Source organism: Pseudomonas sp. X4 (genome assembly GCF_040784925.1).
GTDB classification, from domain to species: Bacteria; Pseudomonadota; Gammaproteobacteria; order Pseudomonadales; family Pseudomonadaceae; genus Aquipseudomonas; species Aquipseudomonas putida_Z.
Map to the genome: position 1 here is coordinate 2968973 of NZ_CP160798.1, position 54599 is coordinate 3023571.

Here is a 54599-nt window from a genome sequence, read left to right on the forward strand (position 1 = left end):
TTCATCGATGTACCGGGCCATGAGCGCTTTATCCACAACATGCTGGCCGGCGCCCACGGCATCGACCTGGTGCTGTTGGTGGTGGCGGCCGACGACGGGGTGATGCCACAAACCCGAGAGCACCTGGCGATCATCGAGCTGCTGGGCATCCCTCAGGCCCTGGTGGCGATCAGCAAATGTGACCGGGTAGAGCCGGCCCGCCTGGTCGAAGTGCAGGCACAGGTCAGCGAGCTTCTGGCGCCGGGCCCGTATGCTGGTGCACGGCAGTTTCCGTTGTCGAGTGTGACCGGCGAAGGTATCGATGCCCTGCGCCAAGCCTTGCTGGCCGCGCAACAGCGCGTGCGCCAGCGCAGCGTGCGTGGCGGTTTCCGTCTGGCCGTCGACCGCGCCTTCGCCGTTACCGGTGCGGGTGTGGTGGTCACGGGCACGGCGCTGGCTGGGCGGGTCAGTGCCGGCGACACCTTGTTGCTGGGCAAGGCCGGCAAACCGGTGCGGGTGCGTGGCCTGCATGCGCAGAACCAGGCCGCGCTGGTGGCCGAGGCGGGCCAGCGGGTGGCACTGAACATCGCTGCCGAACGGCTGGCGGTGGAGCAGGTGCGCCGGGGTGACTGGCTGGTGCCCGAGTGGCTGCATGCGCCCAGCGTGCGGGTGGATATCGAGCTGAACCTGTTGCCGGGCGAGACCCGTACCTTCGAACATTTCAGCGCTGTGCACGTGCACCTCGGCACCCAGGACGTAACCGCCCGGGTGGCCTTGCTCGAAGGTGAAACCCTGGCGGCGGGCCAGCGCATGTTCGCCCAGTTGCTGCTCAACGCGCCGCTGCAGGCGGTACACGGCGACCGTCTGGTGCTGCGCGACCAGCGTGCCCAGCGCACCCTGGGGGGCGGCAAGGTGCTCGACCCGTTCGCGCCAAGCCGTCAGCGTCGCAGCGATGAGCGCCTGCGCCAATTGCAGGTGCTGCGTGATGCCGAGGACCTGGAGCAGGCCTTGCCGGCACTGCTCGCCAGCGCACCAGGGGGTATCGACCCACAGCGTCTGGAGCGGCAGTTCAATCGCCTGCGCGAAACCTGGCAGTTGCCGGAAGACGTGCTGGTGGTGGCCACGCGGCAAGGCCAACTGCTGTTTGCCAGTGCCCGGTGGCAGGCGCTCAAGCGCCAGGTGCTGGAGCAGCTGGCGCGGTTCCATGAACAGGAGCCCGACCAGCTCGGCCCGGACCGCGACCGCCTGCGCCGCTTTGCTGCCTTGCCGCTGGAGCGGCCCGCTTTTGTCAGCCTGCTGGATGAGTTGCTCGAGGACGGCGCCATTGCCAGCAGCGGGCCTTGGTTGCATCTGCCCGATCACAAGGTGCAGCTGAGCGAAGCCGACAGTGCGTTATGGGCGAGTCTGCAACCGAAGTTGCTGGCGGGGCAATACGATCCGCCCTGGGTCAGGACGCTGGCGAGCGAGGAAAATTGTGCCGAAGCCGATGTGCGCCTGTTGCTGCGCAAGCTGGCCCGGTTGGGCATGGTGCACCAGGTGGTGCGTGACCTGTTCTACCCCGAGGCGACGCTACAGCGCATGGCAGAGCTGCTGCTGGGGCAGGCCAGTGAAACGCCGATAGTGCAGGTTGCCGCGTTTCGCGATATGTTGGGCATCGGTCGCAAGCGCAGTGTGCAGATTCTGGAGTACTTCGACCGCATCGGCCTGACCCGGAGGGTGGCCGATCAGCGTCACATTCGCGCCGACAGCGCCCTGGCCCAGCAGCAGGCCAGGCACTGAGTTCAAGGAAGGCAATCGCGCCCGGTGGCGCGGCCGGGCTTCAAACCCGGTTGGGGACGGCAGCCGTTCCCGGGCAGGTTCGACTCCCGCTGCCTTCCGCCATTTTCTTTTGCCTGTCAGGGCCCTATCGCCGGCAAGCCAGCTCCCACAGGTACTCCACAGGCCTCAGGCCTTGTGTTATCCCTGTGGGAGCTGGCTTGCCGGCGATAGGGCCAGACCAGGCAACACTCAGGCCCGTTCCCCACACAGATCCAGGGCAAACCACCGCTCTGCCGTGTCGACATCCAGCCCGGCCCCCAGCAACGCAACCATCTTGGCCAGCGCCGCCTCCCGGGTCATGCCCCCGCCACTGACCAGCCCGGCCCCGCGCAAGCGGTTACCCGCCGCATAGGTATCGAACACTACCGACCCCTCAGGGCACTGGCTGATAGCCGCCAGCATCACGCCCCGCTGGCGTGCCGCGCTCAGCACATCCAGCAACGCCTGGTCATCCGACGGCCCTGTGCCGCTGCCGTAGCACTCCAGCAGCAACCCCTGCACGCCGCTGCCCAGCAGTGCCTGCAAGTGCCCGGCCTGCAGGCCCGGGAACACCGGCACTACCGCCAGGTTGACCGGCTGGCGCGGGTGCTTGTAGCCAAGTTCGGCTGGGATCGCCGTGGCGCGCTCACCGTCACGATGACGCGGCAGCGCGGCAAAGGCATCGAACGCCTCGCTGCGCAGCTTCGACGCCCGGCAGCCATGCAGCAGCTGCCCATGGAAGTACAGCTGCACACCATCTTCCAGCCCCTGTTCGAACTGGCGCAGTGCGCCGCACAGGTTGTCCCAAGCGTCGCTGTCCGCGGTACCCGCCGGCAGCATCGAGCCGGTCAGCAGCACCGGCACCGGCAGGCCCAGCAGCAGGAACGACAATGCCGCGGCGCTGTAGGCCAGGCTGTCGGTGCCATGCAGCACCAGCACGCCATCATGGCCAGCCACCTCTACCGCTGCGACGATGGCATCGCGCATCGCCAGCCAGTTGTGCTGTTGCATGTTGGCGCTGTCGAGCAGCGGGTTCAGTTCCTGCAGGGTCCATTGCACCTGGGGCGCATCGGCCAACTGGGCGAAGTGTTCACGCATCCGCGCTTCGAAACCACCGGCCGGCGCCAGGCCTTCCGGTGTTTCGAGCATGCCGATGGTGCCACCGGTATAGAGAACGAGAAGATTCTTTACTGCACGCATGGAAAGCATCCGTAGCGATGAGCGGAGAAAGAAAAGCCGCCCGCGGACGGGGCGGCTGGGCAGGAGAGGATATCAGCGCTGCGTCTGAGCTTGGCCGACTGCTTTGTCAGTGGCTGTTTCCGCCTGCGGATTGGCAGGCCAGGCATTGCGGTCCAGGTCCAGGTCGGTGAACTTGGCCGAGTCGAACACTGGCTGGTCGACGCCCGCCTTGCGCTGGTCGTCGTAGTCGCGCATCACCCGCAGGCCGACCTTGAACAGCAGGGCCAGGGCCACCAGGTTGACGAAGGCCAGGCAGGTCATGGTGATGTCGGCGAAGGCGAACACGGTCGACAGGTCCTGCATCGAACCCCAGACCACCAGCGCCAGCACCAGGCCACGGAACACCATCAGTACCACGCGGTTGCGGCTGAGGAACTGCAGGCTGTTTTCGCCCAGGTAGTAGTTGTAGAGGATGCAGGTGAAGACGAACAGCGACAGCGCCACGCTGACAAACACGCGGCCCCAGTCACCGACCACGGCGGCCAACGAGTTCTGGGTCAGGACGATGCCGTCACCTTCGAAGCCCGGGGTGTAGAAGCCCGACAACAGGATCAGCAACGCGGTGCAGGTGCAGATCACGAAGGTGTCGAGGAACACGCTGAAGGCCTGGACAACGCCCTGGGCACCAGGGTGTTTCACGGCGGCCACGGCGGCGACGTTCGGCGCACTGCCCAGGCCCGCTTCGTTGGCGAACACACCACGCTTCACGCCCATGACGATGGCGCTGCCGAGCAGGCCGCCGAATGCCGGGTCGAGGCCGAAGGCGCTCTTGAAGATGGTTTCCAGCATGGCTGGCACGTGCTCGATCTGGGTACCGATCACGTACAGGGTCACGCCGATGTAGGCCAGGGTCTTGACCGGTACCAGCAGGTCGGACACCGCGGCGATGCGCTTGATGCCGCCGATGAAGGTGATGGCCAGCAGCACGGCGAGGACGATGCCGGTGTGCTTGGGGTCGAAGGCAAAGGCGTTCTGCAGCGAGTGGGTCACGGTGTACGACTGCAGGCCGATGAAGGCGAAGCCGTAGGTGACCAGCAGCAGGATCGAGAACACGATGGCCATGCTTTTCAGCTTGAGGCCGTGCTGGATGTAGTAGGCCGGGCCACCACGGTACAGGCCGTCGCCATCGGCGCGCTTGTAGACCTGGGCCAGGGTGCATTCGAAGAAGCTGCTGGACATGCCCACCAGTGCGGTGACCCACATCCAAAACACAGCGCCTGGTCCACCCAGGGTCACGGCAATGCCGACACCGGCGATGTTACCGGCGCCCACGCGGCCGGCCAGGCTCAGCATCAGGGCCTGGAAGGAGCTCAGCTGGCCTGCCTGGCCACGCAGCGATTCTTTGAACACACCGAACATGTGGCCAAAATGGCGGAACTGGACGAACCGGGAACGGATGGTGAAGTAGCTACCCAGTCCTACGATCAGCACAATGAGAAGTTTCCCCGAGAGGAAATCGTTGAGTACTTCGAGCATTGGAAAATGACCTCGATTCTTATTGTTCGTGTGGAAAGATCAGCGGACGGCAGGCGCACCGCTATTCGTGGGGCGCATGGTTGGCTATGACAAGAGCGGTTACAATTTCGCGGGTTGCTCTGATTTGGTGCAACTTGATGCTACAATTGCGCCATTCGCGTCACCTGAGTCCCGAGTCATGAGCGATCATTTCGCTACCAACCTCAAACTGGCCTGCAGCCACTACCGCTCTATCTCTGAAGTTTGCCGCCAGCTGTCGATCAATCGCGCGCAGTTCAACAAGTACCTGAGCGGGCAGAGCCGCCCGACGGCCTACAACCTCAAGCGCATCGGCGATTTCTTCGGGGTCGAAGATTACGAATTGCATTTGCCACCCGAGCAGTTCAGCCGCCTGATCGGTGCTCGCGTGTCGACCCCGGCCGAGCAGTCTGGCGACCCGATCAGTGATCTGTTCCGTCCGTTGCACGCCCATGCGGGGAACCTGTCGCGCTATTGCGGTTACTACCTGGAATATTCCAACTGCATGTCGGTTCCGGGCACGGTCCTGGTGTCGTTGGTTCACCTGTGGGAGGAGCGCGGGCAGTTCCTTTTCGAACGCCAGGAACGCCAGGAGCGTTCCAGCGCCACCAACCCCCATGCCGAGGTGCGTTGTCGCTATCTGGGAGCGGCGTTCCAGTTGCAGGACCGGATGTTCCTGGTCGATTACGAGTCGCTGACGTTCAACGAGATGAGCCAGACTATCCTCATCCCCAGTTTCAAAAGCCGCATTACCCGCCTCAACGGCCTGAAGGCCGGCGTATCCAGCGGAGACCGGCGCAACCCGGCCTGCACTCGGGTTGTGTGGGACTACCTGGGAGAGGAGATCAATCGCATAAATGTCTACCGGCAGGTAAAACTGTACCAGCCGGATGATCCCCGCATAGATGACGATGTGCGTGAGCGCCTCAGCGTGGGGCCGTTGCGTAACAGTCTGTTCGAAATCGAGTGATGCTTTTTTCAGAGAACAAGTTGATGTAACCACTCGCCAACAGGGTTGCCTGGGTCGAGCAGCAACTTGATTGCCATGATGCAGCAAACACAGACCAGCAATGGCTTGATCAGCCGTGGGCCAAAGTGCACTGCGCAGCGTGCGCCCAATTGAGCCCCCACAAAAGCCGCGAACGCCATTGCCAGCGCCAGTGGCCAGATGATCGCCCCGCTCAGTGAAAAGACGGACAATGCGCCCAGGTTACAGGCTGCGTTCAAAAGCTTGCTGGTGCACACGGCTTGTATCAAGTGCTGGCCCAGGAGGATCACGCAGGCCAGCATGAAGAACGAGCCGACGCCAGGGCCGAAGATACCGTCATAAAAGCCAATGATCGGTGCAACCGCCACGCAGAACAGGCTGGTCGATACCTTTGCCTTGCGCGCTTGTTCATTCGGCTTTGGGCTGAAGGCAAAGTAGGCGGCTATCAGAATCAGCAGTGGTGGGACGCACGCCTGCAGAACGCTTTTGGGCACGTAAGTTATCGACAAGGCACCCAACGCCCCTCCGATAAACGACATGACAGCCATTGGACTGCCTCGTCTCCAGTCGATCATGCCTTTGCGGGCAAAGGCGCACGTAGCCGAAACCGTAGCCGAAGCCGCCTGGAACTTGTTGGTGGCAATTGCCCCCAAGGGTTCGATACCGGCAATGAACAACACCGGGAGGGTGATCAGGCCACCACCACCGGCGATGGCGTCGAAAAAGCCGGCCATCAGCGCCACCAGTGCGAGTGTCAGAACAAGCGTTACGTCGAATTCGATCATTGGGTGTTTTCCTGTGATCAGCCACGCACGAGCAGTGGGTCTTCAGCGAGCACCAACGGTACTGCGAAGGGGGAGTATCCGAATTGACGGATGAGCAGCCGCCGGTTGTCCTGGACCATGTCGCGGCCGTGCAAGGCTCGGCTGTTGTTGATCAACAGTGCGCTGTCAGGCTGCAGGACAAACGCCAATGGTCGTGCGTTATCCAGTGCTTTCTGAAAGGCGTCGAAAGCGCGCGCCGCTGCGCTGCAGGCGCGTTCATTCAGGCTGAAGCGATAGCTGTTGTAACGAACAGAGAAACCACCATTGGGCTCGAATTGCAGCATTGAAACTGCTTTGCCTGCATTGCCCTGTCCGTGAGCGAAGCAGTCACTGCGGGTAAAGTCGAAGGACGTTGAAGTCAGCGCAAGTGCGTCCAGGCTACCCAGGCGTTCGATGATTTCCCGGAGCGGGAAGACATTCGTAGGTTCATTGGCGGGGTTCCAGCGCGCAGTCAGAATCAGTGCAGAGGGAGCAGGGGAGTTGGCATTGGTGGAAATTGTCGAGCAGTTGTAGGGCGCTTCAGTGTGCGGCCCCAAGCGCAAGCCCGCATGCGAGCTGGTTTCAACTTCCAGGCAGGGATCTTCGTCGAGCCGCGGGACGCGGCCACCGCCCTTGAAGTTGCCGACCAGGCGAACCTGTTTACCATCGTTGTCTATATCGAAGGCGAAACTGCGGTAGCGCACGAGCTCCAGCAGCAGTTGATTGCGGGAGGCAAGGTATTGGCAGCGAGGGTTTTGCGCCAGGGCGGAAATGTCGGGCAGGTACTCTGGTATTGGCTCGTTGGCACAAGGCATCTGCCTGTACATCAAGGCAGATAGCTGGCCTTCACTGAAGCGTTGTAACAGTGCACGCTGTTCCTCACTCAAGGCTTGCTCGAGTTGATCGGCGAATATACGAGCCTGAAGTGCTACTCCTTTGGTCTCCGGGCCACCCAAGTCGGCAATCGTCTGGCTTGCAAAGGTTATGGCCTTGCTTTGCTCCGGGCTGAAATCCAGATATGCAACTTCCGAACGAGGCATTGAACGTTCCCTGTACTTGTTTTTGTGAAGCTCCCCGGCTGGCAAGTGGGGGAGTCAACTATTCAATGCGGTTGTGCTGCGGCATGGAAGTCAGCTCGTTCCTGGTGTGTCGTAGGAGATTTCTGCCTGTGGTGTTACTGAACTGTGGAACTTTGAAATCACTACCGCCTGTGGCATCGAACGGGCCCGGTGTTGGACTTCCCGGGCAGGAAACCGCAAAATGGCCCCTTTCCTTTAATCAACCTCTCCGGATCTGCTGACTCTATGCGTATGCGCCTAATGCTGTTGGGTGGTGGCAATGCCCTCGGGCAAGCGCTGATTCGTCTTGGGGCCGAGGAGGACATCGCATTCCTGGCGCCGCGCCCGCCCGAGAACGGCTGGACGCCGGCCAGCCTCACCCAGCTGCTCGACGATCATCGTCCCGATGCCCTGGTCAACCTGGCCTATTACTTCGACTGGTTCCAGGCCGAGTCGGTCAGTGAGCAGCGCCTGGCCCAGCAGGAACGGGCTGTGGAGCGGTTGGCGGAACTGTGCCAGCACCACCAGATCACCCTGGTGCAGCCTTCCAGCTACCGCGTGTTCGATGGTTCGCGGGCCACGGCCTACAGCGAAAAGGACGAGCCGGTACCACTGGGCCTGCGTGGTCAGGCCCTGTGGCGCATCGAGCAGAGCGTGCGCGCGGCTTGCCCGCAGCACGTGCTGTTGCGCTTTGGTTGGCTGCTCGACGAAAGCATCGACGGGGCGCTGGGCCGCTTCCTGACCCGCGCCGAGCAACCACAGGAGCTGCTGCTGGCCGATGACCGGCGTGGCAACCCGACGCCGGTCGACGACGCCGCCCGGGTGATCCTGTCGGTGCTCAAGCAACTCGATTGCAGTGCGCCGCTGTGGGGCACCTACCATTACGCCGGCAACGAGGCGACCACGCCGCTGGCGCTGGGCCAGGCGATCCTTAGCGAAGCAGGCCAGTACCGCCAGCTGGCCGTGCAGGCACCGACGCCACAGGCCCATGCCGCACGGCCGGATGCCAGCGAAGAGCCGCAGCACGCGGTACTGGCCTGCAAGAAAATCCTTCATACCTTCGGCATCAAGCCGCGCGCCTGGCGCGCCGGCCTGCCGCCTCTACTGGACCGGTTCTACCGCCATGGCTGACGCCCCCATCCTGATCACCGGCGGTGCCGGCTTCATTGGCTCCCACCTGTGCGATGCGTTGTTGGACAAAGGCTACGCCGTACGCATTCTCGACGACTTTTCCACAGGCCAGCGGGGCAACCTGCAGGTCGGCCACCCACGCCTGGAACTGGTTGAAGGCGATGTTGCCGATGCCGGGCTGGTCACGCAGGTTGCGGCTGGCTGCAGTGCCGTGGTGCACCTGGCAGCGGTGGCCTCGGTGCAGGCCTCGGTCGAGGACCCGGTGCGGACCCACCAGAGCAATTTCATCGGCACCCTCAACGTGTGCGAAGCCATGCGCGTGCATGGGCTGCGCCGGGTGCTGTTCGCCTCCAGTGCGGCGGTGTATGGCAACAATGGTGAAGGCGAGTCGATTGCCGAAGACACCCCCAAGGCGCCGCTGACCCCGTATGCCGTGGACAAGCTGGCCAGTGAGCAGTACCTGGACTTCTACCGTCGCCAGCATGGCCTGGAGCCGGTGGTGTTCCGCTTCTTCAATATCTTCGGGCCGCGCCAGGACCCGTCCTCGCCGTACTCCGGGGTGATCAGCATCTTCTCCGAGCGCGCTGTGAAGGGTTTGCCGATTACGGTGTTCGGTGATGGCGAGCAGACCCGGGACTTCCTCTACGTGGGCGACCTGGTGCAGGTGATGGTGCAGGCGCTGGAGCAGCCGCAGGTCGAGGTGGGGGCGGTGAATATCGGCCTCAACCAGGCCACGTCGCTCAACCAGTTGCTGGCAGCGCTTGAAAAGGTGGTGGGTAGCTTGCCGGCGGTCAGCTATGTGGCGGCACGTTCAGGTGACATTCGCCATTCGCGGGCGGATAACCAGCGCTTGTTGGCGCGGTTCGAGTTTGCGCAGGCGACGCCGATGGTCGAGGGCTTGTCGCGGCTTCTGGGCAAGGGCTGAAATTCTTGGGGGCGCTTTGCGCCCCTATCGCCGGCAAGCCAGCTCCCACAAGAGCGAGTACGCGGTCCCTGTGGGAGCAACTGTCTTGTGCTGCCTGTACTGGCCCTATCGCTGGCAAGGCAGCTCCCCAAGTGATAGCCCATGGCTTGAGGTCAATGCGGTCGAGGTGGGAGCTGGCTTGCCGGCGATGGGCTGCGCAGCAGCCCCAGAATCACTCATGCCGCACCACTTTTCGCAGGCAATCCCCTGCCGCCAGCACCCGCCCGTCCCGTGCCCGCACCTGCAGTGTTTCCAGCGCCTGCCCCGTATCACCATCCACCAACTCTGAACGCACCTCGCCCACCTCGAACAGAAACCGCTCCCCCCACTGCCTCAAGCCAACCACCACCGGGAACACCGATCGCCCTTTCTCGGTCAGCACATATTCCTTGTAGGCACTGCCATCCGACGCCGGCTGCAGCGTCAGCAGCCCGCTCTCCACCAGCCACTTCAGCCGTGATGCGAGGATATTCTTCGCCAGCCCCAGGTTTTTCTGAAACTCACTGAAGCGCCGCAGACCATCGAAGGCGTCGCGCAGGATCATCAGCGCCCAACGGTCTCTCAGCACCTCCAGGGCCCGGGCGACGGGGCATTGCGCATTGTTTTCATCGAGCATGGACGGGGCCTTTCATGATCATCTGGTTGCAGATTAAAACCACATTTGCTAAATAGCCAGCATGTGGTTTCAATTCGAAACCAGATTGACGAGGCCAGCCCGATGAACCCTGCACTGACACGCTGGATAACCCTGCTGCTGGCCATCACCAGCGCCATGGCTGTGGCGACTGTGTATTTCGCCCAGCCTCTGCTCGAGTCGATGGCCGCTGACCTGGGCGTGGCGCAGCCGCAGATCGGTTGGGTAGTGGGCGCGACCCAGGCGGGCTATGCCCTGGGGTTGTTGTTGATCGTGCCGCTGGGTGACCTGATCGACCGCAAGCGCCTGTTGCTCGGGCAGTTGCTGTTCTCGGCCCTGGCGCTGGTTGGGGTAGGCATGGCACCCAACTGGGCGCTATTGCTGCTGGCCCTGGCCATCACCGGGCTGATGGCGGTCATGGTGCAGGTGATGGTGGCGCATGCAGCGAGCCTTGCCGCCCCCGGCCAGCAAGGGCAGGCCGTGGGCACCGTCACCAGCGGCATAGTGCTGGGCATTCTGCTGGCGCGGCTGGTCTCGGGCGGGCTTGCCGACCTGGCTGGCTGGCGCAGCGTGTACCTGATTGCCGCAGGGCTGTTGATGCTGCTGGCCCTGGTGCTGTGGCGCAGTCTGCCCGCGGGGCAATCGGTGTCGCTGCGGTCTGGCTACCGGGCGCTGATCGCTGCCCAGTTCAGGCTGTACCGGCACGACCGGCTGCTGCGTCAGCGCGGGCTGTTCGGCGTGTTGATCTTCGCTGCGTTCAGCGTGCTCTGGAGTGCCATGGTCATGCCTCTGAGTGCCGAGCCACTGGCGCTGAGCCATACCGAGGTCGGTCTGTTCGGCCTGGCGGGTGTTGCCGGCACATTGGCGGCAGCGCGCGCCGGTCGCCTGGCCGACCAGGGGCTGGGGGAGCGCACCACCGGTCTGGCGCTGGTTCTGCTGGTGCTGTCATGGCTGCCCACGGCCTTCGTCGGGCATTCACTGATGGTCTTCGGGTTGGGTGTGCTGATGCTGGACTTTGCCGTGCAGGCGGTGCATGTCACCAACCAGAGCCTGCTGCTGGCCGGGCGTGGCGCAATGGCCAGCCGGTTGATCGGCGCCTACATGTGCTGCTATTCGCTTGGCAGTGGAGTGGGGGCAGTGCTGGCGAGCTGGGTGTATGCCCATTGGGGTTGGGCAGCGGTGTGTTGGCTTGGGATGGGCATCAGCGCGGTGGCGCTGGGGTACTGGCTATGGCTGCAACGCGCGAGGGCGGCCGAAGCCGCCCTGCAGTGTTCAGGTCAGAACTTGTAGCCAAGGCCGACCATGTACACCCACGGGTCGACATCGACGTCGACCTTGGTCTTGCTGTAGCCCAGTGCGGACGGGCCATCGACGCTAGCCTTGGTGTCGATGTCGATGTACCAGACCGAGGCGTTGACCAGCAGGTTTTCGGTGAGCATGTAGTCCATGCCCAGCTGGCCGGCGAAGCCGACCGAGTCCTGCAGTTTCAGGTTGCTGAAGCCCTGCTGCTTGCGGCTGCCGCTGAGGTCTTCATCGAAGAACAGGGTGTAGTTGATGCCGACGCCGGCATACGGCTGGAACTTTGAAGTCGGTTCCATCGGGTAGTACTGCAGCGACAGGGTCGGTGGCAGCTGCTTGATGTCGGCCAGCTTGCCGTCCAGGCCACCGCCCAGGCCTTTGACCCCGACGGTGTGCTTGAACGGGGTGGCAGCCAGCAGCTCGAGGCCGACATGGTCGGTGAGCATGTAGGCGAAGGTCAGGCCCAGCTGGGTGTCGCTGTCCAAGGTCGCCTTGGTGCCCGATACCTTGCTGCCGTCGAATTTCAGGTCGCCGCTGCTTTCGTTGGGGGCAACGGTGATGGCACCGGCACGGACGATGACATCACCTGCCTGGTGGGCGTGGGCGACAGGGGCGGCAAGTGCCAGGGCCACGAGTGAGGCACCGAGCAAGGTCTTGTTCATGGAAGCTCCCAGAGGACGTGAGTAATCGAGTAGTCCAATGGTACGGATGCGTCTGAACGGAAAGTTTGACCCAGCTCAAAGAAGCGTCGTCACGAATTCGAAACAGTTCTCATCTCAGCTCATAAGCGTATATTTTCTCGGCTTCCATCTGGTAGCCGGCATCTGCCAGTTCGCTGCTGGAGGCTCTAACCTGCAGCTTTCCCTCGATCCAGTAGGGCTGGTAGAGGTCTTCTACGCGAACGCCCATTTCACTGAAGATGTGCACGATCTGGTTCGAGGGTGGTGGTGGCACGTGGATGCACGCGCCGTAGTAGGGGACCAGCAGGAATTCGGTGGTGCGGCCTTCTTCGCTCACCTCCAGCGGCACGATGTAGCCGGGCAGTTTGATCTGCTGGCCGTCGAGGCTTTTTACCACCGGGGCGTCGGGTGCCTGCTGGCGCGCCGGTGGGGCGGACTCGGCGGACAGGGCGTTGCTGAGCTGCGACATGTCGTGCAGCGGCGCGAGTTGGGGCGGGATGACCGGGGCGCCTTCGGGGATGAGGGCGGGCCAGTCAAGTTCGCGGGGTTCCGAGGCCCAGGTGGGCGATGCCAGTGAAAGCAGCATGACCAGGAGTAGTTGTACTGCCTGTACTGGCCTCTTCGCGGGTGAACCCGCTCCCACAGGTCCTGCACAGGCTTTGAAGCTTGTGGTGGACCTTGTGGGAGCGGGTTCACCCGCGAAGAAGGCAGTGAGGTATTGGATCATTGCACGCCCTCAGAGGTGAATGGACAAGCCATCGGCCAACGACTGCCGATAGGCCCGCCACGCCGGCACGCTGCCCATCAACAGCGCAGCTCCCAGGATGATAGCCAGCAACGTCCATTCATGAGCGCTCGGCATGGCCAGCGGCAAATACAAACCATAGTTGGCTTGCACATACCCCTGTGCCAGGGCGATTCCCGCATACAGCAAGCCAAGCCCGGCAGCGATCCCGACCGCCGCCAGCGACAGTGCCTCCAGCACCAGCAGCCCTGCGATATGCCACGGCCTGGCGCCAACCGAGCGCAATATCGCCATCTCCCTGCGGCGTTCGTTGAGGCTGGTGAGAATCGCCGTAAGCATGCCGATCAGGCCGGTCAGCACCACGAACAGCGACACCACGAACAACGCCTGCTCCGCGGTGCCCATCAGGCTCCACAGCTCCTGCAGGGCTACCCCGGGCAGGATCGCCAGCAACGGCTCGTTGCGGTATTCATTGATCTCCCGCTGCAGGCTGAATGTCGCGATCTTGCTGTTCAGGCCGAGCATGAACGCAGTGATGGCGGCAGGCTGCAGGTCCATGGTCCGTGCCTGCTCGGCGCTGATACGCCCGGCGCCACGGGCCGGCACACCGTTGTGCCAGTCGATGTGGATGGCTTCCATGCCGCCCAGGCTGATATGCAGCGTGCGGTCGACCGGCGTACCGGTGCGCTTGAGCACACCGACCACGGTGAATGGCTTGTCGTCGTGCTTGACCAGGCTGATCGCGGCGACACCATGTGCCAGCACCAGCTTGTCGCCCAGTTTGTAGTGCAATGCCTCGGCTACTTCGGCACCCAGCACCACCTCGAACGGATCATCGGCAAACGCGCGGCCCTGGCTCAATTCCAGGTGCTGGCGGCGGCCGTACTGGTAATGGCTGAAGTAGTCGCCGGTAGTGCCCATCACCCGATAACCGCGGTGCGAGTCGCCCAGCGAGATGGGAATGGCCCATTTCACCCGCGGGTCCTTGGCGTAGTGCTCATAGCTGTCCCAACGGATGTTGTTGGTGGCGTTGCCGATGCGGAACACCGAGTACAGCAGCAGGTTCACCGAGCCGGAGCGGGCGCCGACGATCAGGTCGGTACCGCTGATGGTGCTGGCGAAGCTGGCCCGGGCCTCGGTACGGACCCGTTCCACGGCCAGCAGCAGGCACACCGACAGGGCGATGGCGAAGGCGGTGAGGAATGCGGTGAAGCGGCGGTTGGCCAGGCTGGCCAGGGCAAGGCGGAGCAGGTACATCAGGCCTCCCGGGGCTTGGCGGCACGGTTGAGTTCGGCCAGCGACAGGTGGCGGTCGAACAGCGGCGCCAGGCTCTGGTCGTGGCTGACGAACAGCAGGCTGGCACCGGCGGCGCGGCATTCATCGAACAGCAGGCGGATGAACGCTTCACGGGTGTCGGCATCCAGCGCCGAGGTCGGTTCGTCGGCGATCACCAGTTCGGGTTGGCCGATCAGTGCGCGGGCGGCAGCGACCCGTTGCTGCTGGCCGATCGACAGGCTGTCGGCGCGGCGGGCGAGCAGGGCGGGGTCGTCCAGGCCCAGGTGGGCCAGCAAGGTGCTGGCTGCCTGGTCGACACTGCCATGGCGTTGCTCGGCGCGGGCCTTGCGGCTACGCGAGAAGCGGCAGGGCAGCTCGACGTTTTCGCGTACCGAGAGGAACGGCAGCAGGTTGAACTGCTGGAAGATATAACCGGTGTGGTCGACCCGGAAGCGGTCACGGGCGCCTTGGCCCAGGCGGCCGAGGTCCTGGCCGAGCAACTGGATGCGGCCCTGGCCCGGTACGTTCACCCCGCCCAGCAGGCCCAGCAATGTGGTCTTGCCACTGCCGCTGGGGCCCTTGAGAAACAGGGCCTCGCCAGCCTCCAGGCGGAATGCCGGAATATCCAGCAGCGCCGGCTGGCCGGGCCAGGCGAACACCAGGTCATGCAGTTCGATCAACGGCTGGCGCATTCAGAACGCGACCGCGGCCTTGGCCGGCGTGGTTTCCACGCCTTTCTGGCCATTGGGGCCGATCAGTTGAACGTTGATCTTCTGGGTGGCCGGGAAGGCCTTGAACAGCGGAGCGAGGTCCACCTCCGTCAGTTTGTCGGGGTTGGCGCAGGTCAGTTGGTAATGGGCGCCGATGTCGCTGTGCTGGTGGTCGTGCTCGTCCCCATCGTCGTCTGCTTTCGGGGCATCACCGAACAGCGGGCTTTCGAGTTCCTGCTGGTCTTCCTTGCAGCCTGCGGCAGCGGGCAGGCCGAACAGCTTCAGTGGCTGCTCCAGCTGCTGGCGCACCGCCGCGACCTTGGCCTTGTCGGCGTCGCTGTTGGCGGCGTGTTCGAAGCCGACCAGGTTCATTGCCGGGCTGTCCAGCTCCAGCTCCAGGGTGTTGCCATCGAGCACGGCGTTGAGCTTGGCCACGCCATGCTCGTGGGCGCCGAGGGTGCGGTGGGCGTGGTCGTGATCATGGTCATCATCGTGGGCTTGGGCCACGGCCAGGGGCAGCAGGGCGAAGGGCAGGGCGAGCAACAGGCGACGCATGGACGACTCCGGAGCGGGCGGGAAGATTGGGTTATGTTATAACAACTTTTCCGCATGCTGCCAGCCTGCGTGGCGCAGGTTTCATGTTGGGGTAGGATGGTGGCATTGACTTGGGTTCAGGGAATGCAGCATGAGAATTCGTGGACAGATTGGTGACTGGCCTGTGGATCTGATCATCGAGCTGGCGCCTGAAGAGTGGGCGCAACTGGGGCGGCAGATCGAATTGCCCGCGGTGGCGCAGAATGCAGCAACGGAAACCGTGGCGACAACACGTCAGGATGACGGGCAATGGACTGCGGCACGTGAGGTGTTGCGCCTGGCAGGGCAGATGAACGGGCCGGAATTGCTGGATCGGCTGGAAGGGCTGGCGGGGAGTACGGCGGCGGGTAAGCGGCTGCTGGTGCGCTTGCGGCATAGCAGTGAAGTCAAGGTGGAAAGTGGCGTGGACGCGCCGGTGTATCACTGGGTGGGATAAATCTGTATTGCCTGTGCTGGCCTCGTTCGTGGGCTTGCCCGCTCCCACAGGTATACCACCGGTATTGAATTCAGTGCGTACCCTGTGGGAGCGGGCGTGCCCGCGAACGAGGGCAAAGCCCTCGCAATAGGCCTCAGGTCAGAACATCGCCGCCGACAACTTGCGACGATACACGCCGACCAGCGGGTGATCACCGCCCAGCAGCTCGAACACCTGCAGCAACGCCTTCTGCGGCAGCCCGTTCTCATAGCCACGGTTACGCTGGAACAGCTTCAGCAACCCTTCCAGCGCCGCTTCATACTGCTGGCGCGCCAGCTGCTGGATGCTCAGCTGATAGGCCGCCTCGTCATCCTGCGGGTTCTGTGCCAGGCGGCTTTTCAGGTCGGCCACTTCCGGCAGGCTGGCAGCCTGGCGCAGGAAGGTCAGCTGGGCCTTGGCGCCGGCCAGCGCAGCCTTGTGCTCGTCGGTCTTGACCGCATCCAGCACCACCTGGGCTTCACCCAGCTCCCCGCGCTCGGCCAGGCAACGGGCATACAGGATCAGCGCCTCGGCATTGCTGTTGTCCTCACCCAGCAGTGCCTGCAACAGTGCTTCGGCCTCGGCAAAACGGCTTTCGGCAAACAGCCCCTTGGCCTGCTCCAGCGGCGATGCGCTGGGTGCGGCGGGCAGTTGCACGTGTGGCTCGAGCATGGCGCGGATCGCCGATTCTGGCTGTGCACCGGCAAAGCCGTCCACCGGCTGGCCGTCCTTGAACAGCACCACGGTCGGCAGGCTGCGGATGCCGAACTGGGCAACCACCTGTTGCTCCACGTCACAGTTGATCTTGGCCAGCAGCAGCTCGCCCTGGTAACCCTCGGCGATCTTCGCCAGCAGTGGCATCAGTGCCTTGCACGGCGCGCACCACTCGGCCCAGAAGTCCACCAGCACCGGTTTGTGGAAGGAGTTCTCGATAACCAGTTGCTGGAAGGTGGCATCGGTAGCGTCGAAAATGTAAGGCGTGTCTTGGGTCATCGCGACTCTCGCAAACTCGTGGATAACACCACTATAAGGTGTCGCGGCTGGCGTGGTACAGGCTGACCCGGCGGAATTCGTGCGGCTCGGCCAGGTCCGGCAGGGTCAGCGCTTCCAGCACGCCCAGCTGCTGGTACAGCGGGTGGCTGAAGTCGCGTACCCGCGAGTCGGCCACCAGCGCCTGGCGCCCGCGGCCGAGGAAGGCATCCAGCAGCGGCAGGTTGGCGCGGTCGTACAGCACATCGGCAACCAGGATCAGATCGAAGCGATCGTCTTCGGCGAAGAAATCGCTGCTGTAACCCAGTTCCACCCCGTTCAGCGCGGCATTCGCGCGGCAGGCATCGAGTGCCAGCGGGTCGAGGTCGCAGGCCACCACTTCCAGCGCACCGGCGCGGGCGGCGGCAATACCGGCGATACCGGAGCCGGCGCCAAAGTCCAGCACGCGCTTGCCGGCTACCCATTCCGGGTGCTCGGCCAGGTAACGGGCCATGGCCAGGCCGCTGGCCCAGCAGAAGCTCCAGTAGGGCGGTTCTTCAAGAATGCGCCGGGTCTCTTCGCTGCTGAAGGCGCGGTCCATGTTCTGGTCGTCGATCAGCCACAGCTTGAGGTCGCAGCCGGGCAGCTCGCTGACGACAAGACGCGCTTCGCCGATCAGGCCGCTGAGGGCCTGTTGCAGGGGCTGTTGTAGGGAGACTGGCGCCACTTACGGCGCCTTCTCGAAACGCAGCGGGCCGATGGCCTGGGTCTGGGCCTGGGTAATGCGCACCGGCGGCAGGTGCATGATCAGCTGGCCAGAGCTGCTGGCGCGGCCGCGCAGCTCGACCCGGGCACCGGCGGGGAAGGCCTCGGGGTTGAAGCGCAGTTGGTAGGGCAGGGCCTGGCCGGTGCCAGTCAGGTTGCTGCTGGCCAGCAGGCGTTGTGGGCGGTCGCGTTCGTCGATGACCAGCAAGGCCAGCTCCACGTCGGCACCGGCCGGGATTGCCAGCAAGGTGCCGCTCAGCTCGCGCTGGTAGGCCGGCAGCGGGCCCAGCACTGCGGCCGGCTTGGCCGTGCGGGCTGGCGTGGGTGCCGGAGGGTTGTCGGGCTTCGGCCTGTCGCTGCCGCAGGCGGCGAGCAGGGCGGCGCAGCACAGCACGACGAGCGCTCGGTAGTGCATGGGGTAGTCCTTCACGGGCAGATTTCCCATGGATGTTAACCCCTTTGGCTTGTCTTGCCAGTGGGATGCGCTACCATGGCCCTCCCTTTTTTTGTTGCCTGCCACCATGCACTGTCCCTTTTGCGGTGCCAACGACACCAAGGTCATCGACTCTCGCCTCGTCGCCGAGGGCGAGCAGGTGCGCCGCCGCCGCGAATGCGTCGCCTGCGGCGAGCGCTTCACCACCTTCGAAACCGCCGAGCTGGTGCTGCCCCGGCTGATCAAGCAGGACGGCACGCGCCAACCCTTCGACGAAGAAAAACTGCGCGCCGGCATGCAGCGGGCACTGGAAAAACGCCCGGTCAGCGTCGAGCGCCTTGAAGCTGCGCTGGCGCATATCAAGAGCCGCCTGCGTGCCACCGGCGAGCGTGAAGTCAAATCGCTGGTGGTGGGTGAGATGGTCATGGCCGAGCTGCGCAAACTCGACGAAGTGGCCTATATCCGTTTTGCCTCGGTTTACCGCCGCTTCCAGGACCTCGACGAGTTCCGCGAAGAAATCGACCGCCTGGCTCGCGAGCCAGCTAAAGAGTGACCATGCCCAGCCAAGCTGCCATCCTCGACGCCCACTACATGGCCCGCGCGCTGGAGCTGGCGCGCAAGGGCCTGTACACCACCCACCCGAACCCGCGCGTAGGCTGCGTGATCGTGCGCGATGGCGAGGTGGTCGGTGAAGGCTGGCATGTGCGCGCCGGCGAGCCGCATGCCGAAGTGCATGCCCTGCGACAGGCTGGTGAGCGTGCCCGTGGCGCCTGTGCCTATGTCACCCTCGAGCCGTGCAGCCACCATGGCCGCACGCCGCCGTGCGCCGAAGCGCTGGTCAAGGCCGGGGTGGCGCGGGTGGTAGCCGCCATGCAGGACCCCAACCCGCAAGTGGCGGGGCAGGGCCTGCGGCGCCTGGCCGAGGCCGGTATCGAAGTGGCCAGCGGCGTGCTCGAGGCCGAGGCCCGCGCACTCAACCCCGGTTTCCTCAAACGCATGGAACATGGCCTGCCGTTCGTTCGCGCCAAGCTGGCCATGAGCCTGGATGGCCGCACCGCCATGGCCAGTGGCGAAAGCCAGTGGATCACCGGCCCGGCCGCCCGTTCGGCGGTGCAGCGCCTGCGCGCCCGCTCCAGCGTGGTGCTGACCAGCGCCGCCAGCGTGTTGGCCGATAACGCGCGGATGACCGTGCGCGGCACCGAGCTGGGCCTGGACGCCGAAACCACCGCCCTGGCACTCAGCCGCACACCGCTGCGCGTGCTGGTCGATGGCCGCCTGCGCCTGCCGCTGGATGCACCGTTCTTCCAGGCTGGCCCGGTGCTGGTGGTGAGCGCTGTCGCAGATGACCCGCGCTATGCCGCTGCCGGCCACGAACTGCTCAGCCTGCCGGGTGACAATGGCCAGGTAGACCTGCCGGCGCTGCTGCAGGCCCTGGCAACCCGTGGCGTCAACGAAATCCTGCTGGAAGCCGGTGCCGGCCTGGTCGGCGCCTTCGCCCGGCAAGGACTGATCGACGAGTACCAGTTGTTCGTCGCCGGCACTTTCCTCGGTTCCCAGGCCCGCCCGCTGCTGGACTGGCCACTGGACAAGATGAGCGAAGCGCCGCGGCTGAAAATTACCGAAATGCGCGCAGTGGGCGATGACTGGCGGGTCACGGCCATCCCCCAGCCGGCGCCCGGCGTATAATGCCAGGCTTGCCCCGCGCAAACCGTTTTTGAGGAAGACCCCATGTTCACCGGCATCATCGAATCCATCGGCACCATCCGCAGCCTGACCCCCAAGGGTGGCGACGTGCGCGTCTACGTCGAAACCGGCAAGCTCGACCTGGGTGACGTCAAGCTCGGCGACAGCATCGCCGTCAACGGCGTGTGCCTGACCGCCGTCGAACTGCCGGGCGACGGCTTCTGGGCCGACGTCAGCGTCGAAACCCTCAAGCGCACCGCCTTCATCGACCTCAAGAGCGGCAGCAAGGTCAACCTGGAAAAAGCCCTGACCCCCACCACCCGGCTGGGCGGGCACCTGGTCAGCGGCCACGTCGACGGGGTCGGCGAAATCATCTCGCGCAGCGATAACGCCCGCGCCATCCAGTTCCGCGTGCGCGCACCGAAGGAACTGGCCAAGTACATCGCCCACAAGGGTTCGATCACCGTCGACGGCACCAGCCTGACGGTCAACGAGGTCAATGGCGCCGAGTTCGAGCTGACCATTGTCCCGCACACCCTGTCCGAAACCATCATGGCCGACTACCGTGCAGGGCGTCGGGTAAACCTTGAGGTCGACCTGCTGGCCCGTTACCTGGAGCGTCTGCTGCTGGGTGACAAGGCCGCCGAACCGAGCAAGGGCAGTGGCATTACCGAAAGCTTCCTGGCCGCCAACGGCTTCTTGAAATCCTGATTGAGAAGGGGGTGCCGCGTGGCGCTCAACAGCATCGAAGAACTGGTCGAAGACATCCGCCAGGGCAAAATGGTCATCCTCATGGATGACGAAGACCGCGAAAACGAGGGCGACATCATCATGGCAGCCGAGTGCTGCCTGCCCGAGCACATCAACTTCATGGCCAAGCACGCCCGTGGCCTGATCTGCATGCCGATGACCCGCGAGCGTTGCGAAACGCTGAAGCTGCCGCTGATGGCGCCGCGCAACGGCTCGGGCTTCGGCACCAAGTTCACCGTGTCGATCGAAGCCGCCGAAGGTGTCACCACCGGCATCTCCGCTGCTGACCGTGCACGCACCGTGCAGGCGGCCGCTGCCAAGGACGCCAAGGCCGAAGACATCGTCAGCCCAGGCCACATCTTCCCGCTGATGGCCCAGCCTGGCGGTACCCTTGCCCGTGCCGGCCACACCGAGGCCGCTTGCGACCTGGCGCGCATGGCCGGTTTCGAGCCGAGCGGCGTGATCTGCGAAGTGATGAACGACGACGGCACCATGTCGCGCCGCGCCGAGCTGGAAGTGTTCGCCGCCGAGCACGGCCTGAAGATCGGCACCATCGCCGACCTGATCCACTACCGCATGATCCACGAGCGCACCGTGCAGCGCGTCTCCGAGCAACCGGTGGAGAGCGAGCTGGGCGAGTTCAACCTGGTCACCTACCGCGACGCGGTGGAAGGCGACGTGCACATGGCCCTGACCCTGGGCAAGATCTGCGCCGAAGAGCCGACCCTGGTGCGCGTGCACAACATGGACCCGCTGCGCGACCTGCTGCTGGTCAAGCAACCGGGCCGCTGGAGCCTGCGCGCCGCCATGGCCGCCGTGGCCGAGGCCGGCAGCGGCGTGGTATTGCTGCTGGGCCACCCGCTGGACGGCGACGTGCTGCTGGCGCACATCCGCGAAAGCGCGGGCGATGCACCCGCCAAGGCACCGACCACCTACAGCACCGTGGGTGCCGGTTCGCAGATCCTGCGTGACCTCGGTGTGCGCAAGATGCGCCTGATGAGTTCGCCGATGAAGTTCAACGCGATATCCGGATTCGATCTGGAAGTTGTAGAATACGTGCCCTCCGAGTGACTTGAGGCGGCAGTGACGCCCTCCAGCTCGAGTCCATACCCCTGTCGAGGCCGCCAGCATGCGGCCTCGCTCTTGAAGATGAGAATATCGGAATGACCCTGAAGACCATCGAAGGTACCTTCATCGCCCCCAAAGGTCGCTATGCTTTGGTGGTTGGCCGCTTCAACAGCTTCGTCGTCGAAAGCCTGGTAAGCGGTGCCGTTGACGCCCTGGTACGCCACGGTGTCAGCGAAAGCGACATCACCATCATCCGTGCCCCGGGTGCATTCGAAATCCCGCTGGTGGCACAGAAGGTCGCCCAGCAAGGCGCCTACGACGCGATCATCGCCCTGGGCGCCGTGATCCGTGGTGGTACCCCGCACTTCGAATACGTGGCGGGCGAATGCACCAAGGGCCTGGCCCAGGTGTCCATGGAGTTCGGTGTTCCGGTGGCCTTCGGCGTACTGACCGTCGACTCCATCGAACAGGCCATCGAGCGTTCCGGCACCAAGGCCGGCAACAAAGGTGCTGAAGCTGCCCTGTCCGCTCTGGAAATGGTCAGCCTGCTGGCGCAGTTGGAGGCCAAGTGATTAGCGACGAAAGCGATCGTTTCAACCCGCGCGATCCAAAACCTGCGGATGCCGGCAAGCCATCGAAGAGCGCCAAGCGCCGCGAAGCCCGCAAGCTCGCGACCCAGGCACTGTACCAGTGGCACATGGCGCAGCATTCGCTGAACGAGATCGAAGCGCAGTTCCGGGTCGATAACGATTTCACCGATGTCGACGGTGCCTATTTCCGCGAGATCCTGCATGGGGTCCCGGCAATCAAGGGCGAAATCGACAAAGCCTTGGTGCCGTGCATGACCATCGCACTGGAAGAGCTCGACCCGGTCGAGCTGGCCGTGCTGCGCCTGTCCACCTGGGAACTGATCAAGCGCGTTGACGTGCCGTACCGCGTAGTGATCAACGAAGGTGTGGAGCTGGCCAAGGTCTTCGGCGCCACCGACGGCCACAAGTTCGTCAACGGCGTGCTGGACAAGCTCGCCCCGGCCCTGCGCGAAGCAGAAGTCAAGGCGAACAAGCGCTGATCCTGGCGCTTGCGGACCATGGGTGAGTTCGAGCTGATCAGCCATTACTTCGCCGCCGCGCCCTGTGCGCAAGGCGGTGAAGGCGTGGCCCTGGGCATCGGTGACGACTGCGCCCTGCTGAGCCTTCCCGCCGGCGAGCAACTGGCGGTGTCCACCGACACCCTGGTTGCCGGGGTGCATTTTCCGGCGGTGTGCGACCCCTGGTTGCTCGGCCAGCGCTCGCTGGCCGTGGCGGCCAGCGACCTGGCTGCCATGGGCGCCACCCCCATCGGTTTCACCCTCGCCCTGACCTTGCCCGAGGTCAGCGCCGACTGGCTGCAAGCCTATGCCAGCGGCCTCAACCGCATGGCCGGCCACTGCCAGCTGAGCCTGATCGGTGGCGATACCACCCGTGGCCCCCTGAGTATCACCATGACCGTGTTCGGCCGGGCTCCGGCGGGGCAGGCGTTGCGCCGTGACGGCGCTCGCCCGGGCGACCTGCTGTGCGTTGGTGGCGAGTTGGGTAACGCGGCGGGTGCCTTGCCGCTGGTGCTGGGCCAGCGCCAGGCTGATGCCGCGCTGGCGCAACCGTTGCTCGACCATTACTGGTCGCCATCGCCACAGTTCGCCCTGGGCCAACTGCTGCGCGGGCGTGCCACCTCGGCGCTGGATATTTCCGACGGCTTGCTGGCCGACTGCGGGCATATCGCCAAGGCCTCCCGTGTGGCGCTCGAGGTGAACCTGGAGCAGGTACCGGTGTCAGCCGCTCTGCAGGGGTTCCTCGGTGCCGAGGCGGCCGTGCAGGCGGCGCTGACCGGTGGCGACGACTATGTGCTGGCGTTCACCTTGCCGCCAGCCGAGCTTTCATCCCTGCGGGCACAAGGCCTGGCGGCGTTCCATGTCATCGGGCGGGTGCTCGAAGGGCAGGGTGTCAGCCTGCGCGACCGGCAGGGCCAGGACATCACCCCGCGGCAACGCGGCTATCAACATTTTAGGGAGACACCGTGACCGATCACCCCAACCAGGTGCCTGCGGAGTTCGTTCCGCCTTCGGTCTGGCGCAACCCGTGGCACTTCATCGCCTTCGGTTTCGGTTCCGGCACCTTGCCCAAGGCGCCGGGCACCTGGGGCTCGCTGGTGGCCATACCGTTCATCCCGCTGTGGCAGATGCTGCCCGACTGGGGCTACTGGCTGTTGCTGGGCGTGAGCATGCTGTTCGGCTTCTGGCTCTGCGGCAAGGTCGCCAATGACCTGCGCGTGCACGATCATGAAGGCATTGTCTGGGACGAGATCGTCGGCATGTGGATAACCCTCTGGCTGGTGCCGGAAGGCTGGCAGTGGCTGCTGGCGGGGTTCCTGATGTTCCGCTTCTTCGACATCCTCAAGCCGTGGCCGATCCGCTGGGTCGACCGCCATGTGCATGGGGGCGTCGGGATCATGCTCGACGATATCCTGGCCGGCGTGTTTGCCTGGCTGGGGATGCAGGTTCTGGTGTGGGCGGTTGCCTGATACAGGGAGCGTGTGAATGGCCATGAGGACGGTGCTGCTGGCAATGCTGCTGAGCGTTGCCCCGTGGGCGGCGGCTGCCGAAGGTGTGCCGAAGCAGATCCACCTGGTCAGCGAAGAGTGGCTCGACTACACCAACGCCGACGGTACCGGGGTGGCCTGGGACGTGCTGCGCAAGGTGTTCGAGCCGGCCGGGGTCAAGGTGGTGACCCAGAGCGCGCCTTACAGCCGTGCGATCGGGCTGGTCAAGCGTGGCGAGGCTGACGCCTGGGTAGGCTCGTACAAGGACGAGAACGACGACAACCTGTACCCGCGCTGGCACTTCGACATGGACCACATCTACGCCCTGGGGCTGGTCAGCAAGCCTGTGCCTACCCAGCAGACCATAGGCCATTACCGCCTGGCCTGGGTGCGTGGCTACGACTTCGGCAGCTACCTGCCCAATGTGCATGACTTTCGCGAAGTCCAGCGCCGCGAAGGCATTTTGCCGATGCTCGAGCATGACCGCGTGGACTACTACATCGATGCGCTGACCGAGATCGACTACGTGCTCGGCCAGACCTCCCAACCCGAGCGCTTCCGTCGCACCCATGTGGCCGAGCTGCCGCTGTACCTGGCCTTTGCCCGCAACGACCAGGCCAAGGCCCTGCGCGACCTGTTCGACAAGCGCATGGCCGAGCTGGTGCGAAGTGGCGAGCTGAAGCCGATCTTCGAGCACTGGCAGCAGCCGTATCCGTTCAGCCCGAATAGCAAACCGCATTGAGGCGCAGAGCACCAAGGCCTGTGCGGTCCCTGTGGGAGCGGGTTTACCCGCGAACACCGGCGAAGCCGGTGCCAGGCACCGCGTTACCTTCTTCGCGGGTAAACCCGCTCCCACAGAAGCCCGCGTAGGGGGCAGGGTTGATCGATGGCCTAATAAGCATCGAATTTTTCGATCTTAAGCCACGGTATTCAGCCAGCCCACATCCCCCAACCTGCTGATACAATCGGCCCACGAGAAATTTTCAACTTATTCCAGGAGCACAACGTGCCCGTCGTCTTTGTTGCCGCCTCTAAACTCCCGACTCCCTTCGCGACCTTCACCATGCATGGCTTCCTCGACGAAGCCACTGGCCGTGAGCACGTGGTGCTCAGCCTGGGTGACATCGCGGACGGCCAGCCGGTGCTGGGGCGCCTGCACTCCGAGTGCCTGACCGGCGATGCCCTGTTCAGCCAGCGCTGCGACTGCGGCTCGCAGCTGGAAGCCGCGCTGCAGGCCATCGCCCGTGAAGGCCGTGGCGTGCTGCTGTACCTGCGCCAGGAAGGCCGTGGCATCGGCCTGCTGAACAAGATTCGCGCCTACGAGCTGCAGGATGGTGGCGCCGATACCGTCGAGGCCAACGAGCGCCTGGGCTTTGCCGCCGACCAGCGCGATTACGCCATGTGCCTGCCGATGCTGGAGCACCTGGGCGTGAAGTCGCTGCGCCTGATGACCAACAACCCGCGCAAGGTCAAAGCCCTGACCGACATGAACATTGTCGTCGCCGAGCGCGTACCGCTGCACACCGGGCACAACCCGCACAACCGCTACTACCTGGCAACCAAGGCCGGCAAGCTGGGCCACATGCTGGGTAACGAGCACCAGGGCGAGGTGCCTCAGGCGTGACCCGCGCCGAGGTCAAGCGGCGCCTGGCGCTGGCCTGGTGGCAGTACCTGGCGGTGGGCCTGGTGCCGCTGCCAGTGATGGCCTGGGCCTTCGGTGGCGGTGATGCGCTGGCCTCGGTGCTGGCCATGCCACTGTTCATTGCCGGTGCGGCGACCATGTTCCTCAGCCTGCCGCGCTTCGGTGCCTACAAGCGCGCCCTCATCGCCACATCCAAGGTGCTCGGCACTGGCGAAGAGCCCGCCGCCTGGATCGAGCTGGCGCGGGTGCGGCGCCTGGCCATGCTGTATGCTTGCTTCCCGGCCTGGGTCGCCGCCTTGTCGGTGCTGGTCGGCCTCGAGGCGGTGCCGCAGATCCTGCTGGCGTTGTCCACCGCAGTGGTGCTGTACCTCTATCGCATTCCACGCCAGCTCGGCTGATGCGCCTGCTGCCCGGCCTGCTGGTGCTGTTCGCCTGTTCCGCACTGGCCGCCGAACCCCTGCGGGTGGTCAGCCTGGCCCCGTCGATGAGCGAGATCATGCTCGAACTGCAGGCCGATGACCTGCTGGTCGGTGTGCTCGACGGTGGCGAACGGCCGGCGGCGCTGCGCGAGCTGCCCTCGGTGGGGCGCCAGGGGCAACTGGACCTCGAACGCCTGCTCAGCCTGCGCCCCGACCTGTTGCTGCTGTGGCCGGGCAGTGTGCCGCCGGCCCAACGCGACCAGCTCAAGCGCCTGGGTATCGCAACGTACAGCGCAGAACCCCATGACATCGACCAGTTGATCGAGCAGATCGAAGCCATCGCCGAACGTATCGGCCGTGCCGAACAGGGCCATCGGTATGCCCAAACCCTGCGTGACCGGCTGCGGCAGCTGCGCCAGCAGTATCGACGGGACGAGCCCCTGCAGGTGTTCTACCAGGTCTGGGACCGACCGCTGTATACGCTCGGTGGCCGGCAGGTGGTCAGCGATGCCCTGGCCGTTTGCGGCGCGCGTAATGTCTTCGCCGATCTCACCCAGCCGGCGCCGCAGGTGAATGTGGAGTCTGTGCTGCTGCGCAACCCGCAGGTCATTCTGGCGGGTGATGAGGCGCAGCTGGAGAGTTGGAAGGCCTGGCCGCAACTGCGTGCGGTTGCCGATGATCGTTTACTGGTGGTGCCAGACAAAGGCCTGGAGCGGCCTAGTGGGCAGATGATCGAAGCTACGGCGCGTTTGTGTGCGCTGCTCGAGGCTAACGCGCCAGTATCCAAGTGAGCTTTTGCGAGGGCTGCGCCCTCGATCGCGACGCAAGGCCGCTCCTACAGGGGCTGCGCAAGGCTTGGTGCTTGCACGACCTTTGTGGGAGCGGCCTTGTGTCGCGAAAGGGCCGCAAAGCGGCCCCAGGGATTACAACCCGAGCTTGGCCATGCGGGCCTTCACCGAAGCCCCGATCCCGGCCGCATCAAGCCCACACTCAGCCAGCATCTGCGCAGGCTTGGCATGCTCGACATAGATATCCGGCAACCCCAGGTGCAGCAGCGGTTTCACGATCGCCTGGCTAGCCAGGAACTCACCCACAGCAGCACCGGCACCGCCCATGATGGCGTTTTCTTCGATGGTCACCAGCAGCTCATGGCTTGCGGCCAGTTCCAGCACCAGTGCCTCGTCCAGCGGTTTGACGAAGCGCATGTCGACCACGGTAGCGTTGATCTGCTCAGCCACCTGCATGGCCTCGGCCAGTTGCACGCCGAACACCAGCAAGGCGACTTTTTCGCCCTGGCGACGGACCACGCCCTTGCCGATTTCCAGCGGTTCCAGGTCACCACTGATCGGCGCGTTCGGGCCGGTGCCACGCGGGTAGCGCACAGCCGCCGGGCCGTTGTACAGGTGGCCGGTGCTGAGCATCTTGCGCAGCTCGTTCTCGTCGCTTGGGGTCATCACCAGCATGCCCGGGATGCAGCGCAGGTACGACAGGTCGTAGCTGCCCGCATGGGTCGGGCCGTCTTCGCCGACCAGGCCGGCGCGGTCGATGGCGAACAGCACGTCGAGGCTCTGTACCGCCACATCGTGAATCAGCTGGTCGTAGGCGCGCTGCAGGAAGGTAGAGTAGATCGCAACCACCGGCTTGCTGCCCTCGCAAGCCATGCCGGCCGCCAGGGTCACAGCATGCTGCTCGGCGATCGCCACATCGAAGTAACGCTCCGGGTAGCGCTCGCTGAAGTCGACCAGGTCGGAGCCTTCCTTCATCGCCGGGGTAATGCCCACCAGGCGGTTGTCGGCGGCAGCCATGTCGCACAGCCACTGGCCGAACACCGCGGAGTATTTCGGGCCGCTGGCTTTCTTCGGTGCGGCGGGTTTGTCGGCCGGCTCCAGCTTGGTGATGGCGTGGTAGCCGATCGGGTCGATCTCGGCCGGGGCGAAGCCCTTGCCCTTCTTGGTCACCACGTGCAGGAACTGCGGGCCCTTGAGGTCACGCATGTTGCGCAGGGTGGCGATCATGGTCGGCAGGTCGTGGCCGTCGATCGGGCCGATGTAGTTCCAGCCCAGTTCTTCGAACAGCGTGCCCGGCACCAGCATGCCTTTGGCGTACTCCTCGGTGCGGCGGGCGATTTCCCAGGCGCCAGGCAGGCGCGACAGCACTTTCTTGCTGCCTTCGCGCATGCTCGCGTAGGTGCGGCTGGAGAGGATCTTGGCCAGGTAGTTGGACAGGCCGCCGACATTGCGCGAAATCGACATGTCGTTGTCGTTGAGGATCACCAGCATGTCGGCGTTGACTTCCTGGGCGTGGTTCAACGCCTCGAAGGCCATGCCGGCGGTCAGCGCGCCGTCACCGATCACCGCGATCGACTTGCGGTCGCTGTTCTGCAGGCGGGCGGCAATGGCCATGCCCAGTGCGGCGCTGATCGAGGTGCTGGAGTGGCCGACGCCGAAGGTGTCGTACTCGCTCTCGCTGCGGCGCGGGAATGCGGCGATGCCGTCCTTCTGGCGCAGGCTGAGCATGCGGTTACGGCGCCCGGTGAGGATCTTGTGCGGGTAGGCCTGGTGGCCCACGTCCCACACCAGCCGGTCGTCGGGGGTGTCGAAGACGTAGTGCAGGGCGATGGTCAGCTCGATGACACCCAGGCCGGCACCAAAATGCCCACCGGTCTGACCCACGGTGTAGAGCAGTTCCTGGCGCAGTTCGTCGGCCAGGGTCTCCAGGTCGGCTTCGGCCAGCCGGCGCAGGCCGGCAGGCGTGTCAGCGCGGTCGAGCAACGGCGTGACCGGGCGTTCGCGGGGGATCTCTTGAAACGTCGTGGGCATCAGGCGAGTCGTTATAGGTGTGTGAAGACGCGGCAGTTTACCCCATTGTAGGAAATACTGCCCATTCAGACGGGTGTAGCATCGGGGCTGCTTTGCAGCCTATCGCCGGCAAGCCAGCTCCCACAGGTTGTTCACAATGCTCAAGGCCTGTGGGGGCTCTGTGGGAGCTGGCTTGCCGGCGATGGGCCGCACAGCGGCCCCAATCAAATCAGTTGCGGCGTTCGACGATGTAACGCGCCAACGCCCGCAGCGGTTCGGCCTTTTCGCCGAACCCTTGCAGTGCGACCAGCGCCTGGTCGCGCAGTTCGATCGCATAGGCTTTGGCCGCTTCCAGGCCCAGCAGTGCCGGGTAGGTCGGTTTGTCACGGGCGATATCGGCCCCCTGGCGTTTGCCCAGGGTGGCGGTGTCGCTTTCCACGTCGAGGATGTCGTCCTGCACTTGGAACGCCAGGCCGATGGCCTGTGCATAGGTCTGCAGGGCATCCAGTTGCGCCTGTTCGGCGCGGGCGCTGGCCAGGGCGCCGAGGCGCACGCTGGCTTCGATCAGCGCACCGGTCTTGTGCCGGTGCATGAACTCCAGCGCCTGCTGGTCCAGCTTCAGGCCAACCGAGCCCAGGTCGATGGCCTGGCCACCGACCATGCCTGCCGGGCCGGCAGCCTTGGCCAAGGCCTGGACCATGGCCAGGCGAATGCTGTCGGCCTGCGGGCTCAGGCGCGGGTCGAGCAGGGCGCTGAAGGCCAGGCTCTGCAAACCGTCGCCGGCGAGGATCGCGCAGGCTTCATCGAAGGCTTTGTGGGTGGTCGGCTGGCCGCGGCGCAGGTCGTCGTCATCCATGGCCGGCAGGTCGTCATGCACCAGCGAGTAGGCGTGGATCAGTTCCACCGCACAGGCTGCGCCGTTGGCCTGTTCGGCCGGGGCGCCCAAGGCTTCGCAGGCCGCATAGGCCAGCAGCGGACGAACGCGTTTGCCACCGTTCATCACGCTGTAGCGCATGGCGGCGTAAAGGCGTTCGAGTTCCTTGGTCGGGGCGACGAACAACGGTTCGAGGGCGGCATCGACCCGCGCCTGGCAGCTGGCCTGGTAGGTGCCGATCATGCTTCCGGCTCCGCGTCGAAGGGCTGTGCTGCCAGTTCGCCATCGCGTTCCAGCAGGATCTGCACCTTCTGTTCGGCCTGGGCCAGGGCGCCCTGGCAATCGCGGGTCAGGGCGATGCCTTGCTCGAAGGCGGCCAGCGACTCTTCCAGCGACAACTCGCCGTTCTCCAGGCGCTCGACCAGTGCTTGCAGGTCTGCGAGGGATTGCTCGAAATCGAGGGAGGCTTTTTTGCGGGCCATGGCGACTGTCTCGGTGGCATTCAGAACGGCGCGACACTAGCAGAGCGGGGCGGGGGGAGCAAACTTCAGGCAGCCTGAGGTTGGACTTGCCGGCCTCTTCGCGGGTAAACCCGCTCCCACAGGTACTGCACCGGTTCCGAGTCTGCGCGGTCCCTGTGGGAGCGGGTTTACCCGCGAATGGGCCGCAAAGCGGCCCCGTGCGGTGGATCAGGCTGGCTCTGCTTCCAGCTCCAGCATGGCCTCACGGTACCGCGCCAGTTCCTCGATGGTCAGCACCGGCAGATTGTATTGCCGCGCATACACCGCCACCTGTTCGCCACGGGCCATCGTGCCATCGGGGTTCATCAGTTCGCACAGCACTGCCGCCGGGCGCAACCCGGCCAGGCGTGCCAGGTCCACCGAGCCTTCGGTGTGGCCACGGCGGGTCAGCACCCCGCCATTGCGGGCGCGCAGCGGGAACACATGCCCCGGGCTGACGATATGGCGCTGGTCCGCGGTGGAGCGCAGTGCCGCGCCAATGGTGGTGATGCGGTCCTGGGCGGACACCCCGGTGGTGATGCCTTCCGCCGCCTCGATGGTGACGGTGAAGCCTGTGCCATGGCGGGCCTGGTTGTTCTGCACCATGGGTGCCAGTTGCAGTTCGTCGACGGTGGCCTCGTCCAGGCACAGGCAGACGATGCCGCTGCAATCGCGAATCATCATGGCCATGGTCTGCAGCGAGATGTTCTCGGCGGCGGCGATGATGTCCGCTTCGTCCTCGCGGTCGTCGTCGTCGAGCAGCAGTACAGGGCGCCCGGCCTGGAAGGCGGCGATGGCGGCGCTGACATTTGGGAATTGCGGGTGGTGCCTGGTGGACATGAAACGCTCCTCGTGAATGATCGATGAACGTCTCGGGGCGAACAAAATGCGCGCGCAGGGGCGCCCGGATGGCCCCTGCCTGACGCCTTCTTTCATCCGGACTATGACCGTCGGCTCTGGAGTCTCACCAGATCTGCTGACCCCCGGCATGGCCGGGGCGCTCGCGGGCTCACCTTTCGATTTACCGCCGGTGGGGACTTTCACCCCGCCCTGAAGACCCGCCAAGCATACAGCACATTGCCACCTCGCTGGCAACCCACGGCTCTACGACCTTTGGCGGTATCATTCGGCTATGCATTCGAGGAACAACCCCATGGACATTCTCCAGGTCGCCGGCGGCAAGCCGGTCAAGTTGTGGACCGACGGCGTACCGGTGGAAGACGACGCCCGCAAGCAACTGCTCAACACGGCCAGGATGCCGTTCATCTTCAAGCACCTGGCAGTGATGCCGGACGTGCACCTGGGCAAGGGCTCGACCATTGGCAGTGTGATACCCACGGTTGGCGCGATCATCCCCGCCGCGGTGGGTGTGGATATCGGCTGCGGCATGATCGCCGCGCGCACGTCGCTGCACGCCCGCGACCTGCCGGACAACTTGCATGGCCTGCGCAATGCCATCGAGCACGCCGTGCCGCATGGCAAGACCTTCGGCAAACATGACCAGGGCGCCTGGGCCGATGTGCCCGCCAAGGCGGACAAGGCCTGGGGGCAGTTGGCCGGGCGCTTCAAGGCCATCACCGACAAGTACCCGCGCCTGGAGAAGACCAATAACCGCCATCACCTGGGGACGCTGGGCGGCGGCAACCACTTCATCGAGGTGTGCCTGGACGAGGCCGACCGCGTCTGGTTCATGCTGCACAGCGGCTCCCGGGGCGTGGGCAATGCCATCGGCAACCTGTTCATCGAACTGGCCCAGGCCGACATGCGCCAGCACCTGGCCAACCTGCCGGACAAGGACCTGGCGTATTTCGAGGAAGGCAGCCGCCATTTCGCCGACTACGTCGAAGCGGTGGAGTGGGCGCAGGACTACGCCAGGCAGAACCGCGAGCTGATGATGCTGGCGGTGGTCGGTGCGGCTCGCAAGGCGCTGGGCAAACCGTTCGAGGCCAGCCTGGAAGCGGTGAACTGCCACCACAACTATGTGCAGCGCGAGCAGCATTTTGGCCGAGAGGTGCTGGTGACGCGCAAGGGGGCGGTGTCGGCGCAGAAAGGGCAGTTGGGCATCATTCCCGGCTCGATGGGGGCCAAGAGCTTCATCGTGCGAGGGCTGGGCAACGAGGAATCTTTCTGTTCCTGCAGCCATGGTGCCGGCCGGGTGATGAGCCGGACCAAGGCCAAGAGCCGCTTCACCGTGGAAGACCAGCGGCGGGCCACGGCGCATGTGGAATGCCGCAAGGACAAGGAGGTGATCGACGAGATCCCCATGGCCTACAAGGACATCGATGCGGTGATGCGCGCGCAGCAGGAATTGGTGGAGGTGGTGCACACCTTGCGGCAGGTGGTGTGTGTGAAGGGCTGACGGGGTGCTGCCTGTGCCGGCCTCTTCGCGGGTAAACCCGCTCCCACAGGGATCGAGTGAACCTATGGGGCACAGGTTGGCATGAAAAGATGAAGCCTGTGATGGCGCAGGTTGCAACTGAAAGTGAAGCCTGTGGGGGCTCTGTGGGAGCGGGTTTATCCGCGAAGGGGCCAGTGCAGGATTATCGAGACATCCCTTCAATCACCCGCTTCAGCGAAGCCGGCAACATCGGCCCATGCCCCAGCCCGTCAATCCGCTCGAACCGTGCCTGCAACCCCGGCACCTTGGCCAGGTCTGCCACCAGCTCCCGCGCTGCCCGTTCTCCATCCCCTTGCACCGGCATGCGCGGGTTAGCCGGCTCCTCACTCCCGCGCATCAGCAACAATCGAGGCCGGCTGCTACCCAAGCGCTGGTCAAGCCCCTGCGCCTCACGCACGATCGCACCGTCATGCCACCACAGCGAAGGGCTGGCCGCCACATGGTCACTGAAAGCCCCAGGCCGGGTGAACAGCGCATGCAGCACGGCCAACCCACCGTAGGAATGCCCCCACAACGTCTGCCGCTGCAGGTCGATCGGTGCCACACCCGCCACCAGCGGCCGCATGCGCTCGCTCAGCAGATCGAGGAACTCGTCCACGCCACCGCTCGGTTGCCCGGTCAACGGATCCAGTTGCGCAGCCTGACCAGGCAACGCCGGGGTGTAGTCATAGGTACGCCCGACCCGCTCGATCCGCTGATCGGTCTGGTACCCCACGGCCACCAGCAATGGCGCCTGGCCGGCGGCAAGTTTGCCCAGCAGCAGGCTGTCCAGCGCCCCCAGCGCGGCGTTGCCATCGAGCATCCACAGCACCGGGTAACCCGCCGCTGGCGCCGGGCGGTCTGGTTTGCCGACCCACAAGCGGTAATGACGCTGGCCATCGGCCGAGTCCAGGTCGAGCTGGCTGAAGCGGTAGGCCAGGTCCTGGCGCTGCAGCAGCGAGGTATCCATCCTCTGTTGATGCTCGGGCTGCGCCAGGGCAGCAGGGGCCGCAAGGGCCAGTGCCAAAGCCAGCGTCAGGGTCATCTTGCTCATCAAGTGTCTCATCAGCGCTTTGCAGGGAGCGCAAGGCAGAAACGCCAAGATGATAATCAGTCCTGATTGAGCGTAAAGCGCATTAACTTTCTAAACAGTCCTGGCCATCGGCAAAGTCATGTGCAGGCACAGGCCTGGGTGACCGTTGCTGGCCCACAAGCGACCGCCTTGCAGTTCGATGGCGCGGCGGGCGATGGCCAGGCCCAGGCCGAAGCCCGCGCCGCTGTCGGCCAGCCGCTGGTAGGGCTTGAAGATGCGTTCGAGCTCGGCGTGCGGCACCCCGGGCCCCTGGTCACTCAGGCGCAGGTGCCAGCAGTCGCCCTCCAACCAGCCATCCAGGCTGACCCGGCCCTCGGCCGGCGAGTGGCGGATGGCATTGCGCATCAGGTTTTCCAGGGCTTGGGCCAGGCTGTCCAGGTGGGCTTGCACCACGCAGTCGGGGCCGAGCGAGCAGGGCAGGCGGGCGCGGTCCCAGCCGCTTTCGAAGCAGATGTCCTGGCACAAGGCTTCCCACACCGAAACCATCAATACCGGTTCGGTCGGCAAGCTGGGCTGTTCGGTGTCCATCCAGGCGAGGTCCAGCGTGTCCTCCAGAAGCTTCTGCATGTCGGCGACCTCGCGGTCCAGGCGCTCGCGCAACTGGGCCGGCGGCAAGCCGCTGTCATGGGCGATGCGCAGCCGCGCCAGCGGCGTGCGCAGTTCGTGAGACAGCGTGCGCAGCAACAGGCGCTGCTGCTCCAGGCTCTGGCGCAGGCGCCCGGCCATGTGCTCGAAGGCCTGCGCCAGTTCGCCAAGCTCATCGCGCCGCTCCTGCAGGGGCAGGGCCGGGCTGTCGAGGTCGTCGGCGCGCAGGGCGTCGGCGCGGTCGCGCAGGCGGTTCAGTGGCACCACAAGGTGGCGGTACAGCGCCAGAACCAGCAGCAGGGCGAGTAGCGTGGGGGCAACGCCATGGGTGATCACATGGGTCCATGGGGTCAGGCCGGTAGGCAACAGGTGTTCGGGCAGTTGCATTACCAGGCGACCGTGCTCGGGGTGTTGCGGGAACTCGATGCTGACGTAGGGCAGTTCATCCTGCAGGCGCCGGCTCATCGGCCAGTCGAGCTTGCGCATGAAAGTCAGGTGGCTAGCTTCCTCAGCGCTCAGTGGGGTGCTGCCAAGGCTCTGCAGGTGCGGCCCGACCAGCGCCACCCAAGTGCCCTCGGCCTGTTCCAGTTGCCTGCGCCAGGCCTCGGCACCCTCCGCGCCGCCTTGCTCCCAGGCCTGTTCGGCTTGCTGTGCAAAGCGCGCCAGGTAGTCCTGGTCGGCTTGGGACAGGAAGTAGGTGCTGCGCTCCACCGACAGGCCCCAGGTCCAGATCAGCCAGGTCAGCAACAGGCAGAAGCCAACCTGCAGTACGGCCAGTTTCCATAGCAGGGGATGACGGCGCATCAGGCTTGTTCCGTGTCGACCAGGATGTACCCCTGGCCGCGTACGGCCTGGATCTGCAGGTGCTGGGCATCGATGTCGGCCAGCTTGCGGCGCAGGTTGCACACATGCACATCCAGGCCGCGATCCAGGCGGGTGTAGGCCCGGTGCAGCACGGTCTGGTAGAGAAATGGTTTGCTCAAGGCTTCGGCGGGGTGGGCCCGCAGGGTGGCCAGCAAGCGGAATTCGGACGCGGTGAGGCCGGCAGCCTTGCCGTTGTGGATAACGTCCTGGCGGTCCTGGTCGAGCATCACCTCGCCGACATCGGCACGCAGCGCCGTACCACGATCGAACGCCACACGCCGCAGCAATGCATCGACCCGGGCGTCCAGCTCGGCCAGGCTGAAGGGCTTGGGCAGGTAATCGTCCGCGCCCCGGGTAAAGCCACTGATGCGATCCTGCTCGGCCCCCAACGCCGACATCAGCATGACCGGCACCGCCTGCTGCTGGCGCAACTCGTCGAGCAGGCTGAGGCCGTCGATGCCTGGCAGCATGATATCCAGCAGCACCAGCTCGAACCGTGATTGCTGTATGGCAGCCAGGGCCTGGGCGCCGGTGGCGCATGCGTGCACCCGGAAACCCCGGTTGAGGAAATGGCGTTCCAGGTCCTGGCGCAGGCGTGGGTCGTCTTCGGTGAGGAGAAGTGAGGTGGGCACAGCGAGCCTTGAATGAGAATTCGTATCAGTTACGAATCATCCCATTGCCGGCAGGGCGAGGGCAACGCCTGGATGTGTTAAGAAGGTTAATCCTGCTGCACCCCCGATTTCCCTTCGGTATCGTTCGCAAAAAGCAACTTGTTTCGTTTGCGAATTACTACCATTTGGGGAAAGGGTGTGTCATGAGCAGTTTCAAAAGTTTGGGGGACTCGCGACGGGTTCGGGGCTGGCTGGTGCTGGGGCTGTTGGCGCCGTTTTCGTTGTCGGCACTGGCCGAGACGGTAGCGACTCAGGCGTCTGCCGAGGACAGCGCGCTTGACCTGCCGGCATTGACCATCGAAGGCAACCGCCTGTATGACATGCTGCCGTCGGAAGAAACTGGCGGCTACAGCGTGGATGCCGCCACCGTGGGCACCAAGACCCCCGCAGCGCTCAAGGACATCCCGCAATCGATCACCGTCTACACCCAGGACTACGTCAAGGACCGCCAGTTCGTGCACCTCGATGACCTGGCCAAGTACACCGCCGGCCTGCGAACCCTGACCAACGACAGTGGCCGTTCGTCGATCTACGCCCGTGGCTACGAGTACAGCGAATTCAATATCGACGGCCTGCCGGCGCCCATGGCCAGCATCTTCGGTACAGTACCGTCGCTGGCGGCATTCGACCGTGTCGAGATCATGCGTGGCCCGGCCGGGCTGTTCAGCAGCACCAGCGAACTGGGCGGCATCGTCAACATGGTGCGCAAGCGCCCGACCGCCGAGTTCCAGGGGCACGTCGAAGGCAGCTATGGCACCTGGGACACCAACCACGAAGAAATCGACCTGAGCGGGCCGCTGGATGATGCCGGCCGCGTGCGCGGGCGCTTCATCGCCTCGCGTGACGACACCAATGGCGAGGTCGACTACAACGCCAACACCAGCAACAGCTACTACGGTGCGCTGGACGTCGACCTGGACGACGCCACCACCCTGTCGTTCGGCCTGATTCATGAAGTGAAGAACATCACTCCGCACAATGGCTATCCGGCAACGCTGTCCGGCGAAGTACCCGACTTCAGCCATTCGAAGTTCCTGGGGGCTGACTGGAATTACTTCGACGGCAAGACCACCGACCTGGTCGCCGAGCTGACCCACCGCTTCGACAACGGCGGCTATGGCCGTGTCGCAGCCCGTGGCTCGCATCGCGACACCAATTACCTGTACGCCTTCACCGCGACCAACGCCACCACTGGCGCGAACTCCGAGCGCGCCAGCGCCCGCGATTTCACCCAGGACACCTACTCGCTGGACGCCAGCTACAGCCAGCCGTTCGAAACCTTCGGCCAGGTCAGCGAATTCGTGGTCGGCAGCGACTACAAGAACTACGACACCGAGTACCTCAACGGCACAACCAACCTGGGCGCCATCAACGTCGATACATACTCGCCCAAGCAGTTCGCCAAGCCATCGCCCAACTACAGCACCGAGACCGGTATGCAGGAAGAGGAATACGGCCTGTACTCCAAGGTCACCTTCCGCCCGGTCGAGCGTCTGGCGCTGATCGCCGGGGGCCGCTTCAGCTGGTACCGCGGTGATTTCTACACCACTACCCTCAGCAGCGGCGCCACCACCAACGACAGCAAGCGCGTGGATGGCCACTTCACCCCGTATGGCGGCCTGGTCTACGACCTGACCGAGAACCATGCGCTGTACGCCAGCTATTCGCAGGTTTTCAAGCCGCAGTCCGACACCGACAGCAATGGCCGGGTGCTCAAGCCGCGTGAGGGCGAGCAGTACGAGTTCGGTCTCAAGAGCAGCTACTTCGGCGGCGACCTGAATACTCGCTTTTCGGTGTTCCGCCTGACGGACAAGAACCGCGCGACCACCGTGTATGACGCCGACGGTGTCGCTACCACTGACTCTGTTGCATCCGGCAAGACCCGTGTGAAAGGCGCCGAAGTGGAAGTGAGCGGCAAGCTGGCGCCGAACTGGGAAGTGCTGGCCGGCTACACCTGGATGGAAACCGAAACCCTCAAGGGCGATGCCGAAACCACCTTCTTCATCATGCCGCGCAACCAGGCATCGCTGTGGAGCAAGTACACCATCAGCCAAGGGCCGCTGAACGGCCTGGCCATTGGTGGCGGTATTTCGGCGATGAGCAACTTCTATTCCGAGAACGGCGGTGTGCGCATCGACGCGCCAGGCTATGCGACGGTGGATGCAATGCTGTCTTATCCGGTTACCTCGAAGCTGACGGCCACCTTCAACATCAACAACCTGTTCGACCGGGACTACCTGTCGCGGGTGGGGTCGACCTCGACGTTCAACTTCTACGGGCCGTCGCGGAGCATGATGGTTGGGGCGCGGTATGACTTCTGATAATCAGATTTTTCCCGTTGCGCGTAGGCCATTTCTGAAATAGCTTCCTAGCGCCCTTGAGCCATTGCGGTGGTGTTCCTGGCGGCCTAGTGTGGCCCTGTCGTTGCCAAATCAGCGACCGGGCCTGCAAGCCCGCTCAGAGAACGATTACCGATCACCAATAGCCAATGGCATGCCATTGCGCGCGCTTGATGGTGGCTGCGTACGGGAGGTTTTCGAACCTGCCGGTTTCGTTCTCTGCCGGTCTTGCAGACCTGTACGTGGCCGCCACCCATCACACTGCAAGTAATGAGTGGCGGTTCTAGCCAATCAACTGAGAACCCCACCATGCTTAAGATTGTCCCCGATCCACCCCACGATATTCATTCCCTTGAAGACACCCTGATCCAGGCCACGGACTATGCGCTGTGCGCTGCGACCGTTGTGCATCAGGCCATGCTGCTGCAGCCCAAGTCGCCGGCGTCGGTTTTGATGATGACGTCGATGCATGAACTGGAGACGCTGCGGGCTTTGCTGGAGTCGGCATTGATTCAGGTGCAGATGCCCACTGGGGCCAGAACTTTGCACTGAGGCTTGAGAGATGTGTTGTCTGGGCGGGCCCTTTCGCGGGTAAACCCGCTCCCACAGGATCACCACAGTCTTCAAGACTTGCACAGTACCTGTGGGAGCGGGTTCACCCGCGAAAGGGCCCGTCCAGGCAGTCGAGAATTTTCAGGGGATTCAAAAATGACCACAGAAGACACCCATTTCACTGTCGGCAAGACCACGTTCTACCAAGGCGAACATGGCACCCACCCACTGTTCCGCATCGAGCCCGGCATCCCCTGCCGCGATGCCCGCGAGCAGTCCTCAGAGTTGATGGGCTATGTCCGCGAACTGACCATCACCGGCCTGATGGATGAGAAGCCGATGATGATCTGGGCTGCGCATTACTTGAGTGCGATGGCCAAGGCGCTGATGGATGATGCTGAGTTGGGTATGAAGCAGTGAGTATTTGCCTTCAGGTTGTGTGAAGGCCGCAAGGGGTTCGCCTTGGCAATTTCAGCGCCTGTCAGACCTGTCGGTATACACCTGATCGCCCGCTTGATTAGAGTGGCGCCTGGGGTAATACAGGCCAGTCAAGCCTTTCGACAAGCGAGGTGCAGGTGAGCGTTGATATCGAGTGTGTGGTGGTCGGGGCCGGTGTGGTCGGCCTGGCGGTGGCGCGTGCCTTGGCCCAGGCTGGCCATGAAGTGCTGGTGGTGGAGGCGGGCGAGGGTATTGGCGTCGGGGTCAGTTCGCGCAACTCCGAGGTGATCCACGCCGGCCTGTATTACCCCGATGGCAGCCTCAAGGCGCAGCTGTGTGTCGAGGGCAAGCAACGCCTGTATGCCTATTGCGACAGTCGGGGCGTTGAATACCAGCGCCTCGGCAAACTGATCGTCGCCACCGATGCGGCCCAGGTCGAAGGCTTGCAGCGCCTGCTGGAGCAGGGCCGGCGCAATGGTGTCGATGACCTGCAATGGCTCGACGCCGACCAGGCGCGTGAGTTGGAGCCGGCGCTGTCATGTGTCGCCGCGCTGTGGTCGCCGTCCACCGGCATCATCGACTCCCACGGTTTGATGCTCGCCCTGCTGGGTGACGCCGAGGCTGCGGGCGCCACCTTGGTACTGCATACCCCACTGCTTGCCGCGCGGGTGATCGAGGCCGGTTTCAACCTGGACATGGGCGGTGCCGAGCCGATGAGCCTGACCTGCCAGCGGCTGGTCAACTGCGCTGGGTTATCGGCAGTTGAAGTCGCTGGGCACATCACCGGCCTCGACCCGGCCCATGTGCCCCAGGCCTATCTATGCAAAGGCAGCTATTTCAGCCTGAGCGGTCGTGCGCCATTTCGGCACCTGGTGTACCCCGCACCGGAACACGCCGGCCTGGGCGTGCACATGACCCTCGACCTGGGCGGCCAGGCGCGCTTCGGCCCGGATGTGGAGTGGGTGGAACATATCGACTACCCGGTAGACCCCCGGCGCGGCGACAGCTTCTATGCCGCCGTACGGCGCTATTGGCCCGACCTGCCCGACGCCAGCCTGCAACCGGCCTACAGCGGCATCCGCCCGAAAATCAGCGGCCCGCTGGACCCGGCGGCGGACTTTTTCATCAGTACGCCCGCCGAGCATGGTGTGCCGGGGCTGGTGAACCTGTTTGGCATCGAGTCACCGGGGTTGACCAGTTGCCTGGCATTGGCGGATCGCGTGCTGCATACCCTGAGTGACAACTGAGGGCAGGGCGAAGCTGCCTTCAGTCTTTATGCATGTGCTGCTTGCCATCACGATGAGTATGGGCCTTTGAATGCCCCTCATCATGCTGGCCTGCGCCCGAGGCCTGCTCACCGTGGTGGCCAGGCACGTTGCCGCGGTGCTGGCCTTCATGATTGTGCATTTCACTTTCGCCACCACCATGCTGGTGGCCGCCACTGGCCGCGACCATCGTTTTGTATTGTTCGGCGTTCAACTGGGGTAACTGGTCCAGGAAGGCGACGATGCCCCAGATGTATTTATCGCCCATGCTCTTGCCCCAGGCCGGCATGCCGGAGGCCTTGATGCCGTGCTTGATGATCCAGAACGCCGCAGCGGGGTCGCCACCAATCCCGCTTTTGGTCAGGTTGGGGGGCGATGGATACAGAGCCTGGCTGAGCTCCGTCTTCTCGACGCCAGGGGCAAGGTGACAACCGATGCACATGGCGTTGTAGTTACCGGCGCCGGTACCAATCAGCGCTTCATCTTTCAGGTCCGGCACCTCGATGTCCCTGGCCCGTACGGCGATCGATCGGTCCCGTGCCATGGCCAGAAAGGCATGCACGGCGGGGAAATGGGGATCATCGGCCCCGACGTTGACCAGGCCGGAGTACGCAGCACCCAGCACGGCCACGCTGGCCACCGCGCCTGCTGCAACAAGCGTTGTTATTGTTCTTTTCATGTCTGGTTCTCAAAACCACATGCGGATACCGGCCACGAAACGCGCTTCATCCACATCACCACCCTCGTCGCGGATGAAATCGGCGGTCTTGCCGTAGGAGCGGTTCCAGGTGACGCCGATGTAGGGGGCGAACTGGCGGACAATTTCATAGCGCAGGCGCAGCCCGACTTCGGTATTTGCCAGGCCGGACCCCACACCGCGCCCAGGGTCGTTCTTGCCATAGAAATTGGCTTCAGCGGTCGGCTGCAGGATCAGGCGGTTGGTCAGCAGAATGTCGTAGTCGCCTTCCAGGCGCGCGGCAGTCTGGCCGTTCTCGCCAATGAACGCGGTGGCTTCGGCTTCGAAGTCGTAAAGCGCCATGCCCTGGATACCGAACGCCGCCCAGGTCTGGGGGGATTCAGGCTTGAAGTCCTGGCGCACCCCGGCAACCACATCCCACCATGGGCTGATCGAGCGGCCGTACAGCAGCTGCAATTCGGCATCCTCGGTGACACCGTTGGTACGTTCACCTTCGGAGCGGATCCACAGCCGGTTGATATCGCCGCCTACCCAGCCCGAAGCATCCCAGGCCAGCGTGCTGCCTTCATCGGCGTCCTGGTACTCGAGCTGGTCCAGCAGGAAGAAACTGTTGATAGCACTGTCGTGCATCTGATGCCCGCCCAATGGGGGGAAGGCTGCCTGGCGGTCGGCGTCGGTCAGGACCGGGATCGGGGTACGGCTGGTCGTCGGCGTATCCGTCGAGCCGTGGTTCATTTTCGAATGGTCCATCGCTTCATGGTTCATGGCTCCATGATCCATGGACCCATGATCCATGCCCGGCATGCTGCCATGATCCATCTTGCCGTGGTCCATCATCGAATGGTCCATTTCTTCAGCGGCGAAGCTGGGCGCAGCGCCCAGCACGCCGAGCGAAACGGTCAATGCCAGCAGCGATGGTCGTGCCAGGCTATTGAGCATCTTTCCCTGCCTTGGCTTTGTCGCTGCCATGGGATTCCATCATCTTGCCGTGGTCCATGCCTTGCATCGAGCCATGGTCCATTCCTTTCATGGCGTCGTGGTCCATGCCCTTCATCGAACCGTGGTCCATGCCCTTCATGGCGCCATGATCCATGCCCTTCATCGAACCATGGTCCATGCCTTGAGCACCCTTGGTTTTTGCGCCATCGGCAGGCTGCTGGTTGTTGTCGCCGGACCACGACGGCGGGGCATATACGGCAAACAGGCCGGCCATCACGGCAGAAAGGAAAAACGCGCTTCGTTTCATTGGTTTGCTCATCTCGGATCTCCAGTTCATTCGTCCACACGGACTTCGCGGAACATGCCCATTTCCATGTGGAACAGCAGGTGACAGTGATAGGCCCAACGCCCCAGGGCATCTGCCGTGACGCGATAGCTTCGTTTTGAGCCAGGCGGCATGTCGATCGTGTGCTTGCGTACCATGAAGTTGCCGTTCTCATCCTCCAGGTCGCTCCACATGCCATGCAGGTGGATGGGGTGAGTCATCATGGTGTCGTTGACCAGGGTGATGCGCAGGCGCTCGCCATACTTGAGGCGCAGTGGCTCGGCATCGGAAAACTTGATGCCGTCGAAGGACCAGGCGAACTTCTCCATGTGGCCGGTGAGGTGCAGCTCGATTGTGCGACCAGGCGCGCGGCCGTCCGGGTCCGGGAAGGTGCTGCGCAGGTCCGCATAGGTCAGCACGCGGCGGCCGTTGTCACGCAGGCCGATGCCCGGATCGCCCAGTTTTGGTGTGGGGGTCATGGTCTGCATGTCGACCAGGGGGTTGTTGGTCTCGGAGTCTGGGTGGCTCTGCATGGGCGCGCTGGTATCAGCCATGTCGCCATGGTCCATGCCGGCCATGTTGCCGTGGTCCATGCCTGCCATGCTGCCGTGGTCCATGCCAGCCATGTCGCCGTGATCCATGCCCATATCGCTCATGGAAATGATCGGCCGTGGATCGACAGCTGGAACAGGGGCTTGCAAGCCTTCGCGAACAGCCAGGGTGCCCCTGGAATACCCGGTACGGTCCATGGATTGAGCGAAGATGGTGTAAGCCTGCTCGCTTTCGGGCTCGACGATGACATCGTAGGTTTCGGCAACGGCGATGCGGAACTCGTCGACCGCAACGGGTTTGACATGCTGCCCATCCGCCGCGACAACCGTCATCTTCAGGCCGGGAATTCGCACATCGAAATACGTCATGGCCGAGCCATTGATGAAGCGCAGGCGGATTTTCTCGCCCGGCTTGAACACGCCCGTCCAGTTACCGTCCGGGGCCTGGCCGTTCATCAGGTAGGTGTAGGTGTAACCGCTCACGTCAGCGAGATCGGTGGGGCTCATTTTCATCTCGGCCCACATCTTGCGGTCGGCTACCGCGGCGGACCAGCCCATTTCGCTCACATCGTTGACGAAATCACCCACCGTGCGCTTGTGGTAGTTGTAGTAGTCAGACTGCTTCTTGAGCTTGGACAGCACCCGTGCAGGGTCTTCATCCGTCCAGTCGCTGAGCATGACCACATAGTCCCGGTCATAGGTGAACGGCTCAGGCTCTTTCGCGTCGATGACCAGGGCACCATACACCCCGACCTGCTCCTGGAAACCGGAGTGGCTGTGGTACCAGTAGGTGCCGTTCTGCTGGACCTTGAACTTGTACTCATACATGCCGTCTGGGGCGATGCCATGGAAGCTCAGGCCCGGCACGCCGTCCATGTTCGCCGGCAGGATGATGCCGTGCCAGTGGATGGAGGTGTCCTGCTGCAAGCGGTTGCGCACACGCAGCGTGACGGTATCGCCTTCGCGCCAGCGCAGGATGGGCCCGGGAATGGAGCCGTTGATTGCCATCGCTGTACGTGCAGTGCCGGTAATGTTGACCGGCAGCTCACCGATGTAGAGGTCGAAGTCGGTGCCGCTCAGCACATTCGGTTGGCCGGGGCTGGTCACGGCCCAGACCGGCGTGCGCCACAAGCCCAGCCCGCCAAGCAGTCCGGTAGCGGCCAGGCCTTTGACGAAGGAGCGTCTGGTGGTTTTGCTTTGCATGCCGTTGCGTCCAGTCAGTCGAAAAGTTGCTGGTATTCAGGCGGTTGAGCGCCCCAGCCCGTGGGGCGAGAAGCCCCACAATCTTCCTTCACGCTAGCGGACCTGCGCTGTCAGCTGGCTGAGCTTCAGATTACTTTTCTGTCAGCTTGCGGTGGGTCAAATTCAGTAAGCGCGCCGCGCACCCTGTGGGAGCGGGTTCACCCGCGAAGAATGCGACGCGGTGTATGGCACCGGCTTTGCCGGTGTTCGCGGGTAAACCCGCTCCCACAAGGCCCTGCGAAATTTTTGGGTTATGTATTCTGTGGGAGCGGGCGTGCCCGCGAAGGGCTGCAAAGCAGCCCCATCAAGGGGCTCTTTGGCCTGGCCGCTACTCGATGTGCAGTGCCGCCACCGGATGCAAGCGGGCCGCCCGCACGGCCGGGGCCAGGCCGGCAAGAATGCCGAGCACCGCCGCCAGCAGCAGCGCCAGCAGCAGAAACAGCGGTTGCAGCGCCAAGGGCAGGCTCGGCATGGCCAGGTACAGTAGCCCCAGCAGCAGGCCCATCAACAGCAGGCCAAGCAGGCCACCGGCCAGGGACAGCAGCGTCGCTTCAGCGAGAAACAACCCAAGTACCTGCCGCGGACTGGCGCCAATCGCCCGCAACAGGCCGATTTCTGCCGTGCGCTCGCCCACAGTGGTCGTCATGATGGTGAGAATGCCGACGGCGCCGACCAGCAGCGAAATGCCCCCCAAGGCACCAATGGCCAGGCTCAGGGTGCCGAGAACGCGGTTGAAGCTGCGCAGCATGTCGTCCTGGGTGGTCAGGCTGAAATCCTCCGCACCGTGTCGTTCGCCGAGCACCTCGCGAATCTGCCGGCTCAATGCCCGTGAAGTGGTAGCGGCGCCAAACACCACATGGGCTTTGACCACCCCGGTGCGGTTGAACAGGCTTTCCGCCCAGTCCACCGGGATGTAGGCAATATCGTCGAGGTTGAAACCGAGCAACTGGCCTTTCTCCGCCATCACGCCGATCACCCGGAAACGCACGCCGCCGACGCGGATCAGCTCACCCAGCGGGTTGCGCGCCCCGAACAGTTCGGTACGCAGCTGATGGCCGAGCACCACATAGGGCGGCGAACGGCCGTCACGGGCCGGGGGCAGGAACTCGCCCAGGCTCAGTTGCATGCGCCAGGCCTGCGCCATCTGATGGCCGCCACCGAGAATGTCGCTGCGCCGGCTCAGTTGACCGAACTGGATATTCCCGCTGCCCTGAATGATCGGCACCGCCGCCTCGACATGCGGCAAGCGCCGCAGGGCGTCGGTGTCACTGATGGTCAGTGGCCGCACGCTGCCGAGCAGGCCGCCGAGGCCGCTGGTCTGGGTCTTGCCCGGGCGCACGGTGATGATCCGCGTACCAAACTGCGAGAAGTTCTCCAGCACATAGCCGCGCACGCCTTCGCCTATGGCCGTGAGCAGCGCCACGGCGGCTATGCCGATCGCTACCCCGAGCAGGGTCAGCAGGCTGCGCAGCGGGCGGCAGGTCAGCGCCGAGCTGGTCAGCCGGAAACCATCTTGCCAGCGCATCAGTGCGCCCCCGGCGGGCGTAGCGCCGCCACCGGCTCCAGCGCGGAGGCCCGAGCGGCCGGCAGCCAGGCGAACAGCAGCGCCGTGCCGAGTGCCAGCAGCACTGCGCCAGCCCGCGCCCACCAGGGGGCATAGAGCGGCAGATGGAACGCCAGGCGCCCCAGCCAGAGCAAGGTTTCGGCCAGCAGCAGCCCTGCCAGTGCCCCAGTCAGGGCCAACAACGCCGCCTCGCCGAGGAACAGCAGGCGCAGCTGCGCCGCCGTCACGCCTATGGCTTTGAGCAGGCCGATCTCGGCGCTGCGCTGGCTCACCGCAATCCAGGTCACGTTCATGATCAGGATGCCTGCCACCAGCAGGCTGATCGCGGCAATGCCGGCCACCGCCAGGGTCAGCACCGCGAGTATCTGGTCGAAGGCGCTGAGCAGGCTGTCCTGGCTGACCAGGGTGACGTCCTCCTCACCCTCGTGGCGCTCCTTGAGCGCGGCGAGTATCAGCTGCTTGCTACGGTCGAGAAAGCTCGGACCATGCACCTCGACAAACACCCGCGACAAGCCCTCGCTATTGAACAAGGCCTGGGCGCTGGCCACCGGGATGATCAACATCTCGGCGAAATCCATCCCCAGCGATTCGCCCCGCTCACCGAGGATGCCGACCACCCGGAAGCGCCGGTCGCCAGCGCGCAACCATTCACCCAAGGCCGGGCGAGCCCCGAACAGCTCGCGCCGGAGTTTGCCGCCGATCACGCAGACGGCCTCGGCCTGCTCAGGGTCCAGCGTCGGCAGGGGTTGGCCTTGTACGACGGTCAGTTGGCGAATGGCGAAGAAGTCCCGGGTGGTGCCCAGCGTCAGCACTTCACGATTGCGGTTGCCGACTATCACCTCCATCTGCCCGGCCTGCTGCGGCGCGACCCGGCGGATGCCCGGCAACCGGGTGATGGCCTGGACATCCTGCAAGGTCAACTCGTGTGGCGTCAGGCCGGTGAGCGGCGGCATGCGCCCGGTGGTTTCCTTGCGCCCCGGGAAAACGATGAGGATGTCGCGCCCGAGCAGCGAGAACTCGTTCAGGACGAAGGCCCGCGCGCCCGCGCCAAGACCGGTGAGCAGGTTGACCGCGACCACCCCGATAGCGATGGCCAGCAGTAGCATCAGGCTGCGCGAGCGATGCCCACGCAAGGCACCTAGCCAGAAGCCCAGGGCATCGGCAGCGCGCATCAGGCCAGCGCCCACTGCGGCGCAATACTGTGGATCCGCCCGTCACGCATGTGCAGCTGGCGCTGTGCACGGGCGCCCAGGTTGGCATCGTGGGTTACCACTATCAGGGTCAGCCCCTCGCCGTTGAGCTCCTCCAGCAGGCTGAAGACCTCTGCGCCGGCCTGGCTATCGAGATTGCCGGTGGGTTCGTCGGCCAACAGCAGCGCCGGTTGCATGACCATCGCCCGGGCGATCGCCACGCGCTGGCGCTGGCCACCGGACAGCTCGGCCGGGCGGTGGGCAATGCGCTCGCCCAGCACCAGGCGTGCCACCAATTGGCTGCTGCGCTTGCGCCTTTGTGCCGCACCAATGCCGGCGAGGACCATCGGCAGCTCGATGTTTTCCAGCACCGTCAGCCGTGCGATCAGGTGGTAGGACTGGAACACGAAACCTATCAGTCGGCTGCGCAACTGGGCGCGGCGCGCCTCGCTCAGCGCCGCCGTGGCCTCGCCCTGCAGCCAGTATTCGCCGGCGCTCGGCGCGTCGAGCAGTCCGAGGATGTTCAGCAAGGTCGACTTGCCCGAGCCCGACGGGCCCATCACCGCCATGTAGTCACCGGCGGCGATGTCCAGGTCCAGGCCATCCAGGCCCATCACCTGCTGTTCGCCCAACTGGAAGCTGCGGCTGCCGCCGCGCAGGCGGATCATTTCTTGGTCTCCGCGGCATCCACCGGGATCACCGCCACCGTATCCTTGAGCCCTTCCTGCTCGTGGCTGGCGACTATGCGTGCGTCCTCGTCCAGCCCTGCAAGCACCTCGGTCCAGCGCCAGTTGCTCAGCCCGGTTTGCACCTGCACCTCGCGCAACACCCGGGCGCTCGGGTCATATCGCAGCACACGCTGCCCCTCCAGCAGGGTCTCGGTGGGGATGCGCAAGGCGCCCGCGTGCTGCTCCAGGAGGATCTCGACATCGGCGCTATAGCCGGTGAGCAGGGCCAGGTCTGCCGGCGGCTGGTCGAAGCGCACCTCGACATCGACGGTGCGCGCCTGCTTCTCCAGTTCGCGCACATAGGGCGCGATGCGGCTGACGCGGCCGGTGAAATGCTGACCACGGAAGGCATCCAGGCTGATCCGTACGGCGGTTCCCGGATGAACCCGGGCAGCGTCCACCTCATCGATCGGTGCCTCTACAAACAGGCAGCTGTCGTCGATCAGGTCGACTGCCGGCGGCGTGGGAATACCTGGCGGCGAAGGGGTGACGAACTCGCCGAGTTCGCCGTTGATTTCTGCGACGATGCCGGCGAATGGTGCACGCAGGGTTGTCTGTTCCAGCAGTGAACGCTGCAGCTGCAGGCTGGCGTCGGCCTCGCGGATCAGCACGGCACTGGCACTGCACATCAACTTCGCCAGGTTGGCCTTGGTCGCCGCCTGATCGAGGCGATCGGCGGCAATCAACTTGCGGTCGGCCAACTGGCCGAGGCGATCAAGGTCGCGCCGGTCGAGGAGAGCTTGCTGGCAGCGCTGTTCGCGGGTGTTGCGCTGGGCCTCCAGCCGCGCCTCGGCTTCCTGCAGCCTGGCCTGTTGCTCGTCCTGCCGCAGGCGCATGAGCACCTGACCCGGCTGGACCCGTTGGCCTTCGCTGACCAGCAACTCGGCAACCTGGCCGCCGACATTGAAGGACAGGTGCGAGCGTCGACAGGACTTCAGCGTACCCGCGCGCGTGTTGGCCACCACCGTCTCCACCGGCCCCCGCTCAACTTCCAGCAGCCTGACCGGCACCGGCTGCGGTCGACTCAACCAGCCGCCCAGCACCACGAGACAAGCCAGGATCGACGAGCCAATCAATAATTTGCGCATGGACTACACCTCCTCCCATATGGCTTGAGCCTAGATCAGGAGGGTGAAAGGTCCACGCGAAACGTCATTTATCCGACGATTTTCGGATGAGCGTTAGTATAGTGTCAGATAAATGGCGAATGAGATTTTTTTCGCTCACGCAGCGGCGATTCCCTGGCCATGGGAAGGCTGCAGAAGGTTTCAGAGGATGAGAATGGCGGGCATTAAAAAGCCGGCTTGTGGCCGGCTTCTCGGGGACGCTTCCGACTAATTTATGGTAAGCCGCAATCGCCTTAACTGTGTGGCCATCAAGGGCCTGAAAGAGATGGCAGATGCCCGTGTGGGATATCGCCGAGCCCTCTGGACCGCGGCTCGCGCCGGTCGGGGCTGAATGTGCGGCGTAGCATACAAGGGCGCGCGCAGGATGCCCAGCAAAAAATGGCACAGGTTGTTTCAGTCGGGCCGTTGCTGGCGGAAATGCGACCAGTGGAACACCCAGCCCAGAATCTCCAGCCCTTGTGTCTGGCGCTGGGCGGTGGTGTAGCGTTCGACCGCATAGTTGCGCCGATCATGGCTGTGCAGGTACAGCGTGCCGTGCTGGCCGAGGCTGAGGTTGTTCACCCTGAGCACGCCGTTGTGCAGCAGGGCATAGGTTTCGCCCTCGAACACCTGGGTCATGCCCAGGTCGATGGCCAGGGTGGCCTGCAGCGGAATCAGCGGTGTCATGTTGCTGGCGGGCATCGCCAGGCAGATGGCGTTGTCGGCATGCACTCCCAACTCTTTCAGGGCTTTTGCGGGCAGGCACATGTGCTTGCCCGCCACGGGCGACAGCAGGCCGTTGTGCAGTTCGTAAAAGGGCACCTTCAGTGCCCGGCCGCCTTGCGCCGACAGCGGCGTGCGCGGGTTGGCCGGCGCCGGCCCTGGCGGGCAGCTGCGCAGGATCGGGTTGTGGTGCTTGGGGCCTTCGCCCGTGCGCAACCAGCGACGATGCACGCAGAACAGGTCGGCCATTTCGTCCAGCCGGGCCAAAGGCACGCCGCGCTTGAGCCAGTTGTTGACGTGCTGGGGGGTGACGCTGCGCTGGGCGGCGAAATCGGAAGAGGTCAGGCCACATTCGTGGAGGAGGGCTTTGAGTCGGTCGCCGGATGTGTTCATGGCGGCGAGTGTAGCGGCGGGGTGCCGGCAAGGATATGAACCAGATGTTGATGGGGCTTGTGTGAAAAGCGCCTGTTTGTAGGGCGTTGGAGTAGGACTGCGTAGGATTTTTTACTCTCCCAAGCAAGTGCACGGTTCCTGTGGGAGCGGGCCAGCAATTAGAATTTGAGCAAGGCAGTTGCTTCTGCGCAGGCAGGTCATCCAGTGCCAGGGCGACCAGCCATCCATCAGGCATAAAAAAACCCCGCCGAGGCGGGGTTTTTCATGCAACCGGCATCAGCCCTTGTAGGCAGCAACCGATTTGGTGATCGCGGCACGGGCGGCGTCAGCGCCTTCCCAGCCTTCGATCTTGACCCACTTGCCCTTCTCGAGATCTTTGTAGTTGGCAAAGAAGTGCTCGATCTGCTGGATCAGCAGGGCTGGCAGGTCGGTGTATTCCTTCACATCGACGTACAGCTGCGACAGCTTGTCGTGAGGAACAGCGATGACCTTGGCGTCGCCGCCGCCGTCGTCGGTCATGTTCAGCACACCGACCGGACGGGCGCGGATAACCGAACCTGGGGCTACCGGGTAAGGGGTAACGACCAGCACGTCCAGCGGATCACCGTCATCGGCCAGGGTGTTCGGGATGAAGCCGTAGTTGGCTGGGTAGAACATCGGGGTAGCCATGAAACGGTCGACGAACAGGGTATCGCTGTCCTTGTCGATCTCGTATTTGATCGGCGCGTGGTTGGCCGGGATCTCGATGGCGACGTAGATGTCGTTCGGCAGGTCTTTGCCCGCCGGAATCTTGCTGTAGCTCATTGGGCAGTGCCCCCGTGTTTGACCAAAAAAGTGGCGGCGATTATAGGCACATTCTGCATGGGCATGCCACGCCTGGCCTGATGTGCGGCCCCGTCAGGCGTGGCTTTCGCGGTATTCCGGGTGTTCGGCCTGCAGCCGGCACAGGCGCGCCAGTGGGTCCTGGCGGTAGAACAGCGACAACTGGCGGTAGACCTGTGGATAAGCCTGTTGCAGCAGGTCGGGGGCACTAAAGAAGTACTCGCTGGTGACGGCAAAGAACTCCGCGGGGTTCTCCGCGGCATACGGGTCGATGGCGGTTTCGGCCTCGGGGTTGGCGTCCAGCTGGCGGTTGAGGTCGTCATAGGCCTGTTGCATGGCGGTTGCCCATTCATCCACGGGCATGCCGCTGTGCAGCGGCGGCAGGCCGTTGGCATCGCCATTGAGCATGTCGAGCTTGTGCGCCAGTTCATGGATGACCAGGTTGTAGGCCTCCCAGCCACCGCTTGCCAGCACGCCGTTCCAGGCGAGGATGATCGGGCCCTGCTGCCAGGCCTCGCCGCTGTGCTCGCCGTCCCACACGTGCTCCACGCCACTGGCATCGCGGTGGCGCTGGGGGCTCTTGAAGTCGTCGGGGTAGAGGATGATTTCGTGGAAACCCTGGTACCAGTTCAGCTCGCCCAGGTGCAGCAGCGGCAACTGTGCCTGGGCCGCCAGCAACAGGCGCTGCTCGTCATCCGGCTCGACGCCGGGCAGGCAGGTGAGGTGCTTGTCGAGCAGGAACAGGATGCAGGCTTCACGCAGCCAGCGATCTTCTTCGTCCGTGATGCCATCCAGCATCGGCAGGCGCTCGCGCACGGCCTGCCATTGCTGGGGGGTGATGGGGTAGCGCGCCAGGGTGCGCTTGCGCCGCCAGGCGCTGAACGACCACATCTGCAGGTTTCAGTGGGCCTTGGCCGTGCGGCCCAGGCGGCCACGCAGCAGGCCGAGGATCATCGGCACCAGCGACAGGATGATGATGCCCACCACCATCAGCGACAGGTGCTGCTTGATGAATGGCACGTTGCCGAAGAAGTAGCCCAGGGTCACCAGGCCGCCGACCCACAGCAGCGAACCGGCGACGCTGAAACCGAGGAAGCGCGGGTAGTGCATGTGGGCGATGCCGGCGACGAACGGTGCAAAGGTGCGCAGGATGGGTAGGAAGCGCGCCATGGTCACGGTCTTGCCGCCGTGGCGTTCATAGAAGTCGTGGGTACGCTGCAGGTAGTCGCGACGGAAGATTTTCGAGTTGGGGTTGTTGAACAACCGCTCGCCGGCCGTGCGGCCGATCACGTAGTTGGTGCTGTCGCCGAGGATTGCGGCGGCCATCAGCAGGCCGGCCAGCAGCAACGGGTCCATGCCGCCACCGGCGGCCACGGCGCCGGCAATGAACAGCAGCGAATCGCCGGGCAGGAAGGGCATGACCACCAGCCCGGTTTCACAGAAGATCACGGTGAAGAGGATGGCGTAGATCCAGGGACCGTAATTGGTTACCAGCAGATCGAGGTAGGCATCGAGATGCAGGATAAGGTCCAGCGGGTTGAAATCCATGTACAGCACCTGTGTTCTTGGGCGTAGGCTCGGTTACCTGAGGATGGGTAAATTTTCACACATGACAGGTGGGCCATTATACGGCTAAGTCAGGAACATGCCCGGGGAGTTTGTAGCGGGGGGTTACGGCAGGGGGTATTCCTGTACCGGCCTCTTCGCGGGTAAACCCGCTCCCACAGGTACAGCACCGACTTCAGATGCGCCGCTATGCCTGTGGGAGCGGGTTTACCCGCGAAGAGGCCAGCACAGTCAATCCTGGCTGATCGGCAGGATATAGCTCTTGAACTCGTTATCCTCACGAAACCCGATGGATTCGTAAGTCTTGTGCGCTACCTCATTGTCCGCACTGGTCGACACCCGCATGCGCACGGCGTTGGTTTCCTTGGCCATTTTCTTCGCCTCGCGCATCAGGTGGTCGGCCACCAGCATGCGCCGCGAGTCCTCGGCCACATAGATATCGTTGAGAATCCATACCCGCTTCAACGACAGCGATGAGTAGCTTGGGTACAGCTGGCAGAATCCCAGCAGTTTGCCGTCGTCATCATCGGGTAGCGCCAGGTAGATCACCGACTCATCCCGCTTCAGGCGCTTTTCCAGAAAACTGCGCGAGCTGTCGGGGTAGGGTAGCTGCCCATAGAACTCACGGTATTTGACGAACATCGGCGTGAGCAGGTCGAGGTGTTCCAGGGTTGCCTTGATGATGCGCATGTGCGGCCCTCAGAGTCCATTAGGGGAAACAGCGGATTGCCAGCAGCTTTCAAGGGCATGCTGCCCAATGCGCGGTGCAAGTGCAATCCGCCTTCCGTGACATGTTTTTTACCCTTTGCCGAGCAGGAAGTTACCTTTCTGGCTGGTGCTGTGTTCACTCTCCAGGCTATGGACCTCGGCTTCGTCCTTCAGATTCACCCCGGAAAGCTGGCGCCGGCAGGCTTCGCGCATCAAGTACAGCAAGCGGTGCGCCGCCATGCCATAACTCAGGCCCTCCAGGCGGATGTTGGAAATGCAGTTGCGGTAGGCATCGGTCAGGCCGACCTTCGGTGCATAGGTGAAGTACAAGCCAAGGCTGTCGGGCGAGCTGAGCCCCGGGCGTTCGCCGATCAGCATCACCGTCATCCGGGCGCCCAGCAGCTCACCAACCTCGTCGGCCACTGCCACGCGGCCCTGCTGCACCAGCACCACCGGGGCGCTGGTCCAGCCATCGGCGGCGGCCTGTTCCTCGAAGCGCGCCAGGAACGGCAGGGTGTGGCGGTGCACGGCCAGTGCCGACAGGCCGTCAGCGACGACGATGGCCAGGTCGACCCCGCCGGGGTTGGCCTGGGCGTGCTGGCGCAGCGCGGCAACCGAGTCTTCGTTCAGCCGTCGCCCCAGGTCCGGGCGTTGCAGGTACTGGTTGCGGTCGCCGGCGGCGCTGTGCAGCACCAGGCTTTCGCGCCCGCGGTCACTCAGCTGGGTAGCCAGGCCGGCATGGTCGAAGGCCAGGTGCACGGCGTCGCGGGCCTGGGCGTGGGCAAACTGGAAGTCCAGCTGCGCACCGGTCGGCAGGCTGGTGCCGGTGCGGCCCAGGGCTATGCGCGCCGGGGTCAGGTTGCGCAGGGCCAGCCAGGGGTTGTCGGGGGTAGGCGTGCGGTGGTCCATGGTCATCCCTATGCAAGCTGTGCCAAGGCCTGGCGGAAGGCCGGCGGCAGGTTGTCACCAAAGCGCACCCGGCCATCGGCCTGGGTGAAGATGCCGGTGCGGGCCAGCCATGCCTCGAACTCCGGCCCGGGCTTCAGGCCCAGGGTCTGGCGCGCGTACAGCGCGTCGTGGAACGAGGTGGTCTGGTAGTTGAGCATGATGTCGTCGGAGCCGGGGATGCCCATGATGAAGTTGATCCCGGCCACGCCCAGCAGGGTCAGCAGGGTGTCCATGTCGTCCTGGTCGGCTTCGGCGTGGTTGGTGTAGCAGATGTCGCAACCCATCGGCACTCCCAGCAGCTTGCCGCAGAAGTGGTCTTCGAGGCCGGCGCGGATGATCTGCTTGCCGTTGTACAGGTACTCCGGGCCGATGAAACCGACCACGGTGTTGACCAGGAACGGCTTGAAGTGGCGGGCCACGGCATAGGCGCGGGTTTCACAGGTCTGCTGGTCGACGCTGTGGTGGGCGTTGGCCGACAGCGCGCTGCCCTGGCCGGTTTCGAAGTACATCAGGTTCTGCCCGAGGGTGCCGCGTTTCAGCGAAAGGCCCGCTTCGTAGCCTTCCTGCAGCACGTTCAGGTTGATGCCGAACCCG

The 54599-nt window shown here is 64.2% G+C and carries 58 protein-coding genes, 1 tRNA gene and 1 riboswitch (2 of these 60 running past the window's edge); of the genes, 24 read left to right on the top strand and 35 right to left on the bottom strand.

Annotated features, from left to right (window positions below):
- Positions 1-1758 carry the 3' portion of a selenocysteine-specific translation elongation factor gene (gene selB / locus ABX298_RS13160; RefSeq protein ID WP_075044440.1) on the top strand. 165 nt of this gene lie to the left of the window's left edge, so the window shows 1758 of its 1923 coding nt (coding positions 166-1923); the start codon falls outside the window, past its left edge; it ends in the stop codon at positions 1756-1758.
- Between the two features lie 6 nt (positions 1759-1764).
- Positions 1765-1860 (top strand) — tRNA-Sec (locus tag ABX298_RS13165).
- Between the two features lie 126 nt (positions 1861-1986).
- Here ABX298_RS13165 and ABX298_RS13170 read toward each other — a convergent pair.
- Both ABX298_RS13170 and ABX298_RS13175 read right to left on the bottom strand, forming a co-directional pair.
- Positions 1987-2985 (bottom strand): asparaginase, encoded by a 999-nt coding sequence (locus ABX298_RS13170; RefSeq protein WP_170978809.1) that lies wholly within the window; start codon positions 2983-2985, stop codon positions 1987-1989.
- A 63-nt stretch (positions 2986-3048) separates the two neighbouring features.
- Entirely contained in the window at positions 3049-4491 is a 1443-nt protein-coding gene (locus ABX298_RS13175) for a sodium:alanine symporter family protein (RefSeq protein ID WP_025337506.1), read from the bottom strand.
- A gap of 178 nt (positions 4492-4669) precedes the next feature.
- Between ABX298_RS13175 and ABX298_RS13180 the strand changes: the two genes are divergently transcribed.
- Positions 4670-5479, top strand: a complete 810-nt coding sequence (locus tag ABX298_RS13180) for a helix-turn-helix domain-containing protein (protein WP_367394463.1) — start codon at positions 4670-4672, stop codon at positions 5477-5479.
- A gap of 8 nt (positions 5480-5487) precedes the next feature.
- Here the strand turns inward: ABX298_RS13180 and ABX298_RS13185 are convergent, their stop codons facing one another.
- Positions 5488-6282: a TSUP family transporter gene (locus ABX298_RS13185; protein WP_075044442.1), complete on the bottom strand. Its 795-nt coding sequence runs from the start codon at positions 6280-6282 to the stop codon at positions 5488-5490.
- A gap of 17 nt (positions 6283-6299) precedes the next feature.
- Positions 6300-7340, bottom strand: coding sequence for a TauD/TfdA family dioxygenase (locus ABX298_RS13190; protein ID WP_075044443.1), 1041 nt, complete (start codon positions 7338-7340; stop codon positions 6300-6302).
- A gap of 264 nt (positions 7341-7604) precedes the next feature.
- Between ABX298_RS13190 and ABX298_RS13195 the strand changes: the two genes are divergently transcribed.
- Positions 7605-8489, top strand: coding sequence for a sugar nucleotide-binding protein (locus ABX298_RS13195; RefSeq protein WP_075044444.1), 885 nt, complete (start codon positions 7605-7607; stop codon positions 8487-8489).
- Positions 8482-9414 (top strand): NAD-dependent epimerase/dehydratase family protein, encoded by a 933-nt coding sequence (locus tag ABX298_RS13200; protein WP_075044445.1) that lies wholly within the window; start codon positions 8482-8484, stop codon positions 9412-9414. The genes ABX298_RS13195 and ABX298_RS13200 overlap by 8 nt, the downstream gene beginning before the upstream one ends.
- A 211-nt stretch (positions 9415-9625) precedes the next feature.
- On the opposite strand, the gene ABX298_RS13205 is transcribed toward ABX298_RS13200, so the two are convergent.
- Positions 9626-10069, bottom strand: coding sequence for a helix-turn-helix domain-containing protein (locus ABX298_RS13205; RefSeq protein ID WP_075044446.1), 444 nt, complete (start codon positions 10067-10069; stop codon positions 9626-9628).
- A gap of 102 nt (positions 10070-10171) precedes the next feature.
- On the opposite strand from ABX298_RS13205, the gene ABX298_RS13210 reads away from it, so the two are divergent.
- On the top strand, positions 10172-11377 hold the full coding sequence (locus ABX298_RS13210; RefSeq protein WP_367394464.1) for an MFS transporter: 1206 nt from the start codon (positions 10172-10174) through the stop codon (positions 11375-11377).
- On the opposite strand, the gene ABX298_RS13215 is transcribed toward ABX298_RS13210, so the two are convergent.
- The 5 genes from ABX298_RS13215 to ABX298_RS13235 form a co-directional block, all read right to left on the bottom strand.
- Positions 11365-12048 (bottom strand): OmpW family protein, encoded by a 684-nt coding sequence (locus ABX298_RS13215; protein WP_025337513.1) that lies wholly within the window; start codon positions 12046-12048, stop codon positions 11365-11367. The two genes, ABX298_RS13210 and ABX298_RS13215, sit on opposite strands and share 13 nt — an antisense overlap.
- Before the next feature lie 109 nt (positions 12049-12157).
- Positions 12158-12652, bottom strand: coding sequence for a DUF3299 domain-containing protein (locus ABX298_RS13220; RefSeq protein ID WP_075044449.1), 495 nt, complete (start codon positions 12650-12652; stop codon positions 12158-12160).
- A gap of 150 nt (positions 12653-12802) precedes the next feature.
- On the bottom strand, positions 12803-14068 hold the full coding sequence (locus ABX298_RS13225) for an ABC transporter permease (RefSeq protein ID WP_112254086.1): 1266 nt from the start codon (positions 14066-14068) through the stop codon (positions 12803-12805).
- Positions 14068-14778 (bottom strand): ABC transporter ATP-binding protein, encoded by a 711-nt coding sequence (locus ABX298_RS13230; protein ID WP_025337516.1) that lies wholly within the window; start codon positions 14776-14778, stop codon positions 14068-14070. The genes ABX298_RS13225 and ABX298_RS13230 overlap by 1 nt, the downstream gene beginning before the upstream one ends.
- Positions 14779-15351: a DUF2796 domain-containing protein gene (locus tag ABX298_RS13235; RefSeq protein WP_367394465.1), complete on the bottom strand. Its 573-nt coding sequence runs from the start codon at positions 15349-15351 to the stop codon at positions 14779-14781.
- A 130-nt stretch (positions 15352-15481) separates the two neighbouring features.
- Here ABX298_RS13235 and ABX298_RS13240 point away from each other — a divergent pair, with 130 nt between their 5' ends.
- On the top strand, positions 15482-15826 hold the full coding sequence (locus ABX298_RS13240) for a hypothetical protein (RefSeq protein WP_286100943.1): 345 nt from the start codon (positions 15482-15484) through the stop codon (positions 15824-15826).
- Between the two features lie 138 nt (positions 15827-15964).
- Here ABX298_RS13240 and trxA read toward each other — a convergent pair whose 3' ends face one another.
- Genes trxA through ABX298_RS13255 form a run of 3 tightly spaced genes read right to left on the bottom strand, consistent with a single transcriptional unit; the run spans position 15965 to position 17993 of the window.
- Positions 15965-16837 (bottom strand): thioredoxin, encoded by an 873-nt coding sequence (gene trxA, locus ABX298_RS13245; RefSeq protein ID WP_025337519.1) that lies wholly within the window; start codon positions 16835-16837, stop codon positions 15965-15967.
- A gap of 31 nt (positions 16838-16868) precedes the next feature.
- Positions 16869-17540 carry a methyltransferase gene (locus ABX298_RS13250; protein ID WP_025337520.1) on the bottom strand — a complete coding sequence of 224 codons (672 nt, stop codon included), beginning with the start codon at positions 17538-17540 and terminating at the stop codon, positions 16869-16871.
- Positions 17541-17993, bottom strand: a complete 453-nt coding sequence (locus ABX298_RS13255) for a YbaY family lipoprotein (protein WP_075044455.1) — start codon at positions 17991-17993, stop codon at positions 17541-17543.
- Positions 17994-18099: 106 nt separating this feature from the next.
- On the opposite strand from ABX298_RS13255, the gene nrdR reads away from it, so the two are divergent.
- The 12 genes from nrdR (at position 18100) to ABX298_RS13315 (ending at position 26938) form a co-directional block, all read left to right on the top strand.
- Entirely contained in the window at positions 18100-18564 is a 465-nt protein-coding gene (gene nrdR / locus ABX298_RS13260) for a transcriptional regulator NrdR (RefSeq protein ID WP_003255402.1), read from the top strand.
- A gap of 2 nt (positions 18565-18566) precedes the next feature.
- Positions 18567-19697 carry a bifunctional diaminohydroxyphosphoribosylaminopyrimidine deaminase/5-amino-6-(5-phosphoribosylamino)uracil reductase RibD gene (gene ribD / locus ABX298_RS13265; protein WP_084785123.1) on the top strand — a complete coding sequence of 377 codons (1131 nt, stop codon included), beginning with the start codon at positions 18567-18569 and terminating at the stop codon, positions 19695-19697.
- 42 nt (positions 19698-19739) lie between these two features.
- Positions 19740-20405 (top strand): riboflavin synthase, encoded by a 666-nt coding sequence (locus ABX298_RS13270; RefSeq protein WP_003255399.1) that lies wholly within the window; start codon positions 19740-19742, stop codon positions 20403-20405.
- A gap of 18 nt (positions 20406-20423) precedes the next feature.
- Entirely contained in the window at positions 20424-21515 is a 1092-nt protein-coding gene (gene ribBA / locus ABX298_RS13275; protein WP_016484697.1) for a bifunctional 3,4-dihydroxy-2-butanone-4-phosphate synthase/GTP cyclohydrolase II, read from the top strand.
- A 92-nt stretch (positions 21516-21607) separates the two neighbouring features.
- Positions 21608-22084 carry a 6,7-dimethyl-8-ribityllumazine synthase gene (gene ribE, locus ABX298_RS13280; RefSeq protein ID WP_003255395.1) on the top strand — a complete coding sequence of 159 codons (477 nt, stop codon included), beginning with the start codon at positions 21608-21610 and terminating at the stop codon, positions 22082-22084.
- A complete protein-coding gene (nusB, locus tag ABX298_RS13285) occupies positions 22081-22581 on the top strand; it encodes a transcription antitermination factor NusB (RefSeq protein WP_003255393.1) in 501 nt (166 codons plus the stop codon). The genes ribE and nusB overlap by 4 nt, the downstream gene beginning before the upstream one ends.
- A gap of 18 nt (positions 22582-22599) precedes the next feature.
- On the top strand, positions 22600-23568 hold the full coding sequence (thiL, locus tag ABX298_RS13290; RefSeq protein WP_367394466.1) for a thiamine-phosphate kinase: 969 nt from the start codon (positions 22600-22602) through the stop codon (positions 23566-23568).
- The gene (locus tag ABX298_RS13295; RefSeq protein ID WP_004376077.1) at positions 23565-24068 is read left to right on the top strand and encodes a phosphatidylglycerophosphatase A; all 504 of its coding nucleotides are present in this window, start codon (positions 23565-23567) and stop codon (positions 24066-24068) included. Before thiL ends, ABX298_RS13295 begins: the two co-directional genes overlap by 4 nt.
- A gap of 16 nt (positions 24069-24084) precedes the next feature.
- Positions 24085-24828: a substrate-binding periplasmic protein gene (locus tag ABX298_RS13300; protein WP_367393204.1), complete on the top strand. Its 744-nt coding sequence runs from the start codon at positions 24085-24087 to the stop codon at positions 24826-24828.
- A 264-nt stretch (positions 24829-25092) separates the two neighbouring features.
- Positions 25093-25710, top strand: coding sequence for a GTP cyclohydrolase II (ribA, locus tag ABX298_RS13305; protein WP_003260612.1), 618 nt, complete (start codon positions 25093-25095; stop codon positions 25708-25710).
- Positions 25707-26126, top strand: coding sequence for an MFS transporter (locus ABX298_RS13310; protein ID WP_075044459.1), 420 nt, complete (start codon positions 25707-25709; stop codon positions 26124-26126). Before ribA ends, ABX298_RS13310 begins: the two co-directional genes overlap by 4 nt.
- Positions 26126-26938, top strand: a complete 813-nt coding sequence (locus ABX298_RS13315; RefSeq protein ID WP_075044460.1) for a cobalamin-binding protein — start codon at positions 26126-26128, stop codon at positions 26936-26938. The genes ABX298_RS13310 and ABX298_RS13315 overlap by 1 nt, the downstream gene beginning before the upstream one ends.
- A gap of 132 nt (positions 26939-27070) precedes the next feature.
- Here ABX298_RS13315 and dxs read toward each other — a convergent pair whose 3' ends face one another.
- The 4 genes from dxs to ribB all read right to left on the bottom strand — a co-directional run bounded on the left by dxs (position 27071) and on the right by ribB (position 31159).
- A complete protein-coding gene (gene dxs, locus ABX298_RS13320) occupies positions 27071-28966 on the bottom strand; it encodes a 1-deoxy-D-xylulose-5-phosphate synthase (protein ID WP_367393205.1) in 1896 nt (631 codons plus the stop codon).
- Positions 28967-29174: 208 nt separating this feature from the next.
- Entirely contained in the window at positions 29175-30062 is an 888-nt protein-coding gene (gene ispA / locus ABX298_RS13325) for a (2E,6E)-farnesyl diphosphate synthase (RefSeq protein ID WP_039614624.1), read from the bottom strand.
- Positions 30059-30301 carry an exodeoxyribonuclease VII small subunit gene (locus ABX298_RS13330; RefSeq protein ID WP_003255380.1) on the bottom strand — a complete coding sequence of 81 codons (243 nt, stop codon included), beginning with the start codon at positions 30299-30301 and terminating at the stop codon, positions 30059-30061. The genes ispA and ABX298_RS13330 overlap by 4 nt, the downstream gene beginning before the upstream one ends.
- Before the next feature lie 207 nt (positions 30302-30508).
- The gene (gene ribB / locus ABX298_RS13335) at positions 30509-31159 is read right to left on the bottom strand and encodes a 3,4-dihydroxy-2-butanone-4-phosphate synthase (protein ID WP_025337529.1); all 651 of its coding nucleotides are present in this window, start codon (positions 31157-31159) and stop codon (positions 30509-30511) included.
- A gap of 80 nt (positions 31160-31239) precedes the next feature.
- Positions 31240-31381, bottom strand: a riboswitch (FMN riboswitch).
- A 91-nt stretch (positions 31382-31472) separates the two neighbouring features.
- Between ribB and ABX298_RS13340 the strand changes: the two genes are divergently transcribed.
- A complete protein-coding gene (locus tag ABX298_RS13340; protein ID WP_085705910.1) occupies positions 31473-32678 on the top strand; it encodes an RtcB family protein in 1206 nt (401 codons plus the stop codon).
- Positions 32679-32859: 181 nt separating this feature from the next.
- Here the strand turns inward: ABX298_RS13340 and ABX298_RS13345 are convergent, their stop codons facing one another.
- The 3 genes from ABX298_RS13345 to ABX298_RS13355 all read right to left on the bottom strand — a co-directional run bounded on the left by ABX298_RS13345 (position 32860) and on the right by ABX298_RS13355 (position 35870).
- Complete coding sequence (locus ABX298_RS13345; protein WP_367393206.1) at positions 32860-33750, bottom strand: alpha/beta hydrolase; 891 nt, start codon at positions 33748-33750, stop codon at positions 32860-32862.
- 90 nt (positions 33751-33840) lie between these two features.
- Positions 33841-35178, bottom strand: coding sequence for a sensor histidine kinase (locus tag ABX298_RS13350; protein ID WP_286100952.1), 1338 nt, complete (start codon positions 35176-35178; stop codon positions 33841-33843).
- Complete coding sequence (locus ABX298_RS13355; protein ID WP_286100953.1) at positions 35178-35870, bottom strand: response regulator transcription factor; 693 nt, start codon at positions 35868-35870, stop codon at positions 35178-35180. Before ABX298_RS13355 ends, ABX298_RS13350 begins: the two co-directional genes overlap by 1 nt.
- A 182-nt stretch (positions 35871-36052) precedes the next feature.
- Between ABX298_RS13355 and ABX298_RS13360 the strand changes: the two genes are divergently transcribed.
- From ABX298_RS13360 to ABX298_RS13375, 4 genes are all read left to right on the top strand, one after another.
- Positions 36053-38230, top strand: a complete 2178-nt coding sequence (locus ABX298_RS13360) for a TonB-dependent siderophore receptor (protein ID WP_367393207.1) — start codon at positions 36053-36055, stop codon at positions 38228-38230.
- Positions 38231-38557: 327 nt separating this feature from the next.
- Complete coding sequence (locus ABX298_RS13365; RefSeq protein WP_085693277.1) at positions 38558-38800, top strand: hypothetical protein; 243 nt, start codon at positions 38558-38560, stop codon at positions 38798-38800.
- Positions 38801-38956: 156 nt separating this feature from the next.
- The gene (locus tag ABX298_RS13370) at positions 38957-39220 is read left to right on the top strand and encodes a DUF3077 domain-containing protein (RefSeq protein WP_085693275.1); all 264 of its coding nucleotides are present in this window, start codon (positions 38957-38959) and stop codon (positions 39218-39220) included.
- A 155-nt stretch (positions 39221-39375) separates the two neighbouring features.
- Positions 39376-40485 carry an NAD(P)/FAD-dependent oxidoreductase gene (locus tag ABX298_RS13375; protein WP_367393208.1) on the top strand — a complete coding sequence of 370 codons (1110 nt, stop codon included), beginning with the start codon at positions 39376-39378 and terminating at the stop codon, positions 40483-40485.
- Positions 40486-40504: 19 nt separating this feature from the next.
- Here ABX298_RS13375 and ABX298_RS13380 read toward each other — a convergent pair whose 3' ends face one another.
- From ABX298_RS13380 to ABX298_RS13450, 15 genes are all read right to left on the bottom strand, one after another.
- Positions 40505-41182, bottom strand: coding sequence for a c-type cytochrome (locus tag ABX298_RS13380; RefSeq protein WP_367393209.1), 678 nt, complete (start codon positions 41180-41182; stop codon positions 40505-40507).
- A 9-nt stretch (positions 41183-41191) separates the two neighbouring features.
- On the bottom strand, positions 41192-42139 hold the full coding sequence (locus tag ABX298_RS13385; RefSeq protein WP_367393210.1) for a copper resistance protein B: 948 nt from the start codon (positions 42137-42139) through the stop codon (positions 41192-41194).
- A complete protein-coding gene (locus ABX298_RS13390; protein ID WP_286100956.1) occupies positions 42129-42476 on the bottom strand; it encodes a hypothetical protein in 348 nt (115 codons plus the stop codon). Before ABX298_RS13390 ends, ABX298_RS13385 begins: the two co-directional genes overlap by 11 nt.
- On the bottom strand, positions 42473-44218 hold the full coding sequence (locus ABX298_RS13395; protein WP_367393211.1) for a copper resistance system multicopper oxidase: 1746 nt from the start codon (positions 44216-44218) through the stop codon (positions 42473-42475). The genes ABX298_RS13390 and ABX298_RS13395 overlap by 4 nt, the downstream gene beginning before the upstream one ends.
- A gap of 367 nt (positions 44219-44585) precedes the next feature.
- Positions 44586-45782 (bottom strand): ABC transporter permease, encoded by a 1197-nt coding sequence (locus ABX298_RS13400; RefSeq protein ID WP_274120394.1) that lies wholly within the window; start codon positions 45780-45782, stop codon positions 44586-44588.
- Positions 45782-46993, bottom strand: a complete 1212-nt coding sequence (locus tag ABX298_RS13405; protein ID WP_075046931.1) for an ABC transporter permease — start codon at positions 46991-46993, stop codon at positions 45782-45784. Before ABX298_RS13405 ends, ABX298_RS13400 begins: the two co-directional genes overlap by 1 nt.
- Complete coding sequence (locus ABX298_RS13410) at positions 46993-47679, bottom strand: ABC transporter ATP-binding protein (protein ID WP_367393212.1); 687 nt, start codon at positions 47677-47679, stop codon at positions 46993-46995. Before ABX298_RS13410 ends, ABX298_RS13405 begins: the two co-directional genes overlap by 1 nt.
- On the bottom strand, positions 47676-48827 hold the full coding sequence (locus tag ABX298_RS13415; RefSeq protein WP_238067218.1) for an efflux RND transporter periplasmic adaptor subunit: 1152 nt from the start codon (positions 48825-48827) through the stop codon (positions 47676-47678). Before ABX298_RS13415 ends, ABX298_RS13410 begins: the two co-directional genes overlap by 4 nt.
- Positions 48828-49259: 432 nt before the next feature.
- Positions 49260-49961, bottom strand: coding sequence for an XRE family transcriptional regulator (locus tag ABX298_RS13420; protein WP_286918591.1), 702 nt, complete (start codon positions 49959-49961; stop codon positions 49260-49262).
- Positions 49962-50237: 276 nt separating this feature from the next.
- Positions 50238-50765 (bottom strand): inorganic diphosphatase, encoded by a 528-nt coding sequence (gene ppa / locus ABX298_RS13425; protein ID WP_003255365.1) that lies wholly within the window; start codon positions 50763-50765, stop codon positions 50238-50240.
- Positions 50766-50858: 93 nt separating this feature from the next.
- Positions 50859-51674, bottom strand: coding sequence for a zinc-dependent peptidase (locus tag ABX298_RS13430; RefSeq protein WP_247846846.1), 816 nt, complete (start codon positions 51672-51674; stop codon positions 50859-50861).
- A 9-nt stretch (positions 51675-51683) separates the two neighbouring features.
- Positions 51684-52331 (bottom strand): DedA family protein, encoded by a 648-nt coding sequence (locus tag ABX298_RS13435; RefSeq protein ID WP_025337547.1) that lies wholly within the window; start codon positions 52329-52331, stop codon positions 51684-51686.
- A gap of 249 nt (positions 52332-52580) precedes the next feature.
- The gene (locus ABX298_RS13440; protein WP_003257044.1) at positions 52581-53039 is read right to left on the bottom strand and encodes a GNAT family N-acetyltransferase; all 459 of its coding nucleotides are present in this window, start codon (positions 53037-53039) and stop codon (positions 52581-52583) included.
- 108 nt (positions 53040-53147) lie between these two features.
- Entirely contained in the window at positions 53148-53966 is an 819-nt protein-coding gene (eutC, locus tag ABX298_RS13445; protein ID WP_367393213.1) for an ethanolamine ammonia-lyase subunit EutC, read from the bottom strand.
- An 8-nt stretch (positions 53967-53974) separates the two neighbouring features.
- Positions 53975-54599, bottom strand: partial view of an ethanolamine ammonia-lyase subunit EutB gene (locus ABX298_RS13450; RefSeq protein WP_367393214.1) — the 3' end only. Its footprint extends 770 nt past the window's final position; 625 of the gene's 1395 nt are visible here — the last part of the coding sequence; its start codon lies off the right edge, out of view — the gene reads right to left on this strand; the stop codon is at positions 53975-53977.

Excerpts from the sequence above, each read along its gene's own strand:
- ABX298_RS13170 (WP_170978809.1), bottom strand. The coding sequence starts at position 2,985 with ATGCTTTCCATGCGTGCAGTAAAGAATCTTCTCGTTCTCTATACCGGT.
- ABX298_RS13175 (WP_025337506.1), bottom strand. The coding sequence starts at position 4,491 with ATGCTCGAAGTACTCAACGATTTCCTCTCGGGGAAACTTCTCATTGTG.
- ABX298_RS13180 (WP_367394463.1), top strand. The coding sequence starts at position 4,670 with ATGAGCGATCATTTCGCTACCAACCTCAAACTGGCCTGCAGCCACTAC.
- ABX298_RS13185 (WP_075044442.1), bottom strand. The coding sequence starts at position 6,282 with ATGATCGAATTCGACGTAACGCTTGTTCTGACACTCGCACTGGTGGCG.
- ABX298_RS13190 (WP_075044443.1), bottom strand. The coding sequence starts at position 7,340 with ATGCCTCGTTCGGAAGTTGCATATCTGGATTTCAGCCCGGAGCAAAGC.
- ABX298_RS13195 (WP_075044444.1), top strand. The coding sequence starts at position 7,605 with ATGCGTATGCGCCTAATGCTGTTGGGTGGTGGCAATGCCCTCGGGCAA.
- ABX298_RS13200 (WP_075044445.1), top strand. The coding sequence starts at position 8,482 with ATGGCTGACGCCCCCATCCTGATCACCGGCGGTGCCGGCTTCATTGGC.
- ABX298_RS13205 (WP_075044446.1), bottom strand. The coding sequence starts at position 10,069 with ATGCTCGATGAAAACAATGCGCAATGCCCCGTCGCCCGGGCCCTGGAG.
- ABX298_RS13210 (WP_367394464.1), top strand. The coding sequence starts at position 10,172 with ATGAACCCTGCACTGACACGCTGGATAACCCTGCTGCTGGCCATCACC.
- ABX298_RS13215 (WP_025337513.1), bottom strand. The coding sequence starts at position 12,048 with ATGAACAAGACCTTGCTCGGTGCCTCACTCGTGGCCCTGGCACTTGCC.
- ABX298_RS13220 (WP_075044449.1), bottom strand. The coding sequence starts at position 12,652 with ATGCTGCTTTCACTGGCATCGCCCACCTGGGCCTCGGAACCCCGCGAA.
- ABX298_RS13225 (WP_112254086.1), bottom strand. The coding sequence starts at position 14,068 with ATGTACCTGCTCCGCCTTGCCCTGGCCAGCCTGGCCAACCGCCGCTTC.
- ABX298_RS13230 (WP_025337516.1), bottom strand. The coding sequence starts at position 14,778 with ATGCGCCAGCCGTTGATCGAACTGCATGACCTGGTGTTCGCCTGGCCC.
- ABX298_RS13235 (WP_367394465.1), bottom strand. The coding sequence starts at position 15,351 with ATGCGTCGCCTGTTGCTCGCCCTGCCCTTCGCCCTGCTGCCCCTGGCC.
- ABX298_RS13240 (WP_286100943.1), top strand. The coding sequence starts at position 15,482 with ATGAGAATTCGTGGACAGATTGGTGACTGGCCTGTGGATCTGATCATC.
- trxA (WP_025337519.1), bottom strand. The coding sequence starts at position 16,837 with ATGACCCAAGACACGCCTTACATTTTCGACGCTACCGATGCCACCTTC.
- ABX298_RS13255 (WP_075044455.1), bottom strand. The coding sequence starts at position 17,993 with ATGCACTACCGAGCGCTCGTCGTGCTGTGCTGCGCCGCCCTGCTCGCC.
- nrdR (WP_003255402.1), top strand. The coding sequence starts at position 18,100 with ATGCACTGTCCCTTTTGCGGTGCCAACGACACCAAGGTCATCGACTCT.
- ribD (WP_084785123.1), top strand. The coding sequence starts at position 18,567 with ATGCCCAGCCAAGCTGCCATCCTCGACGCCCACTACATGGCCCGCGCG.
- ABX298_RS13270 (WP_003255399.1), top strand. The coding sequence starts at position 19,740 with ATGTTCACCGGCATCATCGAATCCATCGGCACCATCCGCAGCCTGACC.
- ribE (WP_003255395.1), top strand. The coding sequence starts at position 21,608 with ATGACCCTGAAGACCATCGAAGGTACCTTCATCGCCCCCAAAGGTCGC.
- thiL (WP_367394466.1), top strand. The coding sequence starts at position 22,600 with ATGGGTGAGTTCGAGCTGATCAGCCATTACTTCGCCGCCGCGCCCTGT.
- ABX298_RS13300 (WP_367393204.1), top strand. The coding sequence starts at position 24,085 with ATGGCCATGAGGACGGTGCTGCTGGCAATGCTGCTGAGCGTTGCCCCG.
- ABX298_RS13315 (WP_075044460.1), top strand. The coding sequence starts at position 26,126 with ATGCGCCTGCTGCCCGGCCTGCTGGTGCTGTTCGCCTGTTCCGCACTG.
- dxs (WP_367393205.1), bottom strand. The coding sequence starts at position 28,966 with ATGCCCACGACGTTTCAAGAGATCCCCCGCGAACGCCCGGTCACGCCG.
- ispA (WP_039614624.1), bottom strand. The coding sequence starts at position 30,062 with ATGATCGGCACCTACCAGGCCAGCTGCCAGGCGCGGGTCGATGCCGCC.
- ABX298_RS13330 (WP_003255380.1), bottom strand. The coding sequence starts at position 30,301 with ATGGCCCGCAAAAAAGCCTCCCTCGATTTCGAGCAATCCCTCGCAGAC.
- ribB (WP_025337529.1), bottom strand. The coding sequence starts at position 31,159 with ATGTCCACCAGGCACCACCCGCAATTCCCAAATGTCAGCGCCGCCATC.
- ABX298_RS13340 (WP_085705910.1), top strand. The coding sequence starts at position 31,473 with ATGGACATTCTCCAGGTCGCCGGCGGCAAGCCGGTCAAGTTGTGGACC.
- ABX298_RS13345 (WP_367393206.1), bottom strand. The coding sequence starts at position 33,750 with ATGAGCAAGATGACCCTGACGCTGGCTTTGGCACTGGCCCTTGCGGCC.
- ABX298_RS13350 (WP_286100952.1), bottom strand. The coding sequence starts at position 35,178 with ATGCGCCGTCATCCCCTGCTATGGAAACTGGCCGTACTGCAGGTTGGC.
- ABX298_RS13360 (WP_367393207.1), top strand. The coding sequence starts at position 36,053 with ATGAGCAGTTTCAAAAGTTTGGGGGACTCGCGACGGGTTCGGGGCTGG.
- ABX298_RS13365 (WP_085693277.1), top strand. The coding sequence starts at position 38,558 with ATGCTTAAGATTGTCCCCGATCCACCCCACGATATTCATTCCCTTGAA.
- ABX298_RS13370 (WP_085693275.1), top strand. The coding sequence starts at position 38,957 with ATGACCACAGAAGACACCCATTTCACTGTCGGCAAGACCACGTTCTAC.
- ABX298_RS13380 (WP_367393209.1), bottom strand. The coding sequence starts at position 41,182 with ATGAAAAGAACAATAACAACGCTTGTTGCAGCAGGCGCGGTGGCCAGC.
- ABX298_RS13385 (WP_367393210.1), bottom strand. The coding sequence starts at position 42,139 with ATGCTCAATAGCCTGGCACGACCATCGCTGCTGGCATTGACCGTTTCG.
- ABX298_RS13390 (WP_286100956.1), bottom strand. The coding sequence starts at position 42,476 with ATGAACTGGAGATCCGAGATGAGCAAACCAATGAAACGAAGCGCGTTT.
- ABX298_RS13395 (WP_367393211.1), bottom strand. The coding sequence starts at position 44,218 with ATGCAAAGCAAAACCACCAGACGCTCCTTCGTCAAAGGCCTGGCCGCT.
- ABX298_RS13400 (WP_274120394.1), bottom strand. The coding sequence starts at position 45,782 with ATGCGCTGGCAAGATGGTTTCCGGCTGACCAGCTCGGCGCTGACCTGC.
- ABX298_RS13405 (WP_075046931.1), bottom strand. The coding sequence starts at position 46,993 with ATGCGCGCTGCCGATGCCCTGGGCTTCTGGCTAGGTGCCTTGCGTGGG.
- ABX298_RS13410 (WP_367393212.1), bottom strand. The coding sequence starts at position 47,679 with ATGATCCGCCTGCGCGGCGGCAGCCGCAGCTTCCAGTTGGGCGAACAG.
- ABX298_RS13415 (WP_238067218.1), bottom strand. The coding sequence starts at position 48,827 with ATGCGCAAATTATTGATTGGCTCGTCGATCCTGGCTTGTCTCGTGGTG.
- ABX298_RS13420 (WP_286918591.1), bottom strand. The coding sequence starts at position 49,961 with ATGAACACATCCGGCGACCGACTCAAAGCCCTCCTCCACGAATGTGGC.
- ppa (WP_003255365.1), bottom strand. The coding sequence starts at position 50,765 with ATGAGCTACAGCAAGATTCCGGCGGGCAAAGACCTGCCGAACGACATC.
- ABX298_RS13430 (WP_247846846.1), bottom strand. The coding sequence starts at position 51,674 with ATGTGGTCGTTCAGCGCCTGGCGGCGCAAGCGCACCCTGGCGCGCTAC.
- ABX298_RS13435 (WP_025337547.1), bottom strand. The coding sequence starts at position 52,331 with ATGGATTTCAACCCGCTGGACCTTATCCTGCATCTCGATGCCTACCTC.
- ABX298_RS13440 (WP_003257044.1), bottom strand. The coding sequence starts at position 53,039 with ATGCGCATCATCAAGGCAACCCTGGAACACCTCGACCTGCTCACGCCG.
- eutC (WP_367393213.1), bottom strand. The coding sequence starts at position 53,966 with ATGGACCACCGCACGCCTACCCCCGACAACCCCTGGCTGGCCCTGCGC.